This window comes from Bacillus cereus group sp. BfR-BA-01347, assembly GCF_022663835.1.
Taxonomy (GTDB): Bacteria; Bacillota; Bacilli; order Bacillales; family Bacillaceae_G; genus Bacillus_A; species Bacillus_A thuringiensis_K.
The window spans coordinates 1-57,671 of sequence record NZ_JAKUGG010000020.1 but is presented as its reverse complement, the minus strand read 5'-3'; the positions used below and the strand labels follow the sequence as shown (position 1 = coordinate 57,671).

Here is a 57,671-nt window from a genome sequence, read left to right as displayed (position 1 = left end):
ATAGACCGAATGTTGGAATATTCCCCTTTGGCACAAGTAATGAATTTGCAAAATTCATTGGAATGCCTTGTAATATTTTTGACACTGTTTCCGTTATTGAATCTGGTTACGTAAGACCTGTTGACATCGGGAAATTTGGAAATCGATACTTTACAAACATTGCCGCTGCAGGTTGGTTAACAGATATTACATATAGAACACCTCCTAATCTTAAATCCAAGATTGGAGAATTAGCCTATTGTCTTTATTTTTTTAAGAAGTTTTTGATAAAAAAACAATCAGATACAATTTCAATAAATGTCTCCTCAAATAACGTTCTTACAGACCTTTCCTTATTTTTAATTATGAACGGAAACTCTATTGGTCCACTAAAACGCCTTATAGACGAAGAAACATGTGACAATGGATATTTTCATTTGATTACTTATAAAAAAACCAATCGAATTCGACTGTTATTTCAGTTACTTGCGAAAATGCTTCACCTTGTGGATGATCTTTCAATCATTCAACATACCAAAATAAAATCAGCTGACTTTATGATACCAGAGTCAATTTCTTTAAATCTTGATGGGGAACTAGCAAACGTAAATAGTCCTCGTTTTAAAGTTCTACCTCAACACCTTCATGTATTCAGTTCCCGTTTTAAAAAATAAAATAAACCCTGTTGTTTTGTATAATCACAAATAAAGAAGGAAATAATTAAAAAAAATTCATATTCATAGATAGGTGAGATTATTGTATTGCTTTATTGTTAATAAAGTTTCGGGCAATAGAAGAGCGCTTAAAATTTGGCATCAAGTTGAAAAAATGCTTCAAGAAAAAAACATCTATTACTGTGTTCGCTTTACAGAGCAATCAAAACACGCCACTTCATTAGTGCAAGAACTTATTAATAAGAAAAAGGCGACTGTAATTGTTGCAGTAGGTGGCGATGGGACAATTCATGAAGTAGTTAATGGATTAGTCGGTACGAATATACCGTTAGGAATTATTCCGGCTGGCTCAGGAAATGATTTTTCAAGAGGATTAGGTATACCATTAAAACCTAATAAAGCTTTAGAACGTATTTTAAAAGAGAAACCTAAAATCGTTGATATTGGATATGTAAATTCTACATATTTTTGTACAGTGGCAGGAATAGGATTTGACGGTGAGGTAGCCCAGACAACGAATGTTTCAATACATAAAAAATTACTTAATTTTATTCGAATGGGTCAAATCTCATACATCATCAGTGCAGTAAAGGTGTTATTTCATTATAAACCCATGGATATCTCTTTAGTAATTGATAAAAAGCTATACAAGATTCCAAATGTATGGCTAATTGCAGTTGCCAACTTACCGTTTTACGGCGGTGGGCTTGTGATTTGCCCGGAGGCCGAAAGTAATGATGGTTTATTTGATATATGTATTGTTCAAGGAATGTCTAAATGGGAATTTTTACGTATATTCCCATTAGTTTTTAAAGGAAATCATACATCTTCCCCTTCTATTAAGATAATCAAAGGAAAAGAACTAGACATTTATTCTGCAACTCCATTGTTAGTACATGGGGATGGGGAAATGATCGACCAAACCCCTGTTCGAATTAAAATTGAACAAAGTGCTTTATATGTTATTTAAACAATCATGAACCTAAAAGGCGTAAAACCCCTATTTCATAACTCTAGTTGAAATAAGGGTTTTTTATGATTAAAACGTTAATTATTTTTTTCCATTTCTTCTAAAGTCTCTTCATAATAAAATTCAACCAACGACACAATCATTTGATCTATTGTTTCAATAATACCCTTAATAATTTGAGTCATGACTTGTTTATGGAGCCCCTTTCTTAATTTTGTGCATTAAAGTTGTATGTGTACCTTAAAGAATTGAAGGGATAACGTTAATTTACTCAAAAGGATTTTTATTATGCTGCATCTTTTCGATGGAGTACTATACATGGTCAACTAATTACTTTATTTTTATCTTCCAGCATTATGTTTCAAATACGTCGTCTATTGGTTATCAAAAAACAACAAGAACTTAGTGAATTTCAAGCAAAACTAAAAAATTAACCTAAACTCATATAGAATTCAGGCTAATTTCTTAGCTATTTAGTAAGTTGTAAGAAATAATCTTTTAAATCCACTTGCCGAAAAGATTTTGGGGTTAAATCTGTTCCAACGACAATCATAGGAGTTGTAGAATCTTTTTTATGTAGCGAACCGTGTCCGGCACCTCCAACATGTGTGGGAGATTTTTCACCAACAAATTCATACCCAGGTTTTGCATCAACGATTAGGTAATCCCCCTTATGTGAATGAAGGGAACTATAAAGGCGGGCTAAGGCATCAGGATAAGCTCCATATTGGATCTTATTTTCATTTACAGAAAGATCTAATACGGAAGGATTTCCTTGTAACGTCCAAGTCTGTTTATACTCATCCATATACACTCCGTTAGGACGAAACTTAAACGCTCCTTTATTTTTTTCATCAGTCACATGAATAAAATCTTTTTCTTTCCAAGCAATAAAATCAATCCTTGAATCCTTTTTTAATTTAGAAGCAATATCACGAAGTAGAATATTTTTATTTAATGAGTAAATAAAAGCCATCCGTTCATTAACAGCAAGAACAATTTCATCATTATTCTTTATGGATTCACCCAGTTTAGCAATATTATAATCCTGTAATAGAGATTTTAATTGGATTATGGATTTGTTCTTGTCATCTCCGATTGCTGATTGTCCACTATCTCCCATTACAACCCATATTCCTTTTTTTAATGCTTCATCCCAGGAATCGTACGAATTAAATATCTTTTGAAGTTCTTTATCAGCTTTTTCAATTCCCTTTAAGTCCATAGGTCCTTTCTTGTGAACAGTATGGTCATGATCTGGAAGATATGCAAATGTAAAAGCAGGAAGTTTATTTTGTTGAATGAGACACTTCATTTCTTGTGCGACAAATTTATCATTGAATCCAAACCCTTGCCATAAATGAGTATAATTGTTCTTCGGATTGCATTTTGATAATCGACCGAGCGAAAGCAAGATCGGTCCATTTGTATCTTGCTCTTTAGGCATTAGTTTAAAAAATGATGCAGTCTTTGGAATATTTAAAACGTGCTTATAATTACCACGGTAAATAAGACCATTAATAGAAGCAGAATGTTTCATATTCTTATCTAGTTCTTCATGAATCGTTTTAACCGACTTACTCAAGTGTTGATTATTTAAATTGTAAACACTGTCTTGTAGAACTTGTTTTATACCAAGTGTGATAATTTCTTTTTTTCCACTTCCATAATTGATAATCCGTTTTTCTTTTTCGTCATACCAGACGAGCCCAGGAAGTTGATGATGTTCTGGATAAGTTCCCGTTAGTAATGTACTATCAATCGTAACAGACATTGTGGGATAAGAACTAACTACGTTCGGATAATATTTTCCGTTCTTTATAAGAAATTTAAGTGCTGGAGCTCTTCCCTCTTTTATCGCTTTCTGTAATGGTTCATCCATTAAGGAATCAAGCATGAAAACAATAACAGGTTTATTGGGATGTATAATTTTGTTTTCCTCTTTTGTAAAACTAGGATTAGGACTACTGCTCTGAGATGCAAAAAATAAAATAAGAATCCATACCGCTATTATTACAATGACTTTATACACATTACTCATCCTTTTTAAATAGTAAATGATAGATTTCAGTGCAACCATAATATGATAAAATATAGCTAAATTGTTTGACTTATACATAATAACGATAATGTTTTTTATTTGTATCATTTCTTCTTTAGAAAATAGCGATCTTCGAAAAAATGCTGCATCATAAAAATTCGTCTGAGTACATTAGCATTACTTTTTGATTATTAATTCTCTTATAATTTGCGAGGGATCTTTCATGATAAGCTGCCTGTGATATTTTGTTACACGCTCTTGATAACATTGGAGTTGATTTTCGTTTTGAAAAAAGGAATATAATTGCTCATCAAGAGTTTCTTTTTCATTTGTCCATTTATTCAAATGGACAATCACACCTAACTTTTTTAGTTGCTGTAAATTAATTTCCTCTTGCCCTGGTAATACATGATATATAAAGATGGGCTTTCTTTTAAATAAACTCTCACTAATTGTAACTCCCCCAGGCTTTGTAATAATTGCATCTATTTGATCATAAAGTCTGTTCATTTCTTCTCTACGCGTAATATAAGTTAAAGGCGTAATATTATCTCGCTGTAATTGTTGAAGTTTTTGATATAATTTTTTATTTTTCCCGCATAGCACATAAAAATGAATTTTTGTTTCTGTACCTATTTTATGAATCAAATCTTCTATTGCACCGACTCCTAAACTTCCACCGGTAATTAATATTGACAATGCTGTGGGAGCAAAATTCACTATATGCTCCTTTTGTTTTTTTATTTTTCTATGAATAGGAATTCCTGTGATAAAAATCTGTTCATTATTTATCCCCTTGTTTTGTAAAAACTCTTTCATATAATGGGATGGAACAAAATGAAAGTCAATATGTTTCATGCCCCACCCCTGATGAATAAAATAGTCTGTATATACATTTATAACTGGTATTTTTAGCTCACCTTTTTCCTTCAAATAATTTAATATATAGGAAGGTAAAGCATGAGTACAGATAATCAGATCAGGTTGTTTATCTCTTATTAATCTTCTCATAAATGGTACAAACAAAAATTCATATAATCGATAACGTTTGTTCTCTTCAACATTTTTGTAAACAGAGGTTTGGTATATCCGATTATAAAAATCAGGGAATACTTTAATCCATTTTAAATAAACATTTGAAACCAATGCTTCTATTCTTCCGTAACTATACGAGAGGATATCCACTTTATCACATTTTATATTGAATTGATCCTTTTGTATTCCTTCCATTAATGCATTTGCAACTTGATGATGTCCTGATGGAATTTGCAAAAATGGCAAAAACAAGACGTTTTTTTGTGTTACATGTTGTTCCATAAATCACCTCTTGCAATATACTTGATGATGTGTTTTTTCAGTCATTTCTTGTTATTATGTGGCACTTCCTTTTTTCTATTCTGGCAACTATTTAGAATACATTACAATGGATTTTGTTCCATAAATTACATACAAAATGAAAGGATTTTTCATGTATAATTTTTATAGAAGGAGTGATGTGATTGAAAATTTTATTACTATCCGTTTTATTTATTATTGTCTTCTATCTAATTAAAAAAGCTCATAAAAACACGACCGATGTCGTGATAAATAAAATTCAAATAGATCAAAAGCAAATTCACGTACAAGATCCGATACTAAATATTCTACACCTTTCTGATATGCATCTCGAAAATATTTCTATTTCCCCAGCTCAGCTTTATGAAAAACTAAAAGATGAATCAATTGATTTGATTACACTTACTGGGGATTTCCTTGACCGTAAACGTACGATTCCTAAGCTCGCTCCATATTTAGAGGTATTAAATCATTTACAGGCAAAGCATGGTATGTACGCTGTTTTGGGTAATCATGATTACGTATTACGTGAAAATGACTTACAAAAATTAAAAGAAACACTTGAACAATATGGCTGCAAGGTTATGCAAAATGAAAATCATGTCATTTATGTTCAAGGAAAACGTGTAAATATTATTGGTATTGATGACTTTAGTACGAAACGTAGTGATTTAATAACTTCTTATAAAGGAATTCAGCCTGGAACAAATTTGGTATTAACTCATGACCCAAATATTGTTCTTCATATGAAAGAATATCATTTTGACTATTTACTAGCTGGTCATTTCCATGGTGGGCAAATTTGTTATCCAAAAGCGTATCACCTTGCGAAAATGGGTAAACTTGCAAGAATGAATATTATAAAAGGACTTCATATGCAAGATGGAAAACCTTTTTATATTAGTGAAGGGCTAGGTCAAACAGGAGTAAATATTCGAGTGGGAAGTCGACCAGAAATTACACTGCACCAATTATCAATATTAACAGTTAAAAACAACGAACTACCCGCAGTATAAAATACAAAGGCTGTTAACGAACCTCGTTAACAGCCTTTGTATTCAACTCTCCAATCATTTTGAATGTAGGATGTAAAATCTCATGATCTTTTTAACAAAAGTAATTAACATTTTCGTTTAACAACTTTATCTTGAGTTTTATAAGTATATATTTCCAATAAACTTTCCTTTGACATAAATAAATATTTAGGTGAGGAAGATATATTGCTTTTCATCATTTTAACAATCGAATCATTATTAAATAATAAACATATTGGTAAAAATGCTAACCATTTAAACCATTTATAAAAAGGATTAGAAATAGCAACAAATTCAAACCCTAATCGATCAGCTCCTCTATTTAACATTGTAATCCCAATTATGCCTTTAATCTCATCTGCCTTAGGATGGTTTTGAATATATGATCCAAGACTAGGCAAGGACTTTTTAACATGTTGATAAATAAATCGCCCCTTTGCAATATCATTTTTAACAGACTTCATTTCATTGATTAAACGAACATTATGTAAATGAATTTTAACCAAAATATCATTCTTATTGATCTGTGTACCGTCAGAAAGAATAACATGTTTTCCCTTGTAACGAGTGAGTCTTACACGTAAAATATTTTCCTTGTGAGTTTCATTATGAATATAAGTTAAGCGAGTGAATTTATAATATATTGGATCAATAAAATTCCAAACCAATAATACATAACTTTTCATTTTGTTTTCATTTCCCTTTTTGGATTTTTGATAAAATTATTTTGCATATTTCAATAAAAAATATTTAGGGAATATTAGGTTTTTTAGTAAAAAGAATCAAGAAGTATTAGTATAAGTTGGCATCATAAATTTCTATAAAATATTGCAACATAAATCATGTGAAATTGAACTTAGTGTTTCTTTTTCTTGATTATTTTTACAGGGGGAAAAAAATGAATATTCTTAACTTCTTGATGTCAATATTCAATTCTGGTAGAAGAACTCAGCAAATGTTTAAATTGTTTAGAAATAGACGGAATAATAATAGAGGATGGATTTGGGTTTCTTTACTAGGATTAGGAACCGTTTTTAGTGTAGTAGCAACACGTAATTCAAATATGATGAAACCTATCCAACGTTTGTTCCAAGGTGTTCAAAATACGACAAGAACATTTATTCCATCCAAAGTAAACTTGGCAAATATGGAGTTTGCCGATGAAATTACGCCTAACAGTCAAAGGAAACAAGATAATCAAAACCAATAACTATCGCGAATAATAAAAAACTCGTCTTTTAATCACGAGTTTTTTATTATTCTTAATGACTCTATAGCTGCGGCGAATAGGTTTTCTTTTTTTGTTACAACTTCACTTCGTTGTTGATAACCAAATAACATAGCTTATTCTGTACAATTCGTTTAGTATTTTTAATCTCTTATTCCATGTATTCACTCTATAAAGATACCCAAAATTTAGAAAACATATTTTTGGTAGAAAATAGCTATTCTAAATAGTGAATTCATGATGATAAGGAGGAATTTAATTATGACAGTAATTACTAAGCTTAAACAAACTATTTCTGGATTAAAAAGTGCTCAAGCAAGTTTAGAAGGATTTGTTCTTGATACTGACAATCAGCAAGCAAAACAACTGTATCAAAATGCAGCTCAACAAGCACAGACAGTGATTGATTCTTTAGAACCACGTGTTCAGGAGGTTCAACAAGAGGAGCCTCAGTATAATCAATAAAACACAGTAATCTTCAAATCTTTGGCATAGGCCGTATCATGGTTAGATTTATATATCTAGAAAGTATTTATACTTTTTAGGCTAATTGAAAAGAGATGATTTAATTTCATCCTTTTCTCAAGTAATAAATTAAGAAATAACAAATTTTCCTTATCTTATATAACAGTAAGCAAACTCCAATTTCTTTTGTTAGCTATTATTAACATTAAAAATACCAACTTCTTTCACATTTAAATGAGCCAGACATCTTATCATACAGAATGTTTTTACTTATAGCACTTGCTTTCCACAAAGCACTTTTATATAGTGCTCTGTACTGGTTGTAGCCTGAATATTTTTCTTTACATACTTTTATAAATCTAGCACACACTATTCCTAAGCCATTCAAACTATTGATTTTACTCTTTGAATGACTAGAAAAACAATTAGTTTTCCGGTCAAACTCATGAAACCCACAGGTAGGCAGCTCCTATAGTTGTCTGCCAAGGTCTCAAAAAAATGTGTATATTTTATAAATATCTACACATACTATCCTTAATCCGCTTGGGCTGCGGTTATACTCTATTCAAACTGGCAATTCTCGCTTTAAACGCTTTACTTGGCAGACAGCTTAAAATGTTGTCTGCCAAACCATTAATATTTTTGTATAATTGGTTATAATTTTGTGCATACTCTTTAAAAAGCTACTGACATTTCCATAATTTTTCTAACGGACTCCCCTCCGTTATCCAAGGGCTTTAATAACAGACAACTGAAAAAGTTGTCTGTTATTTTTTGTATAATTCTTTTCCGTTCACACATACTATCCACGAGTCATTTTGGAACTACTTGATTCCTCCTGAATTATTTTACTTCTAACAAGACAAGTGACATCACTTATCTTGTTTTCAATTAAAGCTCCATTTCCCCCTACTTTCCACTTGATTTAGCCCCACACCCATCAAGCTAAACAAATTAAAAGATAATATGGTGGTGCTTCTCATTAATTTTTTATGAATACACAAAATAACCCGATACAACACTGTAACGAGTTATTTTGTGTGCTTTTTTCATCTATCCTATTTCGTTTAATATGTTTATGCTTCTTTTACTTTATTGCGGCGAAAAGAAAACCTGTTTGGAATCGCTTGAAAATGATAAACGACATTTGCTGATGTACCAGCAACTGAATGTTTACATATCTTCAAAGGTTTCGTTATGAGCGAACGGCTGAAAATATTATTCTGAAGTTGATCTACAGAAAAACCCTTTTGGCTAAAACTTCGTCAAATTCTTTCTGAGCGGCCTGTTTAGCCTTAAACAACATCATTTGTATTCTGCTATAAACGTTAACTGCCCCATCTCCCGTCGTTTCAATGGGAAGAAAAATCGCTTCAGGGTGAATCTCGGTAATAAGTGACTGAACCCCATCGGAAATACCAGATGAAGGCATACATCCGAATGGCTTAACAGAAATAGTCATATTTACTTTCCGTTTCTTAACATTAAGTATAAGCTTGCCAACTTCCATATGTCCTTCTCTACCCCTTAAGTGATTGTTATAATGAGAGTGAGCCACCTTAGCTATTTCATCCATATCAGGTAAGTGATATTTACGAAGTCCGATCGCTCTAGCATAAGTATAGAACATCCCACGGACGGTACGATCAGCTAATTTTAGTATTAGTAAACGTTTTAAAGGATTCCTTCCAAAGAATAATGAGGATTCCTACTGGAATCGTTCTTTACGCTGTTAATCCAAATAATTGATGAATGAATTCTTTTTGATTTTGAACAGACTGATCCTGTAAATCAATCTGTTCTTTTTCTATCATATGCATAGCTTCTACTCCTGCAAGAATAGATGTAGCTGTGCGAAAAGATTTAAATCCTAACATAGAGCGTATACATTTTTTAATGAAACGATGGTCTCGCTCTACGATGTTATTTAGATATTATTTAGATATTTTATCTACCTAATTTGAATGCCTAATGGCATCTTTTCTCTTTCTTCAACCCTGTGATAGCAATTGGATACGCAGGATTTTTATCAACTGTGATTGCACGAGGTTTTGAAGCATGAAACGACCACAAAGCTTTCTTGAAGAATCGTTTTGCAGCCTTATGATTTCTAGATTGACTGAGATAAAAATCAATCGTGCTCCCTTCAGAATCAACGGCACGATATAGGTACATCCATTGTCCTTTTACTTTTATGTACGTTTCATCTACTCTCCAGGAGTCATTCGTTTGTTTGAGGTGACGTCGAATTCGCTTATTTAACTCAGATCCATATTGATGGGCCCACCGCATAATTGTTGTATGAGCTAAGAACAGTCCCCTTTCCTCCATCATTTCTACCAAATCACGAAAACTGAGATTGTACCGTAGGTACCAACGTACAGTTAACAAAATAATATCTGGCTGATAGTGCTTCCATTTAAACAAATTCTTCTTTTTCATACTAATCACACACCTTTTTAAGAATAATAGAATAATAGTATCAGTATGTCCAAGTTTAATTGATTATTTGCACAGGTTTTATAGTTTTTGCACCAGAACCATAATTTTTAACCCACTTATAAATTTCCTATTTCTTAGTAATGTTCCTAAAATGTAGTTTTCGGTACTGAGTTGCGCATTACTAAAAGGCTACCTTTTTAAACGATCATTTACTTTTCCTATTGCGGGTAGTGACAGCAACGTTGGTAACTTACCCCTATGACTTGATTTTAGGTATATCTGGGTTAAATATAAAAAGAAGAACCCGAAATCAAAATGGATTCTTCCCTTATAAATTGCAATTCACAAAAGCGATATAACTTTCAAAGATGTTTCTATTAAACTTCTTGTATAAAAATGGACGAAAGTCTCATCGTTACAAGAAGAATACAGTCTTTGATATCCTGGATGTAGTGTATAATTGTTCAGCCTTTTTATAGGAACCGTAGAAAGTCTAAAGGTCTAAATTTTTATTCTTATTAAATCAATATCTTTGATTTAGGTTTTACTTACTTTTTTGTAAATTTAAAAGAAGATATTTTATCATTCCACCACGTATCTTGTTTTAAGAACTCGATTATTTTGTAGTTTTGTTTATCTGGATTGGGAATAGTCTTAGAAAGCCCTTTATAATTTACATGTTCGTAAATAGTAATAGATGAATTAGGTGGAAGCACAATTGTAGATATTACATCATTAAACTTTTTATTTCTCAAATCGGATATATTCGTTGAATAGGCAAAATCTAAGTATGAACCTTCAGCCCCTCCATGTTCAAATAGATACAATGCTGAATTTAGATCATATCGTGCAACTTTTTCAAATATATTATCATCCTTTTCATCCACAGCATAAACTTCTAAGTCTATTACTTTTGAATTTGCTATTTCTCGATATCCCTCCCCCTTATTGAATTCTAGAAAATTCACCTTTCTCTTTCCCTGAGCATCTATTTTATATGCGGGTTTAATAGTTGTGAACTGACCATTAACTTTCAATTTATATCTCAACTCTCTATTTTTCGCATTTTTAAAAGTTATATCATCTATATATCTTTTTTCAGTGAGGTTCGCCCCAGGTCCTACCTTTTTCGAAACTACGTTCCACTTTTCAACATGATGTTCTTGCGAAAATGGCATATACTCTTTAAGTAAAACTTTCAAATCATCATTATTTTTATCTACAGCATATACTCTCACACCATGTGTACCCGTAAAATTAAGAGTACGTTTTCCATTTCCGTCTACATTAGGAGCTGCAACAATACTATCCCATACCCAATTTCCACTGTCATCTGTTCGTTGCACTTGGTATTCAACTTCTACTTTAGGAACTTTGGAAAACATAATGCCTCTTATATACCCTAGCCCATCGTTTTTTGAATTCCATTTTTCAAACTGATGTCCTTGTTTAATTTGTTCAGCATCAAATATTCCAACTTTTTCTGCTCCTACTGCAGTAAATGCTACGTCATCAATATTTAAAGAAAATTTTCCGCTTGTATCGAATGTTATTGATCCTATTTCACTTTTTTTCATATTAGATATTAATATATTATATTTCTGATAATTATTTGTTGTTTTAATTTTCTTGCTTATAATTTCTTTTCCATTAATATCATAAATTGTAACAGGGAATTCTTGATTTCCAGTATTTGAGTTTCTCGCATAGAAACTTAAATAATAATTTGTGTTTGGCTGTAATTTTTCTTTAGCCTCTTTTCGTAATGTAACTTTAGCTTTTCCATTTGTGTTGTATGAAAATTTCCCTGTGTTTGCTGCAGTTTTATTATTAACTGCCTTTGCTTCACTCCAAGTTCCAATTTCATTTGTAGTTAAATTACCGCTCTCTGCCCCATCGTAGATTGTATTCATCTTAATAGTAAAATTCATCTTTGGTTCTAATTTTATATCGTATAGATTTTTTACATTCTTAAATTTACCCGTAGTATCAGTTAACTGCTTTTTAATTTGTTTAGATGTATACTCATCAACGAAGCTTTGAATAACTTCTTCATAAAGAGGTCTATCATTGTAAAATAATAAACCCTCTTTTTCAGTAATTTCATCTGGATATGCTAATTTTAATGCTTCTTTTAAGGTTATTTCTGGAGTTAAATCTTCTGGATCGGTATAATCTTTACCGGCAACCCTTTTCTCCGATACACTTTTTCCAGTATCCACAATAATGGAAGTAGTTTTGTATTCTATTTGCTGTTGTACCCCATTCCACTCTCCACTTATGACTGTTTGTCCATTTACATCTTGAATTGCATATTGCCCTTCAGTTTGATTTGTCTCCAATAAAATTGGTTTTTTATTAGATATATAAGTCTCAAGTTGTTCCTTATTTAATGGAATTGGATGAGAATTAAAATCATCCATTGTATTAATCGCAATCCCATTTTGTCCAAGTTTAGGATAGCTGTCTTTAGAAGATAAGCTTAACGCAGTTGTATTTTCTTTTGCCTTAATTGTTCCAATAGTAGTTCCGTCTAACACAAAACTAGTAGTAGGTTTTACATTATAAATTGCACCTGTACCGACATTGTGATAGCGTACATTGGCATTTAGGAAAGCAGATTGAGCTCCATTGATATGGGAAGTATCATCTGTGGAAGATCCCCACTCTTTGGCAACAGTCTCACTATGTTGATAGTTAACTGAAACACCGAATTTAGGCCCTAAACCTTCCCAGCCAGCAGTTACATCTACTCCCTCTGTATTCGTATATGACCAATTCTCTGAGCTATTTGATCCCACACTATGAGATAAATCCTCATTCTTAGAAATTACTACTTTTTCTAATCCAACGTTCACTGATGGAAAGGCTGCAACAAGAGGATTGAAGGTTTCTTTCGCATTCGCTTTTGGAATATCTTTTGCAGCTTTTTCATAGTCAGTGTATGGGTCTCCGACAGTATGGGATTCATAAGGATTAGAAACATATTTGATATATCCTTTATTTGCTAATGAATCATCCCATTTGACAGCGATTTTACCTTGAATTGTGTACCCATTTTTTTCCCAAAGGTCAGGAATAGAGTCTCCATCTGTATCCATGACTTCATCAATGTCTCTGTTAGTTTTTTGAGTAAAAAGATTTGTTTTTGATGCTTTCACTATGAATTCTTGTGTTTCTTTTTTATTAAACGCAGGGTTTCTTAATTCATCTAGTTGGACTTGATGGGATTGATTTTGACTATCGACTTTGAATAGCTTAAGATTTTTAAAGGTTTGACTATCCATATTTAATGTTTCATCTGATTGATACTCAACTTTTATTGGAACCAACTTCCCTTTTTCCAAATGAACAACTTGCTTTTCTTTACCTTTATGAGAAATAATTTTTCCATCTATTTCTATAATCGCATGTTCATCATCTGATAAGTTTAATGTGAAATCACCCGTTTCTTTACTCTGGATCAAACCAATCCAGCGAATAGACTGATATTCTTGTTGTTTTTTATCTAGTAATGTATTCGCTGTTTGTTGGTCATAAATAAGGGTATTATCACGTGTTGGTGCAAACATAATAAGATTACTAAAATCTTTTCCTTTGAAATAATACCCAAGTAATCCTTTTCGATCCATCTCTTTCTGTTGGTTTTCCTGCGTTGTAGAAATCTGATTTGTCTTACTGTCTGCGTACACAGTATTTACATGTCCATTCAAAAACATAGGGGCTAGTAATGTACAGGTTACAACACTTGCTAGCTTTTTCTTCATCCTTTTCATCTCCTTATTTTGTTAATTAACAATTACTTCCGTTATCTTATCAATGCGATATTTACTATCTTTCTCAAGTAGAATTCCTTTTTCACTAACAAACTCGCTAACAGTAATTAAATACGCTCCAGTAATTCCTTTGACGACTTATAATCTCAAAAGGAATGTAGATATTATATTTTTATAGATTATGCTCCTTATTTTGTGATAAATTTCACAAAATAATGTTTGATGATTCAAAAATATATTCTTGTATAAGATGCCATCAATATAGTTTTGAATTTATTGTTCAATGTATTACTTCATCACCTGTGAGTAATTTCTTTTTAAGTTCTGCTATTCTAACATCATCAAAAGTTATATCATCCCAATATACATGTGTTTTGCCTTCAATCCATATACGTATTCTTTTCTAAATGATTGGAAACATATTTGGTATATCCTTTGCTTTCTATTCCCTCTCTCTTTTTTTTAATTACTTAGATGGTTGTAACTCTGCATCAACCTTTACAATTAATTTTCCTTTTTCCACAATCCCTGAAACTTTCGTAATTTTAATAGTTGATTCCCTTGGCAATACCAATTCTGCATAGTCATTATCCATATAAACTGTCTGTGATCCTCTTGGTATCACAATATCCATACGAATAGTTTTTTTCTGTTCTCCTAAGTATTTATCGAGAATTGCTAATGATGTGCTGGTAAATCCTTTGTCTTTTACATTTTTTCCTTCGATTTGTTTTTTTAAACTTTCGATTGCTTCTTTATTGACGCTTCCATTTGGAAAAAATGTATCTCTTTCAAATCCAAATTGTTTTTCATCTGTATATCTGTATACTTTTATTGCATCTGGAGTAGCAGCTTCACGTTTTTTAAATACTTTATCCATCTCTGCTGCATATTCTTTTGCTATTTCTACATATTCGATAGGATAACCATCTACTTTTCCTTCTCTTAGGGCTTGATTAATTCTGGTTCCATTTAGTTCATAATTATTAAAAGCTTCTTTCTCTTTTTTTGTTGTTACTATTTTTTCTCGATGATTAGGAAGCTTTTTACCGTATTCTTTAGCTTCTTTTTCTTTCTCCTTGAAATCTTTCGGGTTTTCTACAATTCTATTGAATTTTATTGATGATGACTGCTTTTGAGCTGTTCCCAGTTCCATTGCAGAAACTACGTTAGTTGTTCCACTGATACAAACTGTAGCCGCTAAACTTAAACATGCAACTTTTTTTCTTAACATAAAAATCTTCTCCTTCCAATAGATCTGATGAGGGAGATTATTATCTCCAAAGTCATATACCGTATATTTTGGGGATTTTATTTCCAAGCATCTTTACAAGTTAAATTATAGTAAAAAAAATCCATTTTTCTACAAGAAAATGTTTCATTTTTGTGAAGTATTTCACAATTGAACAACCTCTTATAGGGAAACACGTTATATCCATCAACCTAGCACAATCAGGTTACCCAAAAACGATAAAATGACATTATAAAGCCTTTACTCTAATACTAATTTGATTTTAAAATCTAATAGGAGTACCACCACATACTCATCAACTTTATATTCTTCTCCAAAACGTTAAAATTAAATCATGAATTTTCCAATCTAATACTAATTGATTTTAGAATCCAATAAAGTACTCCTCAATTTAAACGAAATTTAAGTATTAATATTTACCTGACAATATTATGATGAAAATGATTTTTTTTACTGTCCGCGTAAACAGTATTTACATTCCCATTCAAAAACATAGGGGCTAATCATGTACAAGTTACAACACTCGCTAGTTTTTTCTTCATACTTTTCATCTCCTTAATTTGGTAATAACGTTGCATCAACTACATATCGCTTTACACCTTTAATGACTACTTCTGTTACTTTATCAATATGATACTTACTATCTTTATCAAGTAGGATCTCTTTTTCACTTGCAAACCCACCAATAGCACTTAAATATGCACCAGTACTTCCTTTCGGAACTTGTAATCGTAATATAATTTTTCTTGATCCAAAAACTGCAAGACGTTCACTTGATAAGCTCGTACTCATATATCCTTTGTCTTCTTTGATTGTATTTAAAAATTTTTCTTCAAAATCTTTTAAAGAAGGTAAAGGGTCAATAATTTGATAACCAAATTCCGGCATACCACACCATCTATACACAGTAATATTTTCTGGTATTGGTTTCTTCCCTAAAGCTTCAGAAATATTTTTTATTTGTGCATCCAGTTTTTCATTTCCACTGCCACCTTGATTTCGCAAATAATTATTGATTTCTTTATAATCTTGCCTAGCATACCCGTCTAAAGCTTCTCTTTGGGAATCGGTTAAATTTTCAGCCCAGTCTTCATAATTTTTCATACCCCAACTATGCGCTTCAGCATTTATATCATTTTTTAAGTCAAGACTCTTTTTTAAAGTCCCTTCAACTTGCATGCACTGAAACCCTTTTTGTGTCACTCTTGATACCTTATCTACATGGAGTACATACCCATTATCAATGAGCATTTTGTATTCATTATTATTTAAAATGACACCTGCTTTTGTTGGCGTAGTAGAACCTTTCCCACTCGGCACTATAACCTTCAAAATAACTCTTTCTTTACTGGAAATTTGTTGAGCAGTTAAATGCGTATCTAGATAACTATCAAACTTAATCTCCTTATTTAAAAATTGTTCTTTAAACTGTCCCAATGCAGTATCAGTAATAGCACTACCTTCTGTTAAAGACTTATTATATCCAATCGCTGCTGGTTGCACATTTTTATAAGTGATAATAGAACTTGAAAGATTTGCTTTATCAAATATCTTATCAATTTCTTTTAAATCTTTCATTTCATCTTCAAATGAACCCGCCATAGAAAAAGTAATTTCTTTATAATTTGTTTTTATCTTGTTTTTATCACTTAAAAAGTCATTCATTTTCCCTTTTTCAGTAGCAGTTAGTTTCCACTCTTTTTCTTTTTCTTTTCCCCATTCTTTCGCTTTTTCTTTGTCCTCTTTAAAATCTTCTGCTTTGTCAGTGATTTTTAGATTTTGAAAGTTAGTATATTTACCTTGAAAATTTATATTTAATTGTTCAGCTTTTATCTCTTCATTATTGAATAAAAGTAAAGATAAAACTGTACTAAATAATAAAGTTTTAGTAACCAATTGTATTTTTTTGGATACCATAAACAACCTTTCCTCCATTCTTCTTATTTATGAAACTATTTTCTAAAGGAAAAACTGAAAAGTAATATATAATCATACATAAAAAACTAAGGAATCGTTCACAATTATAAGTCTAAGAAGATCTAATACATATTTAGTAGATTTGAATTAATTACTATGAATTTAATTAAATTCAATTGAAGCTTTTCTAAAGAACTATTACTTTAATTCAAAACCTATTCATTTTCATTTGTATCATTCTGGAATTAGTCTGTTTTATTCGCACATCTTAGAATTCGGATGAAGTATTGTAACTTATCACAAAAGTAAACAATTACAGATAAATATTCATATTGATTATTAATCCTACCTACCTCCTATTAAAGTTGTCTGTAAAAATATAGAAAGTATGATTTTTCCTACTCACCCCCTCTCCATTAAAACTGTTAATCTCAATATAAAATTTAACATATACTTATTAAATAACTGTAAACACACTGTTAATTCATGTGAAAATTTTCTCAACATCTAAATAAACGATATGAAATATGTATCAAATTATTTCTAAGATGAAATACCAAAATACAATTACTGTCAGGGAAAATTCAGGAAAACTGTTAATAAACTATATATTGATTGCTATTAAATGCTCTATAAATTGATATGTAAGTGAAGAAATTTAAATTTCCTTTTTTAGTTCCATATCTTTCACTCCTTTTGATTTTTTCTTCTTTCTTATAAGTTAATGATACCCCAAAAAGAAAACGTTATCATAACAAAAAATGTACATATTGTGAAATATCTCACAATATGTATTTGTTACATAGCTAGTCAGTTAAAATACATGTAAAATTAAGCCATAAGAATAAATGATTAAGTAAACGTCTAGGACGTCTTCCTGTTGAAATAACAGAAGAATTCATTACAGCTTATAAAGAATGAAAATGCGGCTCAATCACTGCATTGGGGTTTGTGTAGCAATGGAACCAAAACTTATGCTAAGTAGTAATATTCTTCTTAAAATCTCTTTCTGATTTTTCGCTAAATCTTCACCGAATATTTCAATTTTTCCACTAGTAGGTTTTATTAATCCTAATAACATTCGGATAGTAGTTGTTTTACCCGCACCATTTCGACCAATAAACCCATAAATCTGTCCCTGATGTACATTTAAATTCAGGTTATCAACTGATTTCTGGTTGCCATATATCTTCGTTGAATTAACGGTTTTTATTATTGTACTCTTGTGAAAATACCAAATTTCTTTTTTGTCTATAATTTTATTATGGGAAAAATTTTAAAATGGTGTTTAACTATTTCTTAATTATGAAGTAGAAGAACAAATATTAAACAATGATACAAAAATAAAAAAGCAGCTGTACAAATAGCTGCTAAAAACTTATATTCAAAAAATATAACAGATCTAATCAGCTCCATCACGGAGGAATTATCTGATTCTGAACAAAAATCAAATTGCCTTTCTCCTTCTGTAACATACTTGTCTAAATCATCTAGAATTAGACGAATAATAAATGAATTACTTACATTTCCGATAGTATTTTTCATATTGTTCCTCCGTTATCATTTTTTAGATTTAATAAAATTTGTTTGTTATACCACTTATTTATTTTCCCCTTGTAATACTTCTCTACTTCGTATTCCGGAATCCAAATTTCATGCTCGCGAATTTTAAACAATACCTGGCTTAAAACATCCTCATGTTCCTTAGGTTTCAATCTACGGTTATGAACCTTAATCTTCTCTATATAAGCCTCTCTCAGCCAATTTGATATGTTTTCACGCTGTTTTTGCTTTAGGTGCGACCATTTCTTGTTCGTTTGCAACAACTGCCCTTTAGGACCTTTTGCATGATTTTTCACTGTCTTCCCCCCGTCGCAATGTTAGATTTATACTCATCATTTATTTTAACCTAATATGAAAGGGAATCCAAATTGGCTAGAAATCTATTCTGAATATTAAGATAATTATTTAGAAATATACTTTCAAACGACTCTTAGCTGTAATAATATGGATTTAACTGCTATGATAAATACATATAGATATAAATATACAAAGGGGGAAGCTATGTGATTGTAGCAAAAGGAAACGAAAAGATTACTAAATTAATGAACGATTGGTACAAAGCTATGCGCTCTCAAAAGTTATTGAAAGCAAAAAATCTAAGATCAGATGTTGAAAAACTTATCGACGAAATGGAACAAGATCAAACGCTTCTTATTTACTATTCATTACTAGAGTTTAGGTATAATCTTTTGATAAATAATACATCAGGTTTAGTAAAACCTGGGGAACATATTGAAGAGTCTACCACAGACATGCTCAATTACTACTACTATCTGTTCAATGCTATACATGCAATGAAGATTGGACAATATAGTGATGCCAAACACTTCTATCAAAAAGCTGAAACACTTCTATCTCTTATTCCGGATGAATTAGAGCAAGCGGAATTTAATTATCAGTATGCCCTTTTCAACTATTATCAGTTCCAACCACTAAATACAATAACATACAGTAATAAAGCGAAAGAAATCTATTCTAATGAAGTTGGGTATGAAATAAATGTAGCTTCCTGTAATAATATTTTGGGACTTGCAAGTACTTCCCTAAAGCAATACGAGTTAGCTGAAGAGTATTTTCTTTCCGCTTTGGATATTGCAACCAAACAAGATCAAACACAACTTACTCATATGATTCGTCATAATATAGGGCTGCTATATTCAGATCAAAATATGCCTCAACTAGCAATCAATTATCTCTCCAAGGCACTAGAAGGTAGCTGCAAAACAATGTATTTGTTAGCTAAAGAACATGAGAAACTAGGCAATGTAAATGAAGCTGCTAATTATATAGATAAAGGATTGCAAATTAGTAATGCACAAAATAATAAAGAATATTATCATCATTTATCAATTCTAAATGCAAGATTACAGCATACAACTATAGATGAATACGAAAAGATTATTGTTGAAGGAATCCATTATCTCCAAGAAGAAAATTTATGGCACTTTGTCGAAATATATGCTGATGAATTAGCAAACAAGTATTATGATGAAGGTAACCACTCAAAAGTAAGCGAATACTTCCGTGTGGGGTACAAGGCTAAAATTGAAATGGAGAAAAGGAGTGCTTTAAAATGATGAAAAAAATACTAATTAGTACGGCAGGACTTTTGTTCTCTGGTTTAATGCTAGTAGCACCATTCACTTTAAGTAACACTCACGGCGAGGCAATGCTTGCAGTACAAAAGCAGGAAATTATACAATATACTACCCATGGTGAAGGAATGTAATAACTGCAGAAATCCCCCCTACAATTAATAATCTATTATTTGCAGGGAGGATTTCTTTGTATATTTGCATACTTAGTATGCGAATTCAGTGGAGGTGTTTTTTTCAAGTACCATTATTCGGTTTCACTTCAAACAGAAATGGTTTTTGTGTGGTTTATCCCATATATCCTTTAACGTATCCTTCAATCCTTAGGATACCCTACTCCATATAAACACCTGTGATGTTATCAATCAAATGTTCATATCCTTCACCGATAAATTCACCCCACTCTATTGCTATCCTTCCGTTTTCATATGATTCTTTCGGAATTGATACAATGAATTTCTTTTCTTTTTTATCTCCTATTTCTACGGGATTTATTATTAAAGTTGATCCAGCTTTATTCGTATAAGTTTTAGTATCCGTAATCATTAAAATCACCGCCTATGAACATTATAATGACTAGAATTTCAGATAATTATTTATCAATATCGAATATATTGATTATTAACATATTTCAAACCAATTTGTTTCTATTTATGTTAACATTTATATGGTAATTAAAATACATTATTTAGGAGGATTTATACTATGAAAAAAGTTTTAGTAAGCATTATGAGTTTATTGTTATGTTTCTCTATTTTTGGTTTCACACCCGCATCCGCAGCAGGTTATACACATTTTGATTATGAAGAAGATGGATTAAGAGCAGGACTTACTTTGGAATTCCCTAAAGAAATGGCCTTAAGTGGAACAGTAGAAATAGTAGCTGTGCAACATTCACCTAAAACAAAAGATGTAAATATAAAGTATACACTAGTAAATGTTGATACTGAAAAAAAAGTATCTGAAAATATAGATGGAACTTATGATAGTAGATCTAAGACAATTAAATTTACTAATGTCAAAGAAGGAACATATACAATAAAAATTAAAAATAACTCAGAAGAAAAAGTATACGGTAACTTTTACGTATATAACTAATACAAGTCTAAAAATAATATAATAAAAGTAACAATTAAATTATTAAATGACTAGCGTGGTTTTATTTATTAGATAATATAAGAAGAACTTGTAGTGAATTCTACAAGTTCTTCTTATATTTCAAATTAAAAATGATTACAGCAACATATTATTTATGCAACATGTGTCAAATGCAATTTTATAATACTGTATTATTCATCTCTTTATCCTCAGCTTTAGTTACAATACCTTATAAATATATACCAGTTTAAAATTTAATTTGAATTATGTTTATTCATGAAGTAGTTAAAAATAAAAAAGGAATCCTCAGTAAAAGGATTCACCCCAGGAAATATGCATAAATAAAAAGAACTAAGTTTATTATAATATAAAAGTAAACAAAACATATTGAGAAAAAAATAAGATTTAAGTTTGATAGGAAAGAATAATGTTTGCTATACTAAATGTGCAAAAATATATGCAAAATCACAAATAAAATAAGGGCAGCCTGAAATGGCTGCCCTTATTTTATTTTTAATCTCATATGTAAAGTAATAAAAAAGTTATTTAATATTGTCGCCAAAAATACAATAGTCCTCTGTCTATGTAAATGGCAGAGGGCTATTAAAATCGTTTAAAAACTAGTTGTTTTATAGAGAATGGTTTTTTGAGTGAATAATAATGTTGCTTCATTTGAGAGCCAAATAATGAAAATGAACCCTCATAATTAACATAACAAATAGGGCATTTGCATTTAAACTCCATAAAACTCAAATGTATTTTTTTCTAGATATATTGCTTCATCGGAATTTTTGATAATAATATCAAAACGTTGACTGTATGGATGCATAAACACTTTATACTGAATCCGACGTTCTTCATGAAACTGCCTTAAATAATTGATATCGGCTCCCCTTTCAGCAATATCGCGGCTAGACCTTCTCATTAATTCCGTTTCATCATCTGTATAGAAGTAAATTTTTAAATCAAATAAATCGGGATTAATAAATGCGACACACATTCCTTCTACAATCGTCACTTTGTTTTTAGAAGAAATCAACTCGCTTTTCATATAATGCGTATCTATCGTATAAAAATCTAAGCCAGCTCTTACCATCTGAACATCTCTTTCTAAAGCAGACAAATGATGCGCTGATGGATGACAAGCCGTCATTTTATAATGATGATTTTCGTTTTGATATGTATAGTGAATAATCGCATGCTTTCGTATGTCCGAACTAACAATGTATGGATCTGTATTAATATAATTCACTTCATTTTGATTTAGTAGGTCTACAAGCATATTAGCAAAAGTTGTTTTTCCAGCAGCGCCATGTCCAGAAACACCAATAACAACCTGTTCATTAGTCCTACTAACCCAATTTATGATTTCTTGCAATAACTTATCCATACTTCTTCCCCTTTTACTAATATACTGCCCTTATTTTAGTTAGTTGAATAATGAAATATTCCCTTATCTCATTATACATGAAATGAAAAAATGGTATGATTATCCATCATACCATCTCAATTTTTAAACAACTATATTATCTTTTAAATATCTTCATTATTTTTTAAACATCTTTATTATTTGTGAACATCATAATTTGCTATTTAGTTTGAGCTATTTATAAACCTAGTATACTAACAATCTGGCATACTTTGGAATTTGCAATGTAATAGTACATCTCTAACCCTCTTCTTTCCGAACGAAGAATCTTGCCGCGCATCTTAGATAAATGCTGAGATACGGTTGATTGCGGTACTTTTAATAGATCTGTTAACTCTGTTACATTACAAACTTTGCGACGTTCTAGTTCTTTCACGATCTGTAATCTAACTGGATGGGCCATAATCTTTAATAATTCTACATCCGCCTCTGGGATTTTGTACATGTCATTACTTACTTGCATTGTTGTCATTTTAATTTCTCCTTTTATAATTTCTTTTTATTTTAATTATCTATTCATAAATATTTTGTGTTTACTTGAGTACATTATTCATAGACACTATGTTGTTTGTTCTTTTGTCTCTCTATTAGATTTAATATATAGCAGTATTATGATGGTCAAAAACCCAACAAAAGATAGCATAGGAATCGAGATGAAACCAAACAAATTTAAATGATCTTCTGTACAAGAAACACCTACTGAACATATCTTCAGTTCACTTGTTGGAAAAGCCTGAATCGTAATTTGATAGACAGCTATTATTAATCCAATACATGCAAATGGAAATGCATATACACTTACATTAGGATCTTTTCTATACATTCCTATCCCCAATATTAATACTAATGGATACATGGCCATTCTTTGATACCAGCACAAATCACATGGCGGCAGCTTCATCCATTCACTAAAAAACAAACTAATTAACATTGCACTAGTAGCTATCGTCCAAGCAATTACAATGTGATACTTTTGAATGATCAACATCTTATTTTCGCCTCACCTATTTTTTAAAATACAAAACATTTGCTAATATATGACTAGTTTATTTCCGTGTTTCGAGTACCCTGTTTCAATAGAAAGTATCCAATCATTGATATCTTCCCAGTCGTATCCCCTCTCTTTTAATTCTAGAGGGAAAAGATTTTCAAAATCACCACGCATTTCGTACATGGTTTCTAATGCTTTTTCTAGCGGACAAAATCTATATACCATGTGTGTATGTACTTTTTTGTTTTTCTTTTCTGCTACAACTAAATATACATACCGTCTTTCTTTCGCTAAAACAAACTTCAAAAACCCAGGGACTTGACTCACCTTTCACACTCCTTTTCGGTTTTCCTTACCAAGCTTAAAAAGATATGAGTAAGGAAAACTATTAAGTTTTAATTTACTAATTTAATAAATGTCCCGTTTTTTTGCTTTAAAAATACAAGAAAACGCTCATCATCACAATATTTATTACACCTGCTGCAGCACCAATTTTGGAGATAACATACACATATTCATTATTACTAAATGGTAATAGGCTCGCGAAAATAAATAAAATTGAAATGATAAAGGATAAGAGCATATTTCTTTTGTTTTCATTCATTCAAAAAACCTCCATTTTGCACAAATATTTGTATTGCAATGGATTAGGATACTAAGCCGCATCATTACGGTTATAATGATGTTTCTCTTCATCCACATACCCTTTTATGTTCCAAACGCCAGTCTTTGATGCTTTTGCTTCTTTTTCGCTTTCTAGCATTTGTGGTAGCAAAGTAGTGTTAGGTTTTGAAATGTAAGCTACAATACCATATCCTGATTTGATCATTAACTCGTTTATATGTATCCCTTCACAAAATACATATGCTAATTTCCTCCCATACTTGTCCTCTTTGGGTCCACGATCATAGACTATTGTTACATTTTTTCCTTTTAACTGTTTCTTTAGGAATGAAGATGCTTCTTTTCCCATCTTTTGCGGTGGGATTTTTTGAGATACAGACTCAGGGGTATCCAATAACAGTAACCTTACCGTCTGTTTCTGCCCCTTTACGTTCACGTCTATCGTATCTCCGTCTTTTATATGTAATACCTTCCCTTTAACGGTCTCTAAGCCTTTTACTTTCCCCTTATAAGCTTCTGGAATATCAACAATACCCATTTCCTTCTACGTGCTGTTGTATTCCGTTTTGTACTGCTTGGGCAGGTCTCGAATCATTTTTTGTTTGCGTGGAACTGCTACATGCTGACATTTGAAATGCGAATGATGTTATACAAATAGCCTTAATCCATATTTTCATTTCGAAATTTCTTCCTCCTAATCAAAATACGTAAATAGCTGCATCTAATATACAAACGGACTTTCTATTGTATTTACTTCTCGATAATTACAACATAGGCAAAACTGTATCCATTTTGGATAATTATTATAAAGTGCTCTAAATGAGCGTTTCTTACAATTCGGGCATATTAACACCATGCTTTTTTCATTCTCTTCCTGACTTTTCAATTTTTCAAAAGATACATTAGTAGATGCTATACTAGTGGTACACAATATATATCCCCCTTTTGAGCCTTGAAATCTCAAAACAAATAAAAAAGGACACACCTATGGCATATGTATGCGTAGGTGTGTCCTTTTGCAAGATAGTTTTAGAAGTATTTTGTTACTTTCATCATATCATATTTCTGATTAATTTTATATATGAAATTTAAGATTTTGCGATATTATTTCTTCTTCTCATATATAAACGTGACTCTCTTCTGTGTAGAGTCATATGTTAATTTTGCACCGAATAATTCCCCCGTTTTTTTCGATTTAAATCCTTGTATTGTATCAGTCATATTCTTTTCTAATAATTTCTTAATTTGACTAGCTGTAATTCTTTTTTCGAGTATCATTCCTGAAATGATGAAATCACAGTCCTTCTTGTATTGTTCACATAGGTTCTGTTGCAAAGTTTCTTAACAGATAAAAATTCAGGGTGGGTGCGATTAGATCTCATGCAATTGTAAGTAACTTTTGCAATTCAGTGTACGTTGAAAAACCGCAGTTTGGTCGTGAACTGCGGTTTTGCTTATATATAGCATGAACCGTTTCGATTCCTTTCAAGGTATGTGAAGCATGGCGAAGACTTTGAAATCCTGCGGATTTGGAAAAACGTCGCTTAATATGTCTATGATCCTGTTCGATGAGATTATTCAAGTACTTAATTGTACAATGAGTTGTATGTGTATAGAAACCGTTATTTCTTAATTTTTAAAACGCACAAAGTAAGGCTGGAGCCTTGTCTATTGTGAGAACTGCTGGTTCTCCAAATGTTTTCACTGGTCTTTTCATAAAGGCATATGCCGCTTGATAATCTCGTTTTTTGCGAAGTTGAATATCCAATGTGTGTCCATCTTTATCGATTGCTCGATAGAGATAACGCCATTCGCCTTTCACTTTGATATAAGTTTCATCCAGGTGCCAAGATGAGCATTTAGATTTATTTTTCTTTTTCCAAATCTGACAAATGAGATTTCCATATTCATGAACCCAACGCATGATGGTTGTTGGGTGAATCGAAACGCCACGATAACTTAGAGAAAAACGACAGTAGTAGCCGACGGCTACCAAAATAATATCTTTCTAGAACTGTTTTCCTTTAAAATATCGCATTTGTGATTCTCCTCGCTTCTTTTTTCTAGATTGTAACTAGGTTTAAGAAACTTTGCAACCGAACCGTACGTTATATTTGTTTTAGGAATAAAACCCTATCTCCATCAGTTCCATCGTAATTACTATATACAGATACCCCATCTATTTCTTTATCACCTTGTTGGATTTCAAATTTCATTTTAGTATGATATGCAATAGATTTTTTGTTTATTGGGGAGGTTACACAACGCACTTTATTACAAGACATCATTTTTACAACTTCAAAAAACTTTTCATACAAGTTCTTACCAATGCCTTGCTTTCTGAATTTAGGAGAAACTCCTACAAAGTGTATATATGCTTCCTCCGGAAAAGTTTGTGACACAAAACCAATTAAGAAGCCTATGATCTCTCCCTTATGTTCAACTATGAAACTGGTATCTTGAAAATGTGTAAAGAAAAGCTTTGGTAACATATTAGACATTTTCCTGCCGCCCCACCAATTGTCTAATACATTAATGATTGAGCTATAGTCGGACTCTAATACATTTCTAATTTCCATAAAATTCACTCCAAAATAACAAAACTTATTTTTATAATTAAAAAACTCATGGATATTATCAACGGTCTTCGCGTGAAATAATCTCAATTTCAGCAAAGTTTGAAATATCCTTTAGAAACATTGGATATGAAACAGATATACACTCGCAATTTTCTATATAAGAATATTCCTGTAAACTACTTCCTAAAACCAATGCCATCATTGCTATTCTATGATCACCAAAACTGTTAATTTTAGCCGAATGTAGATTACTCTCGCCATGTATAATTATAACTGTATCACTTGTTGATACTTCTCCACCAAATGCACGTATAATATTTGCTGTCGTTTCAATACGATTCGTATCTTTATCTTTTAGCTCTCTACAATCTCTAATAACTGTTTCACCTTTCGCTTGCGTAGCAACAGCAGCTAGTAAAGGGATCTCATCAATTAAACTTTGCACAAATTCAGTTCCCTTAACTTCCGTTCCTATTAACTCATGCTCAGTTTTATATATGACATTAGCAACCGGTTCATTTAAACTTAAACTTTTATCTTTATAATCTATAGTAACCCCCATTTTTTGTATTGCATCTAAAAAACCAATCCTTGTTTTATTAATTCCTACTTGGTTTAATCGAATTTTTTTTAACCCCATATTCCTTTGTAATATACCCGCTGTAATTAAGAAAGAAGCAGAAGAGATGTCACCTGGAACAACTATATCTCTAGAAGTAAATGTGTTTGTCCCATCTATCTTTGTAATATTACCATTTGAATGAATCGGTATTCCTAATGCTTGTAGAAGTCTCTCAGTATGGTCTCGACTTTGACAAATTTGTTCATAGGTAGTAGTTCCATTTGCAAATAATCCAGCTACTAATAATGAAGATTTTTCTTGAGCACTTGCAACAGTTCCTTTTACATTTATAGGTAGCAGAGGATACTTTCCTTCTACAACTAGTGGTAGACACCCTTCTTCACCTAAGAATGTTATACGTGCACCCATTTCTCTAAAATTATTAACAACCCATCCCATAGGACGCTTAGATAATAATTCATTCCCTGTAAATTTTGTTCTGAAAGGACTTCCAGCCACCAAGGACATAATTAATCGAGTTGCAGTGGCTGAATTCCCCATATTCAACTCATGTTTGGCTGGACGTAAGCCTGTTAGTCCTACTCCCTGAACTAATACATCGTTATTTTCCCATTGAATTGAAACACCTAATTTTTTTAATGCACTAATACAACTATAAATATCGTCCGATTTTAAAATATTACTTATTCTAGCTTTCCCATATCCTAATGCATTTAAAATAAGTGCTCTTTGAGAAATAGATTTATCTCCTGAAATGGTATCAAATACAATACTTTTGTTAGGTATTTTAGTCCTAATTTTCACATCAAACTTTTTAGGTAGAGTTAATTCACTAGTTTTTTGCTGTATCTTTAATTCCACGTTTAATCACCTCATCATCTGATAAAATCACTTCGAAATTTTCATCCATACCAGAAGATACTGGGATCTTTTTATCAGTTTTAGTTTGATAATAACGATAGCGTTGTCGTTTACGTTCTAAACCAAGGTTATTCGTAAATTTATATTCCCAAAGATCTATGTATCCTTTTTCTTTTGCTAAGTTAATCAACTGAGAACCAAATTCAGTTCGAACTATTGTAGTGGAAGATGGTTTTGGTTTTTCTCCATTAAAACTCGTGTCAAATATATTAGGATCTCCATCAGAAATTGATATATCTGCAATCCCAGACCACCAATCAGGGCAAGTCAAGCATCGAAACGTCTTAAATTTTTTGAATTCTTCAACTAACCTATAAAAAGGGAGAAAATGTTCTGTTTTATCGTATGTCCTTACCATAAATTCTCCAGGATATGTCCCTTCTCGATACTTCATAGTTTCAACATCATTTAAGTCGATTCCTAGTAACTCTGTAATTAAATGCTCAGTACCAGCAAGGGATGTACTAGATGCACAACCAAGTTCAATTGTAAAAACAATTTTACTAGCTAAATTTTTTAATAAAGGATCATTCTTTTCATTTAATAATTTTTGAATTCCTTGGATTTGACAAGGCACACCAACTATACCTATACGTTTAAATTCTGTATCCTTTAAGAGGTGTAAGTTAGGAGTAATACAGTAACTTGATTGAGCGCATTCTATTACTTTTTCAATAGAGTTAGTTAAAAAAGCCTTTGGAACCCATGGCCGTTCTTCATCTCGTCCAACTACTAGCATTGCATCAACTAAATTTTCTTTCAATGCTACAATTCCCAAAGTTGTACCAGCCCCTCCTGCAGCTACTTTTTGAAGAACTGATTCATCTTTAGTTGATAATTGATAAGAATTTTTGTAAATGCCTATCCAACGTTCCTCTTCGGAGCGCTCTCGTCCGAAGAGCCTTTGATCGGACTTAATAGATCCTGTGTCATATCCAGGACAAACTTTAGAACATATATTACACTCTTGACAAATGTCATTAGCAACATTTAAAGAATCAGTAAAATAGGGCAAGGGAACTGAATTGTTATCTAATCTAATTAAATCCTTTGGACAGGCGGAGACACATAAACCACAAGAAGTACATAATTCTTCATTTATAATATCAGTTTGTAAAGTAAGAAACGACATTCAATGATACATTCCCCTCTAAATATATTATTCAATTAATTGAAAATAAATTAAATTCACTCTCTTGTTTTTTAAATGTTATTCTTTAAAACTAATTTACTTTGTTTACTAGTGACATTCAGATACTTTTCTAAATTCTCAACTATTTTTGTTACACCAATTTTACGACTATCAACTACTGGAACCCTATATTTAACTTCCAAATCTAACACTTGCTGTTCTACTAACATCTTTTCCATATTTCCAGTCATTATTGATATACCAACTAGTTTGGGATTTGAATCATCTAAATGCATAAAATTAATACTTTCAAGATTCTTTTCGATGGATGAAATTTCAAAATTAAAAAAGAATTTCCTGTTTTTTCTATTCAAATCATGGCACATTACAATATAGTCTGGGTTAGAACCATTTAATAAGCTTATAGGGCAACCTACCCCATTCGGATGGGTGATACACCCTTGTCCTTCTACGATAATTAAATCATACCCCTTGTTATCAAGCTCTAAAATCGCACCTTCTATTGCTCCTGTCATATACGATGTTCTTAAATTATCAACTGGTATTCCAACTTCAGCACCACATAAAATTCCAGTCTGACCGGTTGCGACAAATGCAACTTTATAGCCTTTTTTACGTAAACATTTTAGTAGCTCTAAAGCTGTAGTCATTTTACCAACTGACCAATCTGTCCCAACTGTTAAAAGAACTTTTGTTTTTTTTGTCATTATTTCTCCTGTAAAGGTTCGAGAGAGTGATTCTAACTTGCGAACATCTTGTATTTTAATTTTCATTTTTTGCGATAATTCGCGAAGCTCCGAATCATCTGAAATAGAAGCAAACATTCCAGATATAATATTTAATTTTGCGTACATAGCTTCTTTTATAACATCTCTGACATCTTTAGATATGTAATCTACACAATTATCAGGCGCAAGACCTATAAGAAAACATTCAGGATCATATGCTAATGCTTCTTGAATGTTTCCTACTATTGGTATATTATTCAGGATACCATTTAGTACCAATCCCGAATCCGAGCCAGCCTTTGTACTATCAATAACTGCTACAATTTCATAACGCGATCCATATCTTAAGATACCAGAAGCCATCTTTGAAGTTTGTTCCCCAAATTTACCTTCAACCCACAAAATTGTTTTCATAAGTTTTTAATCCTTCCTCTATCTCTGTTAATATTTTTCGAAATGAGTCTATTATATAATCCGCTTGTTCTTGAGTAAGTATTAAAGGTGGTGTAACTTTTAATACATTTCCTAAGCTACCTCCACTCAAAAGGATAAGACCATAATCACGTGCTCTCTTTGTAAATTTCTTTGCTTCATTTTTGGCTGGTTTTTTTGTTTTATCAAGAACTAATTCAATTCCTATCATCATTCCCAGCCCTCTTACATCCCCAATTAGGTGTGTTTCTTTTTGTAATTGACGTAATTTATTAAGTAAATACTCCCCCATGTGTTTCGATTTACTTAAGAGCTTCTCTTCATCTATAACATCTAACGTTGCTATAGCAGCTGATGCTGCAAGAGGGCTCGCTGAAAATGTACTAGTTTGTTTAAATGCAGGGAAATTCTCCATTATTTCAGGGCGAGCTGCAACCATTGTGATTGGTATCCCGCCTCCTAGAGCTTTCCCTAAGATTAAAATATCTGGTATTATATCCTCATGTTCAAAAGCAAAAAATTCACCAGTTCGCCCCATACCTGTGAATATTTCGTCAAATATTAATAAAATACCTAAACGATCAGCTAATTCTCTTAGTCGTTTGTAGAATCCCTTTGGAGGAACGACCATTCCCTCTGCTCCCTGAATAGGTTCAACAATTATTCCAGCAATATTTTCTAAACCACCTGAAGGAAGAGATAAAGTATATTCCATGTGCTCCAAGCAAAACATGTTACAATTTTTATGAGACATTTGAAATGGACAACGATAACAGTTTGGATAATGAAAATATGAAACTACCGATACTGATGGTATAACATCTTGTTTAAAACTCCCACGACTTGTTACCCCTAAAGAACCCGCTGTTTTACCATGAAATGCCCCATGAAATGCAATGAATTGAGATTTTTTTGTGTGGAATCTAGCAAGCTTCAAAGCGGTTTCTACACCTTCACTACCAGTAACTGAGAAAATAAATTTTTGTAAATTTGATGGTAATTTATCCTTAATTTTTTCTAACAGTTGAATTCTTGACTCACTAGGATACGTCCAACCTGTATGCATCAATTTACTAACGTTTTCAGTAATAGCTTGAACCACACGTGGATGGCTATGCCCAATGTTAGCAACTCCTGAACCAGAGGATAAGTCTATATATGTTCCTCCCTCTACATCTGTAACAACGGCCCCCTTAGCTTCCTTCCATACAATCGGATTATCTTCTAAAATACTTGTTGTAGTTGTGGGGGCTTCATACGTATTTAAAGTATCTAGCAAAATTTTATTGTTTTTCATCATTAATTCACCATCCTAAATTCCTAATCAAGTTACAGATATTACCCACAACAGCCTCTTCAATCAGTTTTCCTTTTGTTGCAGAAGCTTTACTAGGTGCCCCACAAGTTCCACTCGGAATTTCTGAAGGGTCAATCCTTCTAACTAAATGCGCTTTATTCTCTTGACGATATAAATTATCTTCTACTTCTTTAATAAATTCCGGAAAATCATCTACAATTTCCTTACTACGTACTGCATCAGGATTCCAATGTAAAAATAGTGAAGTTAAAGCTTCTCCACCATGCATCTCAAATTTACTCTCTTTTATTTGTCGAAGCTCTGATTTGGCAATTTGAGACCATTCTATAACAAGTGGAGTTATATTAAATTGCTTACCAATTTGCTTAGCAGCTATAATCAAGCATTCATGATTTTCATCATGTGCATTTAAAAATACAATTTTTTCAAATCCTTCTTTAACTATATTTGAACCAATATCTATAACCATATTAATTAAAGTTTCATGACTAATACCAATTGTTCCGGAAAAATCACTAAAGGTGTATGTGTATCCATAATTAATCTCTGGCATTTGTAGAGCATTAATCTTTTCAGCAACCTTAGTAGCTAAAGTATCGGCAACAATAGTATCATTTCCTAATGGAAGATGTAATCCGTGTTGTTCAAGTGATCCCACAGGTATAATAACTACTTTGTTACGATCTAAATCGCTAAATTCTTTCCAAGTTAAATTTAATAATTTCATGGTTTCGCCTTCTTTCTATTTAATAAATATGAATTTTTAGAATTATTTTAGCGTTAATTAGTTATATCATTGATACTAATTGATAATTTCATTCCGTACTAAAACATTACTCTACCGCCATTAACATCTATGTTAGCCCCTACTATATAACTAGACTCTTTAGAAGCTAAAAATACAATGGCATTGGTAATTTCTTGAGGTTCTGCAAATCTTTTTAAAGGAATGGAATCAACATATGAATTGTTTAATTTGGCTACAGTTCCTTCTATCATACTAGTTTTTACTTTGCCTGGTGATATACAGTTAACTCTAATTCCATATGGAGCTAATTCCTGAGCAAGTCCTTTGGTCATACCAAGAATTGCTGATTTAGAGGTAATGTAGTGTAAGCCCGCAGTAGGACTATTTGTTCTTCCTGCTAAAGAAGAAACTAAAACAATACTACCTTTCTTCTTCAGTTTCATATAAGGGGCAAGATGTTTTAGAAATAAAAAGGAACTTTTAACATTCACATTCATTACCATATCCCATTCAGGCTCTTTAATTTCTTCAAAAGGAAATTTTTTCCCATCTTTTTTAGGTGAGATTCCAGCTAAAGCTATAAAAGAATCAATTTTTCCAAAACGTTCATATATAAAATTAATTGCAGTTACTACCTCATCCTCTTTTGTTACATCTAAAGATATTGTAAATAGCTTTCTTGGATATTTTTGATGAAATTCATCTTCAATTTTTTGCAAGGCTATCCTGTTGTTATCCAGTAACACAACCAACGTTCCCTTTTTTTTCAAAAATTCATGAGCTGTAGATCTACCAATTCCCCCGGCACCTCCTGTAATAATGATAACTTCATTTGACACTTGTTTATTAATTTGCAAATTAGTCACTTCCAGTCCTTACCTTTGTATGCTCTTGTTTAACAACCAAAATTTTATATCTTATTATTAATAAAAGTAATATAACCGCGATACTTAAGAATACAAACCAAATAGTCCAAACATCCTCATTTTTTTTCAAATATGTATAAATGGTTCCTCCAAATGTATTTCCTAATAATCCACCAATCCCTCCACTAATTGAAATAAACCCCAGATAACTTGAAAGTAATGCTGGCTTAGCATAAGAACCAGTATATGTATCTATAGTGGGAATAATAAGAATCTCAGCGAAAGTAAAGAAAATAATAAAACCATACATAGCATAATTGTGATTCCCTATAATCGGTATACAAAATGATAAAGAAAGTAAAATGATACCAAGAGTAATAATTCCTAACTCACTTAGCTTTGCCGAAGCTTTTTTAATAATAATATATTGAAAACATATTATCATTACACTATTAATAGTAAAAAATATCCCTAAATCAGAACTTATGTTATATTGATCTTTAATAATTAAAGGAATTGTGAAGTATAGTTGATTATATAAAGTCCAAAAAATAATACATAATAAGAAAAAAAACAAAATGTTTCGATCCTTAACCACTAAAGAAAAATTCTTAAATATATTTGGTTTAGACTTATCTGTTATAGCTTTTTCTATATTTACAAGATGCTTTAGTATCAATAATAAAAAAATAACGTGCGCCCCTGCTGTTATAATAAACGTGAGCAAGAATGATGTTTTAAAAAGATACCATCCTAGAAGAGGACCTATAGCTGCTCCCATATTAACTGCAGTGCTTCTTAAAGCAAATACTGTTGCTTTTTCTGTATCAGATATCGTAACTAATAAGGCCTTTGATGAAATACTATACATCGCGCCACCTGTTCCTATTAGAAACGCAGCTAATATAAAAATGATAAAGGATTTAGGAAGAATAAACAGCAGAAACCCAATAATTCTAATTAAAACTCCTAATAGAATCATTAGCTTATGTCCATATTTATCACTAAATATTCCACTAAAAAAACCCATGCTCCATTGACATATAGTTAATATAGTCAATATCACTCCCGTTTGAAAAACACTAAAACTTAATTTGCTAGTCAAATATAACCCAATAAATGGAAGAATCATAAAGTAACCAGCGTTTACCAAAAGTATACCAAACAATAATAATTTTACCTGATTGTTAGTCTCATATAATCCTTTTATCATTTATTATTCTCTGTTAAAAAAACGACGGTTTTATCTACTTCTTTCATATAATTTAAAACATCTTCACTTGTATCTGCTATAATCATACAAGATCCAGGTCTATCCATTGAACACGTAATTGGCCCAATTGTATCTCCTAGATTTGTTTTTATTCTATAACCCCAAATAAAAGGTGATTTTTTCAAAAATTCTATACCTTCTATCTCTCTTAATTTTCCTGGTTTCGGAAAAAAATAGTGATTTGCCGTTACATATCTCGGTTTAGTTATTATTTGTGGTTTTTTATTCATCATTACATCAATAAAAGCTTCTGCAATATTAAATCCATATGCCTTTGTTATTAATTCTGGTATAAAGTCTCCTGCTAGTCTCGCTGCACATTCTATAAGTTTTGGACCAGTAGCATCCACTTTCCATTCAGAATGAAAGAAACCTGCTTCAACATTTAATCCTAATAGTAAGTTCTCTTTATAATTGATTAATTGTTCTCTATCTCTATCAGTTAACGGGGCAGGTACAATGTGACTCTTTTCAACCGGATGCATACCTTCAACAGTTGATTTCAAGGTAATGTTATGAAATATTGGTTTGGATTTGTATACTAGACTCTCTATTGAAACTTCATAGCCACCTGCATATTCCTCTACTAAATATTCTGGCCTTATTCTTCTTTGAATTGGACTATTTTCTTTGACAGTCGTAGTAGCTTTCCAGGCGGCTTCCAAATCTACTTCATTATGAATAAGTTGTACCCCTATGGAGCCTCTTCTATTTGTAGGTTTTAAGACAATTGGGATAAATCCATCTTCAAAAAATAAGGATATATCCTTTAAACCTTTTACTTGAAGATATTTAGGCTGTGGTACATTTAACCCCTTACAAAAAGATCGTAGTTTATATTTATCTGTAAATGCATCAATTGCTTTTTCACCCGGATTAGTTAGACCGCATTTTAAAGCAAATAGAGTGGCTGCCTTAACACCATATTCTAATCCTGGAACTACAACATCAAACTTGATGTCAGAGTGCCATCTAATAGCTTCTTGTAAGAATTGTTCACTCTGCTGATATTCACCTAATAAAACACCTTTTATGATCTCTTTATGAAAATTCTTACTCGACTTTTCGTAAATTTCATTTTCTTCTATTACATACAATTCATATTTTCTAGCGGACCTCTCTAACAATTCAACAAATGAATTATTAAATGCTATCATTAGGACTTTAGTAACTTCCACAGCCTTTTATACCTCCTTTTTTCAACTTAATTAGCAGTAACAATTACTTGATTGTTAGCCCATTTAAACCCTTGATCTGTCCCCGTAGCGCTAAAGACAATATTTGAAACAGTTTCTTTAGTTAAAGTTGGTCTAACTTGATAATATAAAGGAGCTATTGGCATTTCCTGCATTAACAATTTTTCGGCATCTGATAATATACTCTCTTTTTGAATAAGGTTTTCTTCCTGCTGGGCTTTATCTAATAGATTATTAAATTCCATATTCTCCCACTGAGAATAATTCAGTTTCCCCTTCTGTTTAAAAAGTTCTAAATAACTCATTGAATCATTATAATCAGCTCGCCAATGTACCATAGCAATATCAAATTTTTTTAACCTTAACTCTTCAATCCTTTCTTTTAAACCTAAAGGTATTACTTCTAATTCTATATTAAATATTTCTTTCCACCATTTCTTAATTTTGTTCATATACTTAATACCTTGAGTTGTATTCTCGCCAATTAGACGAAATTTATTTATTTCAATTCCAATTTCTTTTATACCTTCTTTAAATAGTTCTTTAGCGAAATCTAGATTGTCCTTAAAACACTCTCCATTGTTTTCCCTTACTAAACCTTTTATCTTAGGATGGACAATTCCATAAGCTGGTAAGAATCCAAAGTTTTTAGCTTCCGCTAACAACTCGTTCCGATTAATAGAATAACTAAGCGCTTTCCTTATTTTTTTATTACTTAAAATATTATTTTGGGTATTAAAAGCTAAGTATTCGGTTAAGCAGTCTGGTCCAAACTTTATTTCAGTTGATAACGAAAATTCTGAATTAAGATATTGATTTGGAACTCTATAAATAGTATCCAATTCATTATTTTTATAAGCATTTACTAATTCTGAAGCATTTTTTATAACATAATAATGGACTTCATCTAAGTTAACAATCTTTTCTTCATAATAATTTACATTTCTTTTTAATATAAGTTTGTCATGGAGTTTCCACTCATCTATAATAAACGGTCCATTAAAACTAGTATGTAGCTCATTAATTGCAAATTCATCTTTTAAATTTTCACAAACTTTATGATTGACTGGGAAGTATATAGGAAAAGTAATAAGATCTAAAAATTTAGGATTTGGATTTACTAGATTAACTAACAATATTTTTTCGTTTATTGCTTTAATACCTATTAAACTTTCATCTTGTAAAGTACCTTCACAATATTCTCTTGCATTTTTTATCAAAAACATTAAATAGGCATACCTTGAATTGAAATTAGGATTCAAATTACGTTTCCAAGCATATTCAAAATCAAACGCAGTGACTTTAGTTCCATTTGACCATAAAGCATCCCTCAAAATAAATTCATAGCTATGTCCGTCATCATAAATATTCCAACTTTCTGCCATTCCAGGGACTATTTTTCCTTCTGGATTTAATCTAACAAGTCCTTCCATGACATTATTCAGAATCCTAAACGAACACATATCTGTAGCTTTTTGAGGATCTAAACTGGGTGGATCATCAGGGATATCAGTTCTAATTACTTTGAGTTCTTTCATAATCTTTATCCTCCTCAATTACTTTGTTTTTTGATTTCAAACAACAATAATGTAAATTGTTACAAATCAGTAATATTAATGTAAAAAAATAACACCAGGATTTATTTTATCACATTTATCAAAAAAATCCATATATATATATTATTCTAAATATTAAATCGAGATGTCATTATTTTGAAAATTCATTTAAATGTATTTTTATTACTCAAAGACTAACAATGAACGCACACTAAATATTAAATCATTTTTCATTTCACAGTATGCGTCATATTAAAAAATAGCCTAAACATAAATTAACTACTAATAGTAGTAAACCTGTTGGTATTTGAGTTTTAATTACAGCATTTTTATCAGATAAACCGAATAGAGTAGCAGGAACTATATTAAAATTAGCAGCCATTGGTGTCATTAGTGTTCCACAGTAACCTGATAACATACCAACAACTGCTAAAACTGCAACATTCGCATGATGAACATCAATAAGAAGTGGTATACCAATCCCCCCCATAATTATAGGAAATGCTAAAAATGCATTCCCCATAATTATAGAAAAGAAAGTCATCCCTAATACATAAATAACAATTGCAAAAAAACGACTTTCAATAGGAATAACAGTAAATGCTACATTAGAAATTGTTTTGCTAACACCAGATAATAGAAAAAGGGTACCTAAAGTAGCCAGCATTTGCGGAAGCATATACGCCCATCCCATAGCACCTACTAATCTACGAGCTTCTTGCATTGATTGTATTACATTTTCCCTTGTTAAAATAATAGCAACAATTAGGGCAATAATAGAGGCCAGACTGAGACAAATTAGAGTAATATACTTTTGATCAAATAGATAAGTTCCATGAATGGTAAAATTTTTAAATACTATTGATCCAATCACTGTAATCACTGGAATTAAAAGAGTTGGTATAAACAATACATTTCCCCATTTTGTTGAACCTTTCTTGCTTAACTTTGAATTATTTTCATTATGCGAACTTGATTGAACTCCCCCACTCCCTACAATTAACACCATAATAATAACTAAAATACCTATATGCATAGGTGGTATAACTTTGCCGAATAAAAATGTCACGCCATATATCCCCCAAAATAATGAAGTAGAAATTCGTTTGGGGTTGCGTTTGTCTTTTATTGTAAGAAGAGAAATAATAATCAAAAAAATACCTGCAATCATATAAATATATTCAAGCTCAATAATCATATTCTGATTCTCCATTTACTGTTGTGTTAGATGTCTTTCCTGAAGATCTTTGTAATTCTTGTTGAATTGCTCTGTCAAATAGGATAAGTCGCATACTATGAATTACAAAAGCTGAAAAAGCAAAAGGTAATCCCCATATAATAAAATCTAAGGGCTCGACTTTAATTTTATTTTGTTCATAAAAGCCAGTCATAAGTAAGATGGTACCACTTGTAATAAAAAGAGTTTCACCAAAAAATAATCCAATATTGTCAACAGATGCTGAAAAAGCTTTTATTTTTTCATGGACAGATTTCGGGAGTTTCCCATACCTAGAAACAGTAGCGCTTTCTGCCATTGGAGAAACTAATGGATAGACCATCTGGGTATGTCCACCAATACTACTTAAACCTAATGCTGTTGTCACCTGTCGAATAAATAAATACAAAATAAGGATTCGACCTGATGTCACCATTTTGAACTTACTTACTAGTGAGTGAGCTTGTTCTATTAGGCCATGCCGTTGCAATACACCGATAACAGGAAGAGTAAAAATAAATAATGACATATAGCGATTTTGAACAAATGATTCTCCAAAAATGTTTAAAATATCTTTCAATGATAGATGATTAAAATATCCAATTATAAATCCCACAAAGGTTACAACAACTAATGGATTAAATCGCATAATTAATCCAATAAAGAGAATAACAATACAAATTAATATTAACACTTTACCACCTCTTAGCTTATTCTTTTAATAGGGTTTAAGTAAACCCTTTACCATGTTATAAAATCTCGTATTTTTAAATAACCAAATTAAAAAACAAAAATAAGCAGTATATAAATGTGATGTACTGTATTTTAACGTTGCTAGAAACTACTACTCAAGAAGCCTTCAACTGAAACTAAAGAATTCTTGAGTAGTAAGCATATATAATTTTTTAGCATTTAAATAATCAATTTTTAACTATATCTAGTCAATTCTAAAAAAGGTTCTTGGATTTTCTACCATCATAATTTGAATTTGATTATCAATAACCCCCGATTTTTTGAGTACTGGTATTACGTTTTCAAAAATATGGGTTGGATATGAATTAGCCATCAACTTTTTTGTTTTTTCAGGGTAGTCCGGTGCCCTTCCTAATTTAAAAATAGTAGTATCATGCGAGAGCATGATCTTATTTTCGTATCCTTTATGAATTAATTCTATTAAAACCTTCTCTCTAAACTGATCAAGAGGAAATCCTAAAATTCCTTGTAAACCGAATTGATCAAACGCAATATATACTCCAGTCTCTAATGTTCGAATATGGTAATCCATATCGGTACTTCTGCACATGTGTCCAATTAAAATTCCATTAGGACTTGCTCCTTCAGAAATAAGTAACTCTGCTTGTTCTGGCCCCATTGTGCCTCCTTGTGTATGAGTGATTATCCTTGTTCCAGTTTCATTTTGAACTCTAGCAGCCGCCCTAAAAAACATTTGTTCGTAATCCGTAATTCTATCTTGACTTGATGCTACCTTTATTACACCAGGTTTAATACCAGTTTTATTAATTCCTTCTTTTATTTCTTTCATAAACATTTCATAGATTTCATTTTCAGTCCTTTGAGGATCAATGCTTCTATGAAAATTAAAGTATGTACTTGCTCCAGCACCTTCATAGTAATAACCTGTTGAACAAATGATATGAAGACCTGTTTTCTCTGAAACCTCTTTTAAAAAGAGAGGATTTCTACCACAATCATTTGGAGTAGCATCAACAACGGTCTGAACCCCAAAAGATTTCATTTGTTCCACTGCTTTAATCGCTACATTAAGCGCTACTTCCCAATCCAATCCCCCTAAAGTAGAATCACCGCTAAAACCAGGAAATCCAAATAAAAAATGTTCATGTATTAATATTTTTCCTAAAAATTCAGATTTTATAGGTCCAAGTACTGTATTCACCATGGTACTCATTGTTATATTCCTCCCCTAATTTTAGATAGCTCCTTATACCAATATTCACCTTTTCATTCTTCTAAAAAGGTAATAAAAATGAGGCCTACTTAGTATAGAACAAATTTCATTGTATAAATTCTACTATTTCATATGTTGTTTACGTAACGAGCTCTTGTTTTCCTGTGCAAAATTTTTATTTCTACTCAAAAAGTCCCATTGATGGTTATTTTAGTTCTAACTGTTCCCCCTATCTATAACAGTGCTCTATGTATTTATGTGTAATTTTCTATTAGTAATGAATATTTCAATAAAACATCTTATTTTTAAAGCTTTTTAACTCTTCCATGAATGTATGAAATTCTAAAATATCCATTTGCTGTTCAGAATCAGATAATGCGACCATTGGATCTGGATGTACTTCTGCCATTACTGCGTCCGCCCCAACCGCGAGTGCTGCTTTCGCAGTTGGTAATAATAAATCTTTACGTCCTGTTGAATGCGTTACATCTACCACAACTGGTAAATGTGTTTCCTTCTGTAAGATCGGTACAGCAGAAATATCTAATGTATTACGTGTTGCTCTCTCGTAGGTGCGAATGCCACGCTCACATAATATAATTTGATCATTTCCTTGTGCAATAATATATTCTGCTGCATTGATAAATTCATCGATTGTCGCCGCTAAACCACGCTTTAATAATATAGGTTTATTAACTTTACCAACTTCTCGTAATAAGTCAAAGTTTTGCATATTACGAGCTCCAATTTGAATAACATCAACGTAGTCAAGTGCCATTTCTACATCATGGGGATTTAAAATTTCACTAATAATTGCTAATTCAAACTCGTAGGCTACCTCGCGTAAAATTTGCAATCCTTCTATACCTAAACCTTGAAAATCATATGGTGATGTTCTGGGTTTGAACGCACCACCGCGCATTAATTTTAAATCTTGCTGCTTCAGTGCCTGCGCGACTTGACGAACTTGATCTAAACTCTCTACTGCACATGGGCCCATAATAAACGTTTGTGTTCCATTTCCTAAAAGTTCCCCTTTTATATCAATAATTGTATTTTCTTTTTTCTTTTCACGAGAAACAAGCAATTCTTTACGATTATCATTTTCTTGCAACTCCAAGCTCGCTTTGAAGATAACTTTAAAAATATGTTGCACTGTTGATGTTTCAAATGGCCCCTCATTACATTTGGAAATCATATCTAAAACCTCGCTTTCACGAACTGGATGGAAATATTTTGTGCCTTGTAATTGTTTTTGCTCTCCCATTTGTTGAACGATTCTGCCACGTTTATTTAGTAACTGCAATAACTGAAAATTAACTTCATCCATCTTATTATGTAACTTTTCCAATTGATGATTTACCACTTTAAAATCCTCCTCTTGTATATATGTCTATTTATTTAGAAAATGGTAATAAAGGCATTAGCAAAAGCTTACTATAACTTAAATTGGAGGGGGAACATACCGATTCAAGAATATTATATACAGCGCTCTTCATTATCTTGGTTACTTGGTAATAAAATAGTTCTCGAGACTGTATAACAGTAATGCCCCCTCACTCATGATCATAACTATATGAGAAGTCAACTTCCTCTTTAATAGCAAGTATTTCATGATTTAAATGCGAGATTTTCAACACATATGCTCTAGAACAAATAAAAAACACCTAATCATCTTGTTAGCTTCCAACCTGTAGAATTACCTTATTCTCATACAATTATAATAGCTATATCTACCAAAATATACAAAAAATTTTCAACTTTCAAACTATAGATCGGCCAATTTATGGTATTATATGTATAAATTTATATTTAATTATAAAATTATTCTAAAAGAAAACCCAAAAACGTGACGCTCTGGAAATCTACTTAAATGATTCAAGTTTTCTAACAACTATTTTCCAAAAATCTAGTGAAATTTTAATGAATTTATTTTCCTAGAAGTGTGTAATATATCAAACATATAAAAGCTTTCTGTGATTTCTTTTTGTTTTGTTAGTTCCGTTAATGCTTTTGTTGTTAAAGCTAAACTACTAACAATATCATCAATGTTTCTATTCTCAGATCTTGTCAGCTTGTCTTTACAAAATAAATTCCAATAATAATCTGTAATATTTCTGTTTTTCAGTAAATAATATCCATATAGTTTTAACATTTCTAAAAAACGCTAAGTATGGGTCTCCTTTTAGTTTGTAATACTTCATGTTAAGACGAATAGCTATTACAGAGATTACGATAAACCCTACTACATATAACATTGCCCTTTCTCCATTTCTTATTGTTTAGCGAACTTATACTGTAAATACTTCACATGTTTCTTCTTTATATCCTTATCGTCAATATTTGCTCGCAAAATAGTTTGGTAGATATGCTCCACCTCGTCTTTTGTAAGTTTCAGATCAATATAGGATTCGATACATTTTTTAAATCGTTATAATACAGGATATGTTTATCTTTAGAATGAACATGTACCCTTTTCAGACTGCATTTTGGATGAAACGCAGCAATAGAGATACAAGGCAGCTGTTGTTCCATCACCCATTCAATTGCTTTTATATGTTTATAGTTTTGTCGAAATGGATTTTGAAAAGAGGATTTCTTTCTAAAAATACCCTGTGTCCACCTTGCCGCTTTCTCACTTCCATAGATCCATCCCTCGTAGTTTTTCGTCTCTATAACAAATACACCTGTTTCAGCGATAACAATATGGTCAATTTGCGTTGTATCACCGTACTCCGTATAAACCGTTACATTATGTAATACAAAGTAACTTTTTGGATCTAATTTACTTAGTATACGGTTCACTAATTTCTCTCCGGCTTTTCCTTTCCATTTCGGTACATGTTTTTTCACAACAATATTCAACGGAATCAGAACCGCAATGAGAATTAATTCAAATATCAATACGTTCATAATAGAAGCCCCCTTTTTACACCCTTGCGTTTCTGCGCATTAAACGATATACATGCGTTTCTAATCCTAAAATAAAATATGAGATACATAAGCCTTTAATTACCATCTCCACGAAGCCTAATGCTAATGAAACAAGGAGCCCACCTCGAAACTGAAAAGGTCTAGTCACTCTTCGATTTACTGGCTTTTCAATGACGCCAAAGTTGGCCCAGGTAGGCAAACGTTTTTCCACATTTTTCACGGTACCCATTAATCCGTATTTTAACGATAGAATGAAACATCCGATTAATAAATAAACAACAGAAGAAAAATAGATAGATAGGCCTATTACGATGCATGTCAGTAACCAGCCTATTAATATAGAATTTTGCAAAGCAATATATTCTCGATTTCTATTCAATACAAACAGTCCTTTCAAAATTAATAAGGTTATTTTTGTTTGGAAAATATTTACATTTATTTATAAGCATGATATGATACGTCTATATTAATTTACGAATTAGCCTAAAAAGGGTTGTGATAGACATGTTAAAACTTGTAGTAAATAATACCGGAACAGAACCAGAAAGTGATTCAGCTTTTTCAAACTATTTCACCTGCAAAGACTGTGTATATTATCTTTCAAAATCAGATTCTTGCAGTCTGCAATTAGCAGCTGATTCAAATAATCCCCTTATCCCTTATGAGTGTGGGAATTTTGAGGAAACCTATGAAATCGGAACGGAAGATCCATTAAATTCACACATACATCAGCAACTTCGTGAAGAAAAAGCGCAAATACTAGCTGAAAGCTATCCAGCACAACCTTCTATTGATCCAATTCATAAAGACGCAATATGGTATGGGTCAGTAAACTATGGTTGTTGGATTATAAATGATTCGAAGAAACGTTTTGCATTTGCAAAACAGGTTCCTTTCGGTGATAATAATATGTCATCTAAAAAATACGCATCTCCTTTTCCTTTACATGACCATGGTGCAAAAGAAGATATCCGACACTATATGTGTTGGTACGTAAATGAAAAAGGAATTGGCGAATACCATCTTCTTATTGGTGGTGTCATCATGAAAATTGCAGAAGGAGTTAAGAAACTTGGATTCAATTACTAATCGTATCTACAAGAAAAGAATGTTAGAACATACCATACTATTTAGTTTGGTACAGCTGGTACCACTGATCGTATCTACCGGTATCATATATATATTGCTAGAACTTACTGATACGGAGTGGAAAACCTGGTTTAGTTATGAAGGAATCTTTGCAATTATTTTTCTTATAACGAGGTTCCAGGTGTTTCAGAATAAGAAAAGTATTATTTCTTTAAATCAACATGAAAAATGGTTTTCAAAGTTAAATATTTTCTTGATCTCTATATTTCTAGTATTATTTGCATCCATACCAACTCTATTAAAGATTGCTTTCATTCTACAAATGACTGTTATTCTATTTCTACTAGAATACCTTTGTTTGTATATTAATCGTTTACCAACACATAATTTATATAGGATAAAAGAGATCATTTGTGATAAAAAGCAACTCAAAATTGAACGAATTATTCCAAACAATGAGGAACACGGTACTCATACAATAAAAACAAATGATGGCCAATACTTTTTATATACCGCTGTGTATTTAAGTGGCATACTATCGCCAATATCAGAAGAAGTATTTGAAGAATATGAAAGAAAGAACCTAATGGGTAGATAAAAGGTACTGAATGTAAATTCAGTACCTTTTCTATTTATATATATAGTTTTTCACATATTAGCAAATAGCCATGGAGCGAGTACAGCTAACATACACAGCAAACAAGATCCTGTTATGACACGGTTGGCCCAACGGTAATACTCAGGCTGTTTCGTACTCTCATGAGTTCTTCTTAAACGAATACCTGCGATTAACATAAATGGTGTGAAAATAAGTGCTGTTGCTTTAAACAGGTCTAAAAAATCCGTAAAGATGTTCATAAATGAAAATACATCGGAACTAAACAAGAAGTATACACTTAGTCTCATCGACATCATGCTGATAAATGAGAAAATCATACTTCCGGTTGCCCACTTCATCCATTGACCATTCTTTGTAATTAATGCCATAACCATGACAATAACTCCTAATACGAATGAAATAGAAAAGATATTGACTCCTACTTTAAAAGCCGGCGCATACAATCCTTCAATCTTTTGTATGATTGATGATCCAAATGAATCCTCTTTCTCTGTTGTTTTCGTTCGATTGTTTAGTCCATCTTTAAATGATGACGAAACATCATTTCCTTTTAACTCATTAAAATCTACTTTTACAGAAGCTTGAGCTGCTTGTAAGGGTACAAGTAATAAAATTATCAAAACAAGCGTGCATAAGACTCCTATCATTCCTTTTTCTCGTTTCATCACACATCACCCGCTAATTTTGGTTTGATGCTCTTTAATTTGATTTCATTTCCTTCTGCAGCATAATAAAGATCTGCTGCATAATAGATATTTGCTTTTGTATATGCCCCCATAATTGCATTTGCAATTTCTTCTTTTTCTACTGCCACATATGTTTCATTTTCATTGTAAAACTCAATTTCAATTCGGTTAATATTATTATTTAATACTGTAATATATAGTTCTTTTAAGCTATCTAAGCGATTCCCTAATCCACATACCAACTTAAATACTTTATTTGCAATTGTTGGTGGTTTTACATACGTCGTATTAAAATGAATCGTTTCATCATCTATCACACCATCTTCCTCGACTTCACACGTCATAATGAAAGAATGATTTTGTTTTTCAATTTCTTGTTGACTCAACTTGCGATCAATGACATACTTCACGCTTGTTGAAAGGTTTTCTATATATTCATTCAGTTCGGTATTTGAAATTTTAACCTCTGAGAATTCCGGAAAAATCATGTAAGCGTGTATATTAGAACTACTTTTACTTACACGTAATACCTGGACTTGTTTCTTTTCATAGCGCACCGTTTGTTCTAATTTTTCTACTACATTGTTACTTATGGAATTAATATTCATTTACATTCACCTTTCAAAATTGTTATTTTTTTAACTCAAAAATATTTTTTACTTCATATAATCCTCATGTTTGGATTTAATCTATTTTAAGCATTGTAATATTACGAAGAGTTCTCAATTCTCCTGTTTTAAGACTGTTAATCACTTGAATCTCAAAACATTTCAATATTACAATGACGTACAATGTCTCATTATAGTCGAATATCCTTATATGGTGAATCATTCTGTCCCACTCATTTGTACAAAAATAAAAAAATGTTTTATTCTTGTACAAATGAGTGAGAAAATGCTGTATTTCATGCTATTTAACTAAGAAAATACAACTAGGAAATAGATTTATTGTTTTCCGACAGAAGACTCCTTCCTCAAAAATGTGAAGGTGTGAAACACCAATTTTAGGTGGGAGTCTTCTGTCGGTTGGCATAAGCCAACATATTTGCTATCATTTACTTGTACAGATTGCTCTTCGAAAACTGAAGATATGAGGTTGGTTGCAGAAAAACGTTGCAACCGTAAAATCTTCAACGTTCTATCGCCCCACGCTTCTCAAAATTGCGAAAACCAAGCTAAAGTAGGTAGTGTGGTGAGTCAGCGTACAAGATACTTATGTTCTCACCGTAGGGACTACGGGTAGAGCCTGCTAAGATAACCGGTGGATACATCGGTGTTCCCAGGAATCTCCCACTTCAAACAGTCCGTTAGGACGTTAAGTGGTGAATAGTTCAAATATTCCCTAGTTGTCTATTACTCCATTCAACTAGTGTATAAGAATAAGGTGAATCGACCTCTAATTCCATATACAGTAATTGATTTTTTGGTAATATCTCTCCCTCTGTATGAATCCAATAACGCTTCTTATTAGACATATTTATGACACGTGTCAGTCCTTGTTCTTGTTCTATTACTTTTGCAGTCCACCTCACAAAATCCATATCTTCAACATCAGCTACTCCTTGTTGAACAGGAAAAATATGTTCTGTTTCGGATGGAATTGAAACATATTCTTGTTGTGAATACATGTCCTCATATTCTAATAATTCTTCTGGTATATCCTCATCACTTGGAAAAGGAATATCATAAACAACTTCAGGAGTAGGAGTATGATGAAAAGCTTCAGCATACTCCACTTCTTCTATATCTTCATGTTTTAACCTGTTACTCTCTTCCTCACCCATATTTTTATGAACAGATGTAGCAACTAAATCATATATACTTGCTACATCCTTTTCTAAGGTGATCTCTTTTGTTGGAACAGTAACACGCTCTTGTTCCCTTCCAATAGGTTTATTTTCTCTTGAGCACCAATAAACGGGGCGTTCCACCGGTTTATTTTCCATTTCTTTTTTCTTGGCTTCTTCTATTAGAAATTTTTTCTTTGAATTACGAACTACCAAAAACACATAACAAAATAGACCAATAAAAATTTTTGTAAACATAATATTCCCCTCCAAGTTCTTTTTTACAATAAAAAAGGAAGATCCAAGTATATACATCACTTAGTTCTTCCTTTTACCCTCTATACACTACCTCAATATAATTAAAATGGTAGTTCATCATCTGTAATCTCCGATAGCTCATCCAAACCAACGAATATATCATCCAACTCTTGGGATTGCTCTTTTATTTCCTGCTCTTTTGAATCATCTGACACTACCCAAATGTTATCTTTTTTCATATCTATCCCTCTTTCTCCCTTATTTTTCAGTTTTATAAACCACCTCTTCATAATCGAAGAAATAATCTTTCACCTTACGTAGAAATGTACGAAACTTCGGTTCAGCTACAATATTTGTGCCATAATAAAAACTTTGTTGCCCGACAAAGCGCCATAAGATGACATAGCCTTCGTTTGTTTCCTGAATCCCTTCAATATATAACGCAATTTCCTGAATGGCTTCTTTTACATTAAGAGCATGTGGCTTGAAATATTGAAATTTACCGTCTGGTAATATAATTTCTGCTTCAAAACACCCTCTCATTTGATTTACTCTTGCTCTGGATTCGGATGACATGGCTGGTGCAGCATATGACTTCTGATTTTTTTCCATTCTTGTTTTATGTTCCTCTGCTGTTGGTACTAATCGTAAATGTCTACAGTCTTTTTCATTTTACTATCTCCTCTATTTTGTAACTTTTTATGATTCATAACCCCGCCTACAAACTTGAAAACAACACAAAAAGAGCTTCTTCAAGTCGATTGAAAATGTGCATAGCAAAATAAGCTATATACACTAATCGGCTCAAAGAAGCCCTTTCACAATTGAAACAAGACGAAACTTGCTTCTACAACTCAACCACAACACAAAAAAGGTGTAGGAATAAACGGAATCAAATAAACTAACAATATACCTTTATATTACATAATAACATTATAGGTTTCAATAAGTATTAATTAAAATTAACGCATTAGCCAAAAGAATTCTTATTCCTCAAGCTTGTGTAGGACGAAAGTCCAAAGGTAAGTGAGAGTTGAATTTTGGGTAATGCGTAAACTCATAATAAATTGCTATCAAGGGTCTTACCAGTTTTAATCCACGCACCCACAAGAGATACGACAATACAGGCGTAATCACATTACCGATATTTGCAAATTTTAATCCACGTACCTATTTGAGGTGCGACCTTTCATCGCCTTTAAAGCGCCATTTGCTGTCCAATTTCAATCCATGCACCTATTTGAGGTGCGACGGTAAAACAGATAAACACATTATCATCATTAAAATTTCAATCCACGCACCTAATTGAGGTGCGACACCGATTTGTGTTCAAAATCAATCACAAATACTTTAATTCTATTAAAAAGTAGACAAATATTTTTATTAAATAAAGTAATTTGTATAAAAATTATAAATTCACCTCATAAAGTTTAAGAATTCTAGGTGCGAATGTACGAGGAATTTCATGTTTGTTATACATTCGCACCTAAAAAATTAAAGGGATTTCTAAATCAATTCATTCTTTTACACCAATATGTTCGACCTTATTTTCATAGCTATTACCTAACTGATTAACAAAAATGTATTGTTTCATAATACCCTTTATATATTTAGTCTTAATTTACAATAAAATTCACTATATATTATCTCTCTATCCACCTATCAAGTTTATTCTTTATATCATCGTTCGATCTTTTTTATGATATAACATTCCTAAGAATATTGAATACTAAAAATTCATTTCTTTTGCTCACTCACAAATACTTTAATTATTCTTCTCTTTATTTGTGTTCACCTTTTAATATATAACTAGATATTATTAAGGATTTCTTGATTTAGTATATTTATTGGCTTTTCTTCCATCTTGATGGCTAACGGTTCCATTTACTTATTTTTCTTAGTTATTAACTCTTCTTGTAATTTAACAAGTTCCCTTGCAGGAGAAATAATTACTTTTAATTTTAACTAATAATTTTAACGCTGACAGAAATATCTTCCACCTTAAATAAACTTAATTTATCAAATATAAATTCACTCTTAGAATTTAATTTGATAATGAGTAAAATATGCAAATAGAGAGTCTAGCTGTAATTCCTAGCACTCTAATAACTATTTTTTTATACAAGGAGATGGATTAACTATGTTAAAACATATGGAGCATGTAAAACAAGCTAAAAATGAGATATTACTTATGATGATTCTATTTTCCCTTTTTTTTATAGTACTTTTCTATAATGAGAGGGTTGCTGTGATTAGCGTCTCCATTTGCTTGTTTAAAATTATAGCAAGCAATCTATTCTCGCAGAAAGTATAAACATCATATTATAAAAAGAGCCATTTATATGTGGCTCTTTTTATAATATGGTGAAGGACCGGATTAATGAACTCAAAACATAATCGTTGTATGTGGAATGAATAAGCCTCGTTCCCCCATCATTTCCACCAAACCACGGAAATGATGGGTATATCATAGGTACCATCTCACGGTTAATAGGATAATATCTGTTTGATGCTGTTTCCACTTGAAAAAACATTGATTTTCCATACAGACCCCATCCTTTTTAGAGTAAAAGTATCAGTATGTCCAAGTTTTTTAGATTTTTTACACCAGAACCCTCTACTTCATTCCATAAGTAACAGATGCTTCTTCTATCTCCCCATATTTTTCATTTTTATAATTAATTTTAAACTCTTCATCTATTATTACTCCGTAATTCTTATATTTGATTACTATCCTCTATATTATTAACTTCTTCCATCTTTTGTTCAATCCAATTCATAGCCATTTTTGCATCTTCTTGAGCAATTTCTCCTCTTTCGCTCTTATACTTATGTGTTTCATAAGCCCACACTAATATGATTTTAACAAATTCAACTGTCTCTAATTTACATATCGGCTCAAATTCATCTTCTTCTTCATCATAAAATGGATCCTCAATTATGGTAAAATCTCTAAAGGATATTATGCTAGAAGCGTTTCCTCCATGTCTATATTCGGATATGTTTCCCCTCAATAAATCAATAAAATTGTTAATATCATTTTTTAAATCTCTTAACCTCCAAGGTATATCAGACCCTAAAGGATCATTTATCATATTGGCAAATTTCAACGATTTTTCTTCATCAAAATCCATAACAACCACATTGAATTCTTCTATATATTTAAATTCATAATTATACTTAATCATTAAGAACACTTCCTCCAACTCAATATACTGGATAAGCTGAGATTACCTTATTATTCCTCAAAATCATCTCTATTGTCATTCCATCACTTGTTTTTCCAAGATATCTATTGTTTTTTATATTCACTTTGTTATTAAAAGCCTCATTCACTGCATCTATTACTTGTTGAGGTGTCCAATCCCTTGGAAAGAATGTGGATTTAGGGCCTTTTAATACTCCATCAATTTCCACTTTAGCTTGGTAGACACCAAACTCATTTGATGGATCGAGGTCTCCGACAATTTTACTATTACTATTCGACGTTCCTTCATAATGAAAACCATTAGCATTCCCATTTTTAAGTATTTCACCATTAAAAATATGATTTATTCCGTTTTCTTTAGTCCCTTGTTTAAAATTCTCTGTGTTTTGTAAACTCTCAAGCCATTGCTTTTTTTCAATGTCAGACTGATGAATTTTATCCGGACTCTTATTTCCACTAGAACCGAACTCGCCTTTAGCAAACTGATGAGTCGATAGCTTTTCTTCAAATTGCCTAAAATCAGGTGTATTAAATTGCAAACCACCTTCGCCAGCAATAGCAAACCCATTGCGATTCCCATTAAATAAAGATGCAGCATCTTGTAAGCCTTTTTTACTAGCTTGCGAAATCTCAGCTACTTCAGCACCCGTTTTCAACGCCGCAGACTTAGCGAGCTTATCTACACCTTTTGTTCCGGCAAAGGCAAACATACCATGCCCCATTACATTTCCATAAAGCTCAGCTTGACTATTTCCGTCCCCGTTTACAACATTGGTATTCCAAGAATCAGAAATCGTTTGTTTTATCGCATTGAATGTTCTGGCTGGATTAGAAAGAGCTTCAATCGTGTCATTAATTGTATTTATTGGATGGAGGGCTACATTCACAATTCCTAATAATTCATCACCTAATGCATCTTCTATTCCTTTTTTTAGATGGTAGGGCACACCTAATCCAGCTTTTTCAATCGTAGAAACAAATTTATGATCAGCGGCATATATCATTTTACTATATTCCTTATAAGAATATTCAATATCATGTTTAAACTTATCCAGTAAAGATTCATCTTTTTTTTCACTATTTAAAGGGCCACACATTGCTCCTTCTTCAATTGAACTACTATTTAGAAGATTGTCAGTCTGACGATACCTATCTTCTGTTATCGATTGAATAGAAGTAATCCACTCCATATTTAATCCTTGTGTACTAAATGTTCCACTTACAGGACTAAATCCTTTCCCACTTTGAACTTCGGCAAGACCAGTAGCAATACTAGCTACTAGTTGAAGGGCCGTACTGTAGTTATTACTGGATGTATAATTGAATTCATATAAATGCTCTAATTTTTCTTCAAGTTTTTTTCTCATCTCAACTAAAACAGCCACAATTGCATCTATGCCAGGCATTGGTGTAGCTTCATCTATCACTTCTATACTTGCAATCATTTGATTGATTTCTTGAATTTGCTCTCTTACTTCTTGTTCGATTACATCCGTGGAAGCAACTTGTGATTGAAAATCTCTTGGAAAAGCATCATTTTGACGAATTAATTCTTCACATAAATAAATGATACCTTGTGCTAAAGGACGAAAGGTTTGGACAAAAAATATTTTTGCACTACTATATGTTCGTCCTTGCAAGACCGTATCAGTAGCAAAAGCGTCAATCGACTGAATGATTTGTTCCATACCTTGAATGGTAGCAGTACATACAGCATTCATGCTTTGAGTCTGATTTTGTACTTCCCCTAAATACATATTTAAACTCATGCTTTGTCCTCCCTTTTTAATTGCTGTTGTCTATAAATAAGGTTGGTTTCTAAATCAATAAGATCGCGTTTTTCTTTAAGCAATATTTCTTTTTGATTTTCCAATTCAAATATTAATTTCCACTCGATATGTTCCGATTCTTGAAGATTATTCATAAAAAAATTAGAAATTTCTCTATCACCATGCCATGTTTTTAAAGTTCTATTAAATAAGTGATTATTTCGATTTTTCAATTCGTTAAATTCCATATCCGCTTGTCTCTGGATTTGAATCGCAACTTGGTTTTGATCCTGTTTTTCAAATACTATCCATATTTTTTAATTTAGTTGATTTATTTGCTTTTCAATGTCTTGATCTATCTTTTTCTTCCTCTCCTTCACTCTTTACTGTAGGTTATCACATTAGTGAAATGTCTTTTGTAGTTTGTTATCCATTCTTTCAAACCCCTTAGCTGCTGAATGAATATTATTAACTGCTTGTTGAAAGGTTCCATAAAATTGCCTAGTCAAATCCAGCATTTGTTGATTCGTTTCTTGTGCTTGAGCATTAACAGACAGTGTAATACGACTCGCCTTTGTTATAGAACGATCTGTCGTACTTTGGATTGTATCCGAAGCATTTTTCATCGATGTAGCGATTTGTGTAGCCGTTTGAAAATTACTTTGAAAGTTCCCCATTATTTACACCCTCTTTAATTACAAAATCATCTAGAAAATTATACCATAAGAGAATGAACATCCATTGATTCATAGTGATCGAGGGTATCAATATACGTCACATGGGTTTAAGAGAAAAATAGAAAAAGCAAAAATGATTCATAGCATGTCACGTATAGGAAAATGTATAGATAATGGACCAATGGAATTGTTTTGGGGGACGTTGAAGTGTGAAAAGTATTACCTACATAAGTATGAGACATTTGAAGCGTTATAACAAGCGATAGGTAATTATATCCAGTTTTACAATAATGAACGTTACCAAGAAAAATTAAGCGGCTTAAACCCATTAGAATACAGGGCTCAAGCCGCTTAAAGTGTTTTTTATTATTTCCACTGTCTACTTGACAGGGAGCTGTTCAATAATTCAAGAGAATGTGCTCTTTTCTTTATATACTATAAATTCACGTTCACTGTAGCTTTCAATTGCTAAAATCATATTTTATAGACGATGATCTTTTTGGAAATTCAGGTGAAAATGATCAGCATCATTATATACACCAAATTCATAACCTTTTTCTTTATAAAACTTTATAATTTCTGGAAGCACTGCTAATGTTTGAGGTTTTTCATGCATTAAAACTACTTCAACATCCTCTGTTGTAGATTTTTTTACATTTTCTATAATTTCATTTGGATTATTCTTTAATTTCCAATCATAGGAGTCAATTGTCCAATCCCATACTTTTATTCCAGCTTCTACAATTTGATTACGAACTTCTTCGCTCTTTAGCCCTGGTGCTGATCCATATGGTGGACGTACTAACTTAGGATTTGTACCTGTAATATCTTTAATAAGGGATAATGTTTCTTTCATTTCTGGAACAAATTGTCCATTCTTGTATAGTTTATCACTATTATGCGTCATACTATGTGCACCGATATAATGCCCTTCTTTTACTGCTCGCTTTACATTTTCCTGATAACTTGCATTTTGTAAATTACTTCCCTGCATGAAAAATGTTGCTTTTACATCGTTTTCTTTTAATACATCTAAAAATTTCCCAGTTAAAGTACTAGGACCATCATCAAATGTTAAATAAACAACTTTTCCTACAGGTTTTCCATCTGCTCTTTTTTCTCTTTGTGGTTTTGTATTTTCTATCTCTTTAGATTGTGACATTATACTTTGGTTATTTTTCCTCTCTTGGTTTGCTCCTTTTGCGGGAGTGGAATTAAACTTACCCATTATAAAGAACATAAGAAAAGAAGTTGTTAGTAGTATCATTATCGTTAGGAACACTCCCCGTATTCCACTATTTTTATTACCGTTTTCCGACATCGTTATCTATCCTTTCTCTATTATTTATGCGTAAAAAGCAGGAGTTAATTGCTAGATTCAATATTATTACCACGCTTTGTACAAAAATAGATTACTAAAAAGAAATAAAGATAAAATGCAGATTATGTCGAAATTAGTTAAAGAATATTGAAATTCAACATAGAATCTTATACTGAATTATCATTTTATTTAATAACGAAGTCGTTCGATACTTGGTTTAAAGCCTCACGGCCTGCCAAGCGAGTTACTGCAGCAATAGAGGCTATGCACACATACAAAAAAGGATAGATTCTTCCAAAAAGGAAGTATGTCAAGATCCAAAAAATTCATTCTTGAACTACCCCCACTTTCACTTCGTTTAGAAGTGAGGGATTCCTAAGTAAAGAGTTCTATCGAACTCTAATTAATTAGGCTAACCCCGCAGTCCTTGCGGTTAGAAGCCTTATCGCTTCATTCTTTAGATTGATACTTGCGTTAATATCCCTATCATGGTGTGTACGACAAGAAGGACAGTCCCATTCACGTAGGTTTAGATTTTTAACGTCTTTATTTTGATATCCACAACAAGAACATAATTGGCTGGAAGCAAATGTTTTCGATACGACAATGACTTGTTTGCCATACCATTTTGCTTTGTATTCTAACATTGATCGAAATTGCGACCAAGATACCTCACTAATTGCTTTTGCTAACTTATGATTCTTTAACATATTCGATACTTGCAAATCCTCTATACCGATAACATCGTGGTTTTTGATGATTTCAGTTGAAATTTTGTCCAAGTAATCTTTTCTAGCATTTGATATGTATTCATGAATTCTAGCTACCTTTACTCGTTGTTTATTCCAGCGAGAAGACCCTTTCATTCTTCTAGAAAGAACACGCTGTGCTTTCGCCAACTTCTCTTCTAATGATCGGAAAAACTTCGGATTTTCATAGTGTGTTCCATCTGACAAAATAGCGAAATCTTTTAGTCCTACATCTATTCCAATGTAAGAATGTGTTTTCGGAAGTTCTTGTACTTCTGTTTCAACTAATAGTGACACAAAATATCTACCAGAAGGGTTCCGTCTAACTGTAGCATTTACAATACGCCCCTCTACTTCGCGACTTTTGGCAAATCGAACAAGGCCTAGTTTCGGCAACTTTATTTTGTTCCCTACAACGGCAATGTTTTCATTTGTTTGTTTTGTGGTATAAGATTGTACGTTGTTCTTCTTAGATTTAAAGCGCGGTGCGCTGTTTTGGTTTTTGAAAAAGCGCGTATAAGCATCCGCAAGGTTGCGAACAGATGACTGAATCGCAATACTATCCACTTCTTTTAGCCAAACAAGCTCTTTCTTCATGGCAGGTAGTTTGGCAGAGCATATACCATAGGTCAAGCCTTTTCCTATCTCTTTGTATGCGTGATCCCATAAGGATAGGAAATGATTGAATACAAAGCGAGAACACCCAATCGTTTTGTTGATTAGAATTGCTTGTGCTTGATTTGGATAGATACGAAACTTATAGGCTTTATTAATCATTATTTGATTCACCTCCATTTTGGTATATGACTATTATAAACCAAACGTACATTCGATAGATAGTGGAGTAACACTTTCTGTATGTCGAACAATTAAGATGGCTTCCTGCCATCCCTTGTTCGAAGCCAATTCATCTCCCACCTACTCACTGGGCTGTGACCCTTCACGCTCCTTGAGGAAGGAGTCTTCTTGGCTAAAATGATAAAATCGTATACAGAATGTAGTAATTAAAAAGATCATAAAGTTATTCATTATCTCTCTTCGTCTTAATCTCTAATATACGCATATAAATGAGACTTCCTTTGACAAATAAAGATAAAATTTATTTTATCTTTATCTTATCTTTATCTCTTTATGTTAGTCTGTTTTCCTAGAAGAAATAATCCTAATATTAAAAAGAAACAGAGGAATAATGCATGAAGAGTAAAAAAATGTTTGTATTTTTCTTAGGTATTATTGTTGTTCTTATAACATTAATCGAATTACTATATAGTAATTCTATGGACAACACCGATAGAAATCAGGATTTCGCTGTAGAAAAACGTTTATTACAATTTAAACCGACCATTGAAAAAGAATTAGAAAAATATAATTTAAGTGACAAAACAACAACATTATTGGGAATCATGTATCAAGAAAGTAGAGGTGAAGGTACAGATCCTATGCAGTCTTCTGAATCACTTGGATTACAGCGAAATGAAATTCAAGATGTTAACTTAAGCATTGAACAAGGTGTAAAACATTTCGCTCAAATGTATAAATACGGGATAGAGAAAGACGTTGGAATTGATGCTATCATCCAAAGCTATAATATGGGACCAGGATATATTGATTTTATCGCTAGCAAAAAAAAGGAAAAACATTCAGAGAAATTAGCTAAACAATTTTC

The 57,671-nt window shown here is 31.9% G+C and carries 52 protein-coding genes and 9 pseudogenes (1 of these 61 running past the window's edge); 12 read left to right on the top strand and 49 right to left on the bottom strand.

What is annotated here, in order from left to right:
* Together MR143_RS24360 and MR143_RS24355 are read left to right on the top strand one after the other, a co-directional pair.
* Positions 1-653, top strand: partial view of a YegS/Rv2252/BmrU family lipid kinase gene (locus MR143_RS24360; protein WP_242281022.1) — the 3' portion only. It extends 253 nt beyond the left edge of the window; 653 of the gene's 906 nt are visible here — the last part of the coding sequence; the start codon falls outside the window, past its left edge; it ends in the stop codon at positions 651-653.
* Between the two features lie 73 nt (positions 654-726).
* A complete protein-coding gene (locus MR143_RS24355; RefSeq protein WP_242281021.1) occupies positions 727-1,623 on the top strand; it encodes a diacylglycerol/lipid kinase family protein in 897 nt (298 codons plus the stop codon).
* A 469-nt stretch (positions 1,624-2,092) separates the two neighbouring features.
* Here the strand turns inward: MR143_RS24355 and MR143_RS24350 are convergent, their stop codons facing one another.
* Both MR143_RS24350 and MR143_RS24345 read right to left on the bottom strand, forming a co-directional pair.
* Positions 2,093-3,664, bottom strand: coding sequence for an alkaline phosphatase family protein (locus MR143_RS24350; protein ID WP_242281048.1), 1,572 nt, complete (start codon positions 3,662-3,664; stop codon positions 2,093-2,095).
* A 177-nt stretch (positions 3,665-3,841) separates the two neighbouring features.
* Positions 3,842-4,981, bottom strand: a complete 1,140-nt coding sequence (locus MR143_RS24345; protein ID WP_242281020.1) for an MGDG synthase family glycosyltransferase — start codon at positions 4,979-4,981, stop codon at positions 3,842-3,844.
* 182 nt (positions 4,982-5,163) lie between these two features.
* Here MR143_RS24345 and MR143_RS24340 point away from each other — a divergent pair, with 182 nt between their 5' ends.
* A complete protein-coding gene (locus MR143_RS24340) occupies positions 5,164-6,015 on the top strand; it encodes a metallophosphoesterase (RefSeq protein WP_000698340.1) in 852 nt (283 codons plus the stop codon).
* A gap of 104 nt (positions 6,016-6,119) precedes the next feature.
* On the opposite strand, the gene MR143_RS24335 is transcribed toward MR143_RS24340, so the two are convergent.
* The gene (locus MR143_RS24335; protein ID WP_242281019.1) at positions 6,120-6,719 is read right to left on the bottom strand and encodes a YkoP family protein; all 600 of its coding nucleotides are present in this window, start codon (positions 6,717-6,719) and stop codon (positions 6,120-6,122) included.
* Positions 6,720-6,931: 212 nt separating this feature from the next.
* Here MR143_RS24335 and MR143_RS24330 point away from each other — a divergent pair, with 212 nt between their 5' ends.
* Together MR143_RS24330 and MR143_RS24325 are read left to right on the top strand one after the other, a co-directional pair.
* Positions 6,932-7,243: a hypothetical protein gene (locus MR143_RS24330; protein ID WP_242281018.1), complete on the top strand. Its 312-nt coding sequence runs from the start codon at positions 6,932-6,934 to the stop codon at positions 7,241-7,243.
* Between the two features lie 279 nt (positions 7,244-7,522).
* Positions 7,523-7,726: a DUF1657 domain-containing protein gene (locus MR143_RS24325; RefSeq protein ID WP_242281017.1), complete on the top strand. Its 204-nt coding sequence runs from the start codon at positions 7,523-7,525 to the stop codon at positions 7,724-7,726.
* 1,076 nt (positions 7,727-8,802) lie between these two features.
* On the opposite strand, the pseudogene MR143_RS24320 reads toward MR143_RS24325, so the two are convergent.
* The 9 genes and pseudogenes from MR143_RS24320 to MR143_RS24280 all read right to left on the bottom strand — a co-directional run.
* Positions 8,803-9,416, bottom strand: a pseudogene (locus MR143_RS24320) (2-hydroxyglutaryl-CoA dehydratase); the annotation flags it as partial.
* A gap of 34 nt (positions 9,417-9,450) precedes the next feature.
* Positions 9,451-10,168: pseudogene (locus MR143_RS24315) on the bottom strand (IS6 family transposase).
* Between the two features lie 548 nt (positions 10,169-10,716).
* Positions 10,717-13,935, bottom strand: a complete 3,219-nt coding sequence (locus MR143_RS24305) for a binary toxin-like calcium binding domain-containing protein (protein ID WP_308218773.1) — start codon at positions 13,933-13,935, stop codon at positions 10,717-10,719.
* A 21-nt stretch (positions 13,936-13,956) separates the two neighbouring features.
* Entirely contained in the window at positions 13,957-14,070 is a 114-nt protein-coding gene (locus MR143_RS33530; RefSeq protein ID WP_374267121.1) for a hypothetical protein, read from the bottom strand.
* Positions 14,071-14,410: 340 nt separating this feature from the next.
* A complete protein-coding gene (locus tag MR143_RS24300) occupies positions 14,411-15,178 on the bottom strand; it encodes an ADP-ribosyltransferase (RefSeq protein WP_242281016.1) in 768 nt (255 codons plus the stop codon).
* A gap of 573 nt (positions 15,179-15,751) precedes the next feature.
* On the bottom strand, positions 15,752-17,113 hold the full coding sequence (locus MR143_RS24295; RefSeq protein ID WP_242281015.1) for an ADP-ribosyltransferase: 1,362 nt from the start codon (positions 17,111-17,113) through the stop codon (positions 15,752-15,754).
* Between the two features lie 988 nt (positions 17,114-18,101).
* Positions 18,102-18,353: pseudogene (locus MR143_RS24290) on the bottom strand (ATP-binding cassette domain-containing protein); the annotation flags it as partial.
* A gap of 59 nt (positions 18,354-18,412) precedes the next feature.
* Positions 18,413-18,658 (bottom strand): hypothetical protein, encoded by a 246-nt coding sequence (locus MR143_RS24285; protein ID WP_242281050.1) that lies wholly within the window; start codon positions 18,656-18,658, stop codon positions 18,413-18,415.
* Positions 18,655-18,972, bottom strand: coding sequence for a transposase (locus MR143_RS24280; protein WP_242281014.1), 318 nt, complete (start codon positions 18,970-18,972; stop codon positions 18,655-18,657). The genes MR143_RS24285 and MR143_RS24280 overlap by 4 nt, the downstream gene beginning before the upstream one ends.
* Before the next feature lie 207 nt (positions 18,973-19,179).
* Between MR143_RS24280 and MR143_RS24275 the strand changes: the two genes are divergently transcribed.
* Together MR143_RS24275 and MR143_RS24270 are read left to right on the top strand one after the other, a co-directional pair.
* Positions 19,180-20,253, top strand: coding sequence for a response regulator aspartate phosphatase (locus MR143_RS24275; protein WP_242281013.1), 1,074 nt, complete (start codon positions 19,180-19,182; stop codon positions 20,251-20,253).
* Positions 20,250-20,405: a hypothetical protein gene (locus MR143_RS24270; protein WP_242281012.1), complete on the top strand. Its 156-nt coding sequence runs from the start codon at positions 20,250-20,252 to the stop codon at positions 20,403-20,405. The genes MR143_RS24275 and MR143_RS24270 overlap by 4 nt, the downstream gene beginning before the upstream one ends.
* A 199-nt stretch (positions 20,406-20,604) precedes the next feature.
* Here MR143_RS24270 and MR143_RS24265 read toward each other — a convergent pair whose 3' ends face one another.
* Positions 20,605-20,817, bottom strand: coding sequence for a hypothetical protein (locus MR143_RS24265; RefSeq protein WP_242281011.1), 213 nt, complete (start codon positions 20,815-20,817; stop codon positions 20,605-20,607).
* Between the two features lie 159 nt (positions 20,818-20,976).
* On the opposite strand from MR143_RS24265, the gene MR143_RS24260 reads away from it, so the two are divergent.
* Complete coding sequence (locus tag MR143_RS24260) at positions 20,977-21,369, top strand: DUF3244 domain-containing protein (protein WP_242281010.1); 393 nt, start codon at positions 20,977-20,979, stop codon at positions 21,367-21,369.
* A 733-nt stretch (positions 21,370-22,102) separates the two neighbouring features.
* Here MR143_RS24260 and MR143_RS24255 read toward each other — a convergent pair.
* The 24 genes and pseudogenes from MR143_RS24255 to MR143_RS24140 all read right to left on the bottom strand — a co-directional run bounded on the left by MR143_RS24255 (position 22,103) and on the right by MR143_RS24140 (position 44,222).
* Positions 22,103-22,759 carry a uridine kinase family protein gene (locus MR143_RS24255; RefSeq protein ID WP_242281009.1) on the bottom strand — a complete coding sequence of 219 codons (657 nt, stop codon included), beginning with the start codon at positions 22,757-22,759 and terminating at the stop codon, positions 22,103-22,105.
* Between the two features lie 217 nt (positions 22,760-22,976).
* The gene (locus MR143_RS24250) at positions 22,977-23,270 is read right to left on the bottom strand and encodes an ArsR/SmtB family transcription factor (RefSeq protein WP_242281008.1); all 294 of its coding nucleotides are present in this window, start codon (positions 23,268-23,270) and stop codon (positions 22,977-22,979) included.
* An 87-nt stretch (positions 23,271-23,357) separates the two neighbouring features.
* Complete coding sequence (locus MR143_RS24245; RefSeq protein ID WP_242281007.1) at positions 23,358-23,786, bottom strand: disulfide oxidoreductase; 429 nt, start codon at positions 23,784-23,786, stop codon at positions 23,358-23,360.
* Positions 23,787-23,828: 42 nt separating this feature from the next.
* Entirely contained in the window at positions 23,829-24,116 is a 288-nt protein-coding gene (locus MR143_RS24240) for a hypothetical protein (RefSeq protein WP_242281006.1), read from the bottom strand.
* Between the two features lie 106 nt (positions 24,117-24,222).
* Positions 24,223-24,393: a hypothetical protein gene (locus tag MR143_RS24235; protein WP_242281005.1), complete on the bottom strand. Its 171-nt coding sequence runs from the start codon at positions 24,391-24,393 to the stop codon at positions 24,223-24,225.
* A 51-nt stretch (positions 24,394-24,444) separates the two neighbouring features.
* A pseudogene (locus MR143_RS24230) lies at positions 24,445-25,090 on the bottom strand (thermonuclease family protein).
* Between the two features lie 427 nt (positions 25,091-25,517).
* A pseudogene (locus MR143_RS24225) lies at positions 25,518-25,736 on the bottom strand (topoisomerase C-terminal repeat-containing protein); the annotation flags it as partial.
* A 55-nt stretch (positions 25,737-25,791) separates the two neighbouring features.
* Positions 25,792-26,415 (bottom strand): annotated as a pseudogene (locus MR143_RS24220) (IS6 family transposase).
* A 106-nt stretch (positions 26,416-26,521) separates the two neighbouring features.
* Entirely contained in the window at positions 26,522-26,992 is a 471-nt protein-coding gene (locus tag MR143_RS24215; RefSeq protein WP_046944967.1) for a GNAT family N-acetyltransferase, read from the bottom strand.
* A 58-nt stretch (positions 26,993-27,050) separates the two neighbouring features.
* Positions 27,051-28,436 (bottom strand): 3-phosphoshikimate 1-carboxyvinyltransferase, encoded by a 1,386-nt coding sequence (gene aroA, locus MR143_RS24210; RefSeq protein ID WP_131251578.1) that lies wholly within the window; start codon positions 28,434-28,436, stop codon positions 27,051-27,053.
* Positions 28,408-29,628, bottom strand: a complete 1,221-nt coding sequence (locus MR143_RS24205) for a Coenzyme F420 hydrogenase/dehydrogenase, beta subunit C-terminal domain (protein ID WP_046944968.1) — start codon at positions 29,626-29,628, stop codon at positions 28,408-28,410. Before MR143_RS24205 ends, aroA begins: the two co-directional genes overlap by 29 nt.
* A gap of 71 nt (positions 29,629-29,699) precedes the next feature.
* Complete coding sequence (locus tag MR143_RS24200; protein ID WP_131251580.1) at positions 29,700-30,791, bottom strand: DUF1611 domain-containing protein; 1,092 nt, start codon at positions 30,789-30,791, stop codon at positions 29,700-29,702.
* Positions 30,769-32,109 carry an aspartate aminotransferase family protein gene (locus MR143_RS24195; RefSeq protein ID WP_131251582.1) on the bottom strand — a complete coding sequence of 447 codons (1,341 nt, stop codon included), beginning with the start codon at positions 32,107-32,109 and terminating at the stop codon, positions 30,769-30,771. Before MR143_RS24195 ends, MR143_RS24200 begins: the two co-directional genes overlap by 23 nt.
* A 4-nt stretch (positions 32,110-32,113) precedes the next feature.
* Complete coding sequence (locus MR143_RS24190) at positions 32,114-32,854, bottom strand: creatininase family protein (protein ID WP_131251583.1); 741 nt, start codon at positions 32,852-32,854, stop codon at positions 32,114-32,116.
* 98 nt (positions 32,855-32,952) lie between these two features.
* Positions 32,953-33,732 carry an SDR family NAD(P)-dependent oxidoreductase gene (locus MR143_RS24185; RefSeq protein WP_165498046.1) on the bottom strand — a complete coding sequence of 260 codons (780 nt, stop codon included), beginning with the start codon at positions 33,730-33,732 and terminating at the stop codon, positions 32,953-32,955.
* 1 nt (position 33,733) lies between these two features.
* Positions 33,734-34,954 carry an MFS transporter gene (locus MR143_RS24180; RefSeq protein ID WP_131251587.1) on the bottom strand — a complete coding sequence of 407 codons (1,221 nt, stop codon included), beginning with the start codon at positions 34,952-34,954 and terminating at the stop codon, positions 33,734-33,736.
* Positions 34,951-36,192 carry an ATP-grasp domain-containing protein gene (locus MR143_RS24175; protein ID WP_131251590.1) on the bottom strand — a complete coding sequence of 414 codons (1,242 nt, stop codon included), beginning with the start codon at positions 36,190-36,192 and terminating at the stop codon, positions 34,951-34,953. The genes MR143_RS24180 and MR143_RS24175 overlap by 4 nt, the downstream gene beginning before the upstream one ends.
* 26 nt (positions 36,193-36,218) lie before the next feature.
* A complete protein-coding gene (locus MR143_RS24170) occupies positions 36,219-37,748 on the bottom strand; it encodes a peptide ABC transporter substrate-binding protein (protein WP_131251592.1) in 1,530 nt (509 codons plus the stop codon).
* Positions 37,749-38,013: 265 nt separating this feature from the next.
* Positions 38,014-38,964: a DUF979 domain-containing protein gene (locus MR143_RS24165; RefSeq protein ID WP_131251594.1), complete on the bottom strand. Its 951-nt coding sequence runs from the start codon at positions 38,962-38,964 to the stop codon at positions 38,014-38,016.
* The gene (locus tag MR143_RS24160) at positions 38,954-39,676 is read right to left on the bottom strand and encodes a DUF969 domain-containing protein (protein ID WP_131251596.1); all 723 of its coding nucleotides are present in this window, start codon (positions 39,674-39,676) and stop codon (positions 38,954-38,956) included. The genes MR143_RS24165 and MR143_RS24160 overlap by 11 nt, the downstream gene beginning before the upstream one ends.
* A 243-nt stretch (positions 39,677-39,919) precedes the next feature.
* Complete coding sequence (locus MR143_RS24155; protein WP_242281004.1) at positions 39,920-40,909, bottom strand: phosphotriesterase family protein; 990 nt, start codon at positions 40,907-40,909, stop codon at positions 39,920-39,922.
* Between the two features lie 286 nt (positions 40,910-41,195).
* Complete coding sequence (locus MR143_RS24150; RefSeq protein ID WP_131251600.1) at positions 41,196-42,275, bottom strand: bifunctional 3-deoxy-7-phosphoheptulonate synthase/chorismate mutase; 1,080 nt, start codon at positions 42,273-42,275, stop codon at positions 41,196-41,198.
* 909 nt (positions 42,276-43,184) lie between these two features.
* A pseudogene (locus MR143_RS24145) lies at positions 43,185-43,822 on the bottom strand (nuclease-related domain-containing protein).
* Positions 43,823-43,838: 16 nt separating this feature from the next.
* Positions 43,839-44,222, bottom strand: coding sequence for a hypothetical protein (locus MR143_RS24140; RefSeq protein ID WP_199718312.1), 384 nt, complete (start codon positions 44,220-44,222; stop codon positions 43,839-43,841).
* 125 nt (positions 44,223-44,347) lie between these two features.
* On the opposite strand from MR143_RS24140, the gene MR143_RS24135 reads away from it, so the two are divergent.
* Together MR143_RS24135 and MR143_RS24130 are read left to right on the top strand one after the other, a co-directional pair.
* Positions 44,348-44,932, top strand: coding sequence for a hypothetical protein (locus tag MR143_RS24135; protein WP_199718314.1), 585 nt, complete (start codon positions 44,348-44,350; stop codon positions 44,930-44,932).
* Positions 44,933-44,951: 19 nt separating this feature from the next.
* On the top strand, positions 44,952-45,530 hold the full coding sequence (locus tag MR143_RS24130) for a hypothetical protein (RefSeq protein WP_199718338.1): 579 nt from the start codon (positions 44,952-44,954) through the stop codon (positions 45,528-45,530).
* A gap of 50 nt (positions 45,531-45,580) precedes the next feature.
* Here MR143_RS24130 and MR143_RS24125 read toward each other — a convergent pair whose 3' ends face one another.
* The 10 genes and pseudogenes from MR143_RS24125 to MR143_RS24080 form a co-directional block, all read right to left on the bottom strand.
* Positions 45,581-46,216 carry a hypothetical protein gene (locus tag MR143_RS24125; protein WP_242281003.1) on the bottom strand — a complete coding sequence of 212 codons (636 nt, stop codon included), beginning with the start codon at positions 46,214-46,216 and terminating at the stop codon, positions 45,581-45,583.
* Positions 46,216-46,845, bottom strand: coding sequence for a hypothetical protein (locus tag MR143_RS24120; protein WP_242281002.1), 630 nt, complete (start codon positions 46,843-46,845; stop codon positions 46,216-46,218). Before MR143_RS24120 ends, MR143_RS24125 begins: the two co-directional genes overlap by 1 nt.
* Positions 46,846-47,567: 722 nt before the next feature.
* Positions 47,568-48,281: a transposase gene (locus MR143_RS24115; RefSeq protein WP_199718318.1), complete on the bottom strand. Its 714-nt coding sequence runs from the start codon at positions 48,279-48,281 to the stop codon at positions 47,568-47,570.
* Positions 48,282-48,382: 101 nt separating this feature from the next.
* The gene (locus tag MR143_RS24110; protein WP_199718320.1) at positions 48,383-48,520 is read right to left on the bottom strand and encodes a hypothetical protein; all 138 of its coding nucleotides are present in this window, start codon (positions 48,518-48,520) and stop codon (positions 48,383-48,385) included.
* Positions 48,521-48,539: 19 nt separating this feature from the next.
* On the bottom strand, positions 48,540-48,893 hold the full coding sequence (locus MR143_RS24105; protein ID WP_199718322.1) for a DUF6018 family natural product bioysynthesis protein: 354 nt from the start codon (positions 48,891-48,893) through the stop codon (positions 48,540-48,542).
* Positions 48,894-50,673: 1,780 nt separating this feature from the next.
* A pseudogene (locus tag MR143_RS24100) lies at positions 50,674-50,826 on the bottom strand (IS6 family transposase); the annotation flags it as partial.
* A gap of 172 nt (positions 50,827-50,998) precedes the next feature.
* Positions 50,999-51,469: a hypothetical protein gene (locus tag MR143_RS24095; protein ID WP_199718324.1), complete on the bottom strand. Its 471-nt coding sequence runs from the start codon at positions 51,467-51,469 to the stop codon at positions 50,999-51,001.
* Positions 51,470-51,488: 19 nt separating this feature from the next.
* Complete coding sequence (locus MR143_RS24090) at positions 51,489-53,258, bottom strand: EndoU domain-containing protein (RefSeq protein WP_199718326.1); 1,770 nt, start codon at positions 53,256-53,258, stop codon at positions 51,489-51,491.
* A complete protein-coding gene (locus MR143_RS24085) occupies positions 53,255-53,572 on the bottom strand; it encodes a DUF3958 family protein (RefSeq protein ID WP_242281046.1) in 318 nt (105 codons plus the stop codon). The genes MR143_RS24090 and MR143_RS24085 overlap by 4 nt, the downstream gene beginning before the upstream one ends.
* Positions 53,573-53,659: 87 nt before the next feature.
* On the bottom strand, positions 53,660-53,935 hold the full coding sequence (locus MR143_RS24080) for a TIGR04197 family type VII secretion effector (RefSeq protein WP_199718328.1): 276 nt from the start codon (positions 53,933-53,935) through the stop codon (positions 53,660-53,662).
* Positions 53,936-53,996: 61 nt separating this feature from the next.
* Between MR143_RS24080 and MR143_RS24075 the strand changes: the two are divergent.
* Positions 53,997-54,290 (top strand): annotated as a pseudogene (locus MR143_RS24075) (transposase); the annotation flags it as partial.
* Positions 54,291-54,416: 126 nt separating this feature from the next.
* Here the strand turns inward: MR143_RS24075 and MR143_RS24070 are convergent.
* Together MR143_RS24070 and tnpB are read right to left on the bottom strand one after the other, a co-directional pair.
* Complete coding sequence (locus MR143_RS24070; RefSeq protein WP_374267118.1) at positions 54,417-55,202, bottom strand: polysaccharide deacetylase family protein; 786 nt, start codon at positions 55,200-55,202, stop codon at positions 54,417-54,419.
* A gap of 461 nt (positions 55,203-55,663) precedes the next feature.
* Positions 55,664-56,782, bottom strand: coding sequence for an IS200/IS605 family element RNA-guided endonuclease TnpB (gene tnpB / locus MR143_RS24065; RefSeq protein WP_242281001.1), 1,119 nt, complete (start codon positions 56,780-56,782; stop codon positions 55,664-55,666).
* Between the two features lie 416 nt (positions 56,783-57,198).
* Here tnpB and MR143_RS24060 point away from each other — a divergent pair.
* Positions 57,199-57,671 (top strand): lysozyme family protein (locus MR143_RS24060; protein ID WP_242281000.1); only part of this gene is annotated, 473 nt, incomplete at its 3' end.

What these genes read in the sequence shown, in the direction of transcription:
- MR143_RS24350 (WP_242281048.1), bottom strand. Translation starts at nt 3,664, where the DNA reads ATGAGTAATGTGTATAAAGTCATTGTAATAATAGCGGTATGGATTCTT.
- MR143_RS24345 (WP_242281020.1), bottom strand. Translation starts at nt 4,981, where the DNA reads ATGGAACAACATGTAACACAAAAAAACGTCTTGTTTTTGCCATTTTTG.
- MR143_RS24335 (WP_242281019.1), bottom strand. Translation starts at nt 6,719, where the DNA reads ATGAAAAGTTATGTATTATTGGTTTGGAATTTTATTGATCCAATATAT.
- MR143_RS24330 (WP_242281018.1), top strand. Translation starts at nt 6,932, where the DNA reads ATGAATATTCTTAACTTCTTGATGTCAATATTCAATTCTGGTAGAAGA.
- MR143_RS24325 (WP_242281017.1), top strand. Translation starts at nt 7,523, where the DNA reads ATGACAGTAATTACTAAGCTTAAACAAACTATTTCTGGATTAAAAAGT.
- MR143_RS24305 (WP_308218773.1), bottom strand. Translation starts at nt 13,935, where the DNA reads ATGAAGAAAAAGCTAGCAAGTGTTGTAACCTGTACATTACTAGCCCCT.
- MR143_RS24300 (WP_242281016.1), bottom strand. Translation starts at nt 15,178, where the DNA reads ATGTTAAGAAAAAAAGTTGCATGTTTAAGTTTAGCGGCTACAGTTTGT.
- MR143_RS24295 (WP_242281015.1), bottom strand. Translation starts at nt 17,113, where the DNA reads ATGGTATCCAAAAAAATACAATTGGTTACTAAAACTTTATTATTTAGT.
- MR143_RS24285 (WP_242281050.1), bottom strand. Translation starts at nt 18,658, where the DNA reads ATGAAAAATACTATCGGAAATGTAAGTAATTCATTTATTATTCGTCTA.
- MR143_RS24270 (WP_242281012.1), top strand. Translation starts at nt 20,250, where the DNA reads ATGATGAAAAAAATACTAATTAGTACGGCAGGACTTTTGTTCTCTGGT.
- MR143_RS24265 (WP_242281011.1), bottom strand. Translation starts at nt 20,817, where the DNA reads ATGATTACGGATACTAAAACTTATACGAATAAAGCTGGATCAACTTTA.
- MR143_RS24260 (WP_242281010.1), top strand. Translation starts at nt 20,977, where the DNA reads ATGAAAAAAGTTTTAGTAAGCATTATGAGTTTATTGTTATGTTTCTCT.
- MR143_RS24255 (WP_242281009.1), bottom strand. Translation starts at nt 22,759, where the DNA reads ATGGATAAGTTATTGCAAGAAATCATAAATTGGGTTAGTAGGACTAAT.
- MR143_RS24250 (WP_242281008.1), bottom strand. Translation starts at nt 23,270, where the DNA reads ATGACAACAATGCAAGTAAGTAATGACATGTACAAAATCCCAGAGGCG.
- MR143_RS24245 (WP_242281007.1), bottom strand. Translation starts at nt 23,786, where the DNA reads ATGTTGATCATTCAAAAGTATCACATTGTAATTGCTTGGACGATAGCT.
- MR143_RS24235 (WP_242281005.1), bottom strand. Translation starts at nt 24,393, where the DNA reads ATGAATGAAAACAAAAGAAATATGCTCTTATCCTTTATCATTTCAATT.
- MR143_RS24215 (WP_046944967.1), bottom strand. Translation starts at nt 26,992, where the DNA reads ATGGAAATTAGAAATGTATTAGAGTCCGACTATAGCTCAATCATTAAT.
- MR143_RS24205 (WP_046944968.1), bottom strand. Translation starts at nt 29,628, where the DNA reads ATGTCGTTTCTTACTTTACAAACTGATATTATAAATGAAGAATTATGT.
- MR143_RS24200 (WP_131251580.1), bottom strand. Translation starts at nt 30,791, where the DNA reads ATGAAAACAATTTTGTGGGTTGAAGGTAAATTTGGGGAACAAACTTCA.
- MR143_RS24195 (WP_131251582.1), bottom strand. Translation starts at nt 32,109, where the DNA reads ATGATGAAAAACAATAAAATTTTGCTAGATACTTTAAATACGTATGAA.
- MR143_RS24190 (WP_131251583.1), bottom strand. Translation starts at nt 32,854, where the DNA reads ATGAAATTATTAAATTTAACTTGGAAAGAATTTAGCGATTTAGATCGT.
- MR143_RS24180 (WP_131251587.1), bottom strand. Translation starts at nt 34,954, where the DNA reads ATGATAAAAGGATTATATGAGACTAACAATCAGGTAAAATTATTATTG.
- MR143_RS24170 (WP_131251592.1), bottom strand. Translation starts at nt 37,748, where the DNA reads ATGAAAGAACTCAAAGTAATTAGAACTGATATCCCTGATGATCCACCC.
- MR143_RS24165 (WP_131251594.1), bottom strand. Translation starts at nt 38,964, where the DNA reads ATGATTATTGAGCTTGAATATATTTATATGATTGCAGGTATTTTTTTG.
- MR143_RS24155 (WP_242281004.1), bottom strand. Translation starts at nt 40,909, where the DNA reads ATGAGTACCATGGTGAATACAGTACTTGGACCTATAAAATCTGAATTT.
- MR143_RS24135 (WP_199718314.1), top strand. Translation starts at nt 44,348, where the DNA reads ATGTTAAAACTTGTAGTAAATAATACCGGAACAGAACCAGAAAGTGAT.
- MR143_RS24130 (WP_199718338.1), top strand. Translation starts at nt 44,952, where the DNA reads ATGTTAGAACATACCATACTATTTAGTTTGGTACAGCTGGTACCACTG.
- MR143_RS24125 (WP_242281003.1), bottom strand. Translation starts at nt 46,216, where the DNA reads ATGAAACGAGAAAAAGGAATGATAGGAGTCTTATGCACGCTTGTTTTG.
- MR143_RS24120 (WP_242281002.1), bottom strand. Translation starts at nt 46,845, where the DNA reads ATGAATATTAATTCCATAAGTAACAATGTAGTAGAAAAATTAGAACAA.
- MR143_RS24115 (WP_199718318.1), bottom strand. Translation starts at nt 48,281, where the DNA reads ATGTTTACAAAAATTTTTATTGGTCTATTTTGTTATGTGTTTTTGGTA.
- MR143_RS24110 (WP_199718320.1), bottom strand. Translation starts at nt 48,520, where the DNA reads ATGAAAAAAGATAACATTTGGGTAGTGTCAGATGATTCAAAAGAGCAG.
- MR143_RS24105 (WP_199718322.1), bottom strand. Translation starts at nt 48,893, where the DNA reads ATGGAAAAAAATCAGAAGTCATATGCTGCACCAGCCATGTCATCCGAA.
- MR143_RS24095 (WP_199718324.1), bottom strand. Translation starts at nt 51,469, where the DNA reads ATGATTAAGTATAATTATGAATTTAAATATATAGAAGAATTCAATGTG.
- MR143_RS24090 (WP_199718326.1), bottom strand. Translation starts at nt 53,258, where the DNA reads ATGAGTTTAAATATGTATTTAGGGGAAGTACAAAATCAGACTCAAAGC.
- MR143_RS24080 (WP_199718328.1), bottom strand. Translation starts at nt 53,935, where the DNA reads ATGGGGAACTTTCAAAGTAATTTTCAAACGGCTACACAAATCGCTACA.
- MR143_RS24070 (WP_374267118.1), bottom strand. Translation starts at nt 55,202, where the DNA reads ATGATACTACTAACAACTTCTTTTCTTATGTTCTTTATAATGGGTAAG.
- tnpB (WP_242281001.1), bottom strand. Translation starts at nt 56,782, where the DNA reads ATGATTAATAAAGCCTATAAGTTTCGTATCTATCCAAATCAAGCACAA.